General features: G+C 68.9%; 52 protein-coding genes and 1 pseudogene (2 of these 53 cut by a window edge). 24 read left to right on the top strand and 29 right to left on the bottom strand.

Features of this window, described 5'->3' with window-relative positions; translation table 11 throughout:
• Together rpoZ and EXW95_RS13675 are read left to right on the top strand one after the other, a co-directional pair.
• On the top strand, window positions 1-258 hold the 3' portion of the coding sequence (rpoZ, locus tag EXW95_RS13680) for a DNA-directed RNA polymerase subunit omega (RefSeq protein ID WP_174367908.1). Its footprint begins 42 nt before the window's first position; 258 of the gene's 300 nt are visible here — the last part of the coding sequence; the start codon falls outside the window, past its left edge; it ends in the stop codon at window positions 256-258.
• A 74-nt stretch (window positions 259-332) separates the two neighbouring features.
• Window positions 333-1,586 (top strand): sodium:proton antiporter, encoded by a 1,254-nt coding sequence (locus tag EXW95_RS13675; protein WP_174367907.1) that lies wholly within the window; start codon window positions 333-335, stop codon window positions 1,584-1,586.
• A 75-nt stretch (window positions 1,587-1,661) separates the two neighbouring features.
• On the opposite strand, the gene EXW95_RS13670 is transcribed toward EXW95_RS13675, so the two are convergent.
• Window positions 1,662-2,228 (bottom strand): peptidylprolyl isomerase, encoded by a 567-nt coding sequence (locus tag EXW95_RS13670; RefSeq protein ID WP_371810069.1) that lies wholly within the window; start codon window positions 2,226-2,228, stop codon window positions 1,662-1,664.
• Window positions 2,229-2,255: 27 nt separating this feature from the next.
• Window positions 2,256-2,837, bottom strand: a complete 582-nt coding sequence (xpt, locus tag EXW95_RS13665) for a xanthine phosphoribosyltransferase (protein WP_174367905.1) — start codon at window positions 2,835-2,837, stop codon at window positions 2,256-2,258.
• A gap of 65 nt (window positions 2,838-2,902) precedes the next feature.
• On the opposite strand from xpt, the gene EXW95_RS13660 reads away from it, so the two are divergent.
• Entirely contained in the window at window positions 2,903-3,838 is a 936-nt protein-coding gene (locus tag EXW95_RS13660; protein ID WP_174367904.1) for an aminoglycoside phosphotransferase family protein, read from the top strand.
• Window positions 3,839-3,927: 89 nt separating this feature from the next.
• Here EXW95_RS13660 and EXW95_RS13655 read toward each other — a convergent pair whose 3' ends face one another.
• The 4 genes from EXW95_RS13655 to EXW95_RS13640 all read right to left on the bottom strand — a co-directional run bounded on the left by EXW95_RS13655 (window position 3,928) and on the right by EXW95_RS13640 (window position 7,833).
• Window positions 3,928-4,863, bottom strand: coding sequence for a quinate 5-dehydrogenase (locus tag EXW95_RS13655; RefSeq protein ID WP_174367903.1), 936 nt, complete (start codon window positions 4,861-4,863; stop codon window positions 3,928-3,930).
• 30 nt (window positions 4,864-4,893) lie between these two features.
• Complete coding sequence (locus EXW95_RS13650; RefSeq protein WP_174367902.1) at window positions 4,894-5,547, bottom strand: hypothetical protein; 654 nt, start codon at window positions 5,545-5,547, stop codon at window positions 4,894-4,896.
• A gap of 61 nt (window positions 5,548-5,608) precedes the next feature.
• Window positions 5,609-6,604, bottom strand: coding sequence for a Gfo/Idh/MocA family protein (locus tag EXW95_RS13645; protein WP_174367901.1), 996 nt, complete (start codon window positions 6,602-6,604; stop codon window positions 5,609-5,611).
• A 155-nt stretch (window positions 6,605-6,759) separates the two neighbouring features.
• A complete protein-coding gene (locus tag EXW95_RS13640) occupies window positions 6,760-7,833 on the bottom strand; it encodes a methyltransferase domain-containing protein (protein ID WP_174367900.1) in 1,074 nt (357 codons plus the stop codon).
• Between the two features lie 111 nt (window positions 7,834-7,944).
• On the opposite strand from EXW95_RS13640, the gene EXW95_RS13635 reads away from it, so the two are divergent.
• Entirely contained in the window at window positions 7,945-9,300 is a 1,356-nt protein-coding gene (locus EXW95_RS13635; RefSeq protein WP_174368987.1) for a TrkH family potassium uptake protein, read from the top strand.
• 31 nt (window positions 9,301-9,331) lie between these two features.
• Window positions 9,332-10,681 (top strand): TrkH family potassium uptake protein, encoded by a 1,350-nt coding sequence (locus EXW95_RS13630; RefSeq protein ID WP_371810068.1) that lies wholly within the window; start codon window positions 9,332-9,334, stop codon window positions 10,679-10,681.
• 15 nt (window positions 10,682-10,696) lie between these two features.
• On the opposite strand, the gene EXW95_RS13625 is transcribed toward EXW95_RS13630, so the two are convergent.
• Window positions 10,697-10,981, bottom strand: coding sequence for a DUF427 domain-containing protein (locus tag EXW95_RS13625; RefSeq protein ID WP_174367899.1), 285 nt, complete (start codon window positions 10,979-10,981; stop codon window positions 10,697-10,699).
• Between the two features lie 110 nt (window positions 10,982-11,091).
• Here EXW95_RS13625 and EXW95_RS13620 point away from each other — a divergent pair, with 110 nt between their 5' ends.
• Complete coding sequence (locus EXW95_RS13620) at window positions 11,092-14,154, top strand: alpha-amylase family glycosyl hydrolase (protein WP_174367898.1); 3,063 nt, start codon at window positions 11,092-11,094, stop codon at window positions 14,152-14,154.
• A gap of 58 nt (window positions 14,155-14,212) precedes the next feature.
• On the opposite strand, the gene EXW95_RS13615 is transcribed toward EXW95_RS13620, so the two are convergent.
• The 3 genes from EXW95_RS13615 to EXW95_RS20355 all read right to left on the bottom strand — a co-directional run bounded on the left by EXW95_RS13615 (window position 14,213) and on the right by EXW95_RS20355 (window position 18,847).
• Window positions 14,213-14,503 carry a hypothetical protein gene (locus EXW95_RS13615; protein WP_174367897.1) on the bottom strand — a complete coding sequence of 97 codons (291 nt, stop codon included), beginning with the start codon at window positions 14,501-14,503 and terminating at the stop codon, window positions 14,213-14,215.
• A gap of 16 nt (window positions 14,504-14,519) precedes the next feature.
• A complete protein-coding gene (locus EXW95_RS13610) occupies window positions 14,520-15,395 on the bottom strand; it encodes a hypothetical protein (RefSeq protein WP_174367896.1) in 876 nt (291 codons plus the stop codon).
• 110 nt (window positions 15,396-15,505) lie between these two features.
• On the bottom strand, window positions 15,506-18,847 hold the full coding sequence (locus EXW95_RS20355) for a DUF4157 domain-containing protein (RefSeq protein WP_217449198.1): 3,342 nt from the start codon (window positions 18,845-18,847) through the stop codon (window positions 15,506-15,508).
• A gap of 188 nt (window positions 18,848-19,035) precedes the next feature.
• On the opposite strand from EXW95_RS20355, the gene EXW95_RS13600 reads away from it, so the two are divergent.
• Entirely contained in the window at window positions 19,036-19,674 is a 639-nt protein-coding gene (locus EXW95_RS13600) for a DUF47 domain-containing protein (RefSeq protein WP_174367895.1), read from the top strand.
• Window positions 19,675-19,682: 8 nt separating this feature from the next.
• Window positions 19,683-20,678 carry an inorganic phosphate transporter gene (locus EXW95_RS13595; protein WP_174367894.1) on the top strand — a complete coding sequence of 332 codons (996 nt, stop codon included), beginning with the start codon at window positions 19,683-19,685 and terminating at the stop codon, window positions 20,676-20,678.
• A 71-nt stretch (window positions 20,679-20,749) separates the two neighbouring features.
• Here the strand turns inward: EXW95_RS13595 and EXW95_RS13590 are convergent, their stop codons facing one another.
• Window positions 20,750-20,938 carry a hypothetical protein gene (locus EXW95_RS13590; protein WP_174367893.1) on the bottom strand — a complete coding sequence of 63 codons (189 nt, stop codon included), beginning with the start codon at window positions 20,936-20,938 and terminating at the stop codon, window positions 20,750-20,752.
• A gap of 16 nt (window positions 20,939-20,954) precedes the next feature.
• The gene (locus EXW95_RS13585) at window positions 20,955-21,389 is read right to left on the bottom strand and encodes a response regulator (RefSeq protein ID WP_174367892.1); all 435 of its coding nucleotides are present in this window, start codon (window positions 21,387-21,389) and stop codon (window positions 20,955-20,957) included.
• Between the two features lie 149 nt (window positions 21,390-21,538).
• On the opposite strand from EXW95_RS13585, the gene EXW95_RS13580 reads away from it, so the two are divergent.
• A complete protein-coding gene (locus EXW95_RS13580; RefSeq protein WP_174367891.1) occupies window positions 21,539-22,750 on the top strand; it encodes an ATP-binding protein in 1,212 nt (403 codons plus the stop codon).
• Here EXW95_RS13580 and EXW95_RS13575 read toward each other — a convergent pair.
• From EXW95_RS13575 to EXW95_RS13565, 3 genes and pseudogenes are all read right to left on the bottom strand, one after another.
• A pseudogene (locus tag EXW95_RS13575) lies at window positions 22,737-24,637 on the bottom strand (alpha-amylase family protein). The gene EXW95_RS13580 and the pseudogene EXW95_RS13575 overlap by 14 nt on opposite strands.
• 146 nt (window positions 24,638-24,783) lie before the next feature.
• Complete coding sequence (locus EXW95_RS13570) at window positions 24,784-25,620, bottom strand: alpha/beta fold hydrolase (RefSeq protein WP_174367890.1); 837 nt, start codon at window positions 25,618-25,620, stop codon at window positions 24,784-24,786.
• Between the two features lie 202 nt (window positions 25,621-25,822).
• Window positions 25,823-26,086, bottom strand: a complete 264-nt coding sequence (locus EXW95_RS13565) for a DUF2171 domain-containing protein (protein ID WP_174367889.1) — start codon at window positions 26,084-26,086, stop codon at window positions 25,823-25,825.
• Window positions 26,087-26,235: 149 nt separating this feature from the next.
• Between EXW95_RS13565 and EXW95_RS13560 the strand changes: the two genes are divergently transcribed.
• From EXW95_RS13560 to EXW95_RS13550, 3 genes are read left to right on the top strand one after another with little or no spacing between them, the layout of a single operon-like run.
• Window positions 26,236-26,685, top strand: coding sequence for a hypothetical protein (locus tag EXW95_RS13560; RefSeq protein WP_174367888.1), 450 nt, complete (start codon window positions 26,236-26,238; stop codon window positions 26,683-26,685).
• Between the two features lie 46 nt (window positions 26,686-26,731).
• Window positions 26,732-28,216, top strand: a complete 1,485-nt coding sequence (gene proS / locus EXW95_RS13555) for a proline--tRNA ligase (RefSeq protein ID WP_174367887.1) — start codon at window positions 26,732-26,734, stop codon at window positions 28,214-28,216.
• Window positions 28,217-28,239: 23 nt separating this feature from the next.
• A complete protein-coding gene (locus EXW95_RS13550) occupies window positions 28,240-28,653 on the top strand; it encodes a GNAT family N-acetyltransferase (protein WP_174367886.1) in 414 nt (137 codons plus the stop codon).
• 61 nt (window positions 28,654-28,714) lie between these two features.
• Here the strand turns inward: EXW95_RS13550 and EXW95_RS13545 are convergent, their stop codons facing one another.
• Complete coding sequence (locus tag EXW95_RS13545; RefSeq protein ID WP_174367885.1) at window positions 28,715-30,940, bottom strand: glycerophosphodiester phosphodiesterase family protein; 2,226 nt, start codon at window positions 30,938-30,940, stop codon at window positions 28,715-28,717.
• A gap of 178 nt (window positions 30,941-31,118) precedes the next feature.
• Here EXW95_RS13545 and EXW95_RS13540 point away from each other — a divergent pair, with 178 nt between their 5' ends.
• From EXW95_RS13540 to glgX, 3 genes are all read left to right on the top strand, one after another.
• Entirely contained in the window at window positions 31,119-32,099 is a 981-nt protein-coding gene (locus tag EXW95_RS13540; RefSeq protein WP_174367884.1) for an ABC transporter substrate-binding protein, read from the top strand.
• Window positions 32,100-32,181: 82 nt separating this feature from the next.
• Window positions 32,182-33,003, top strand: a complete 822-nt coding sequence (locus EXW95_RS13535) for a hypothetical protein (protein ID WP_174367883.1) — start codon at window positions 32,182-32,184, stop codon at window positions 33,001-33,003.
• A 251-nt stretch (window positions 33,004-33,254) separates the two neighbouring features.
• Window positions 33,255-35,372 carry a glycogen debranching protein GlgX gene (gene glgX / locus EXW95_RS13530; RefSeq protein ID WP_174367882.1) on the top strand — a complete coding sequence of 706 codons (2,118 nt, stop codon included), beginning with the start codon at window positions 33,255-33,257 and terminating at the stop codon, window positions 35,370-35,372.
• 89 nt (window positions 35,373-35,461) lie between these two features.
• Here the strand turns inward: glgX and EXW95_RS13525 are convergent, their stop codons facing one another.
• On the bottom strand, window positions 35,462-36,550 hold the full coding sequence (locus EXW95_RS13525; RefSeq protein WP_371810066.1) for an App1 family protein: 1,089 nt from the start codon (window positions 36,548-36,550) through the stop codon (window positions 35,462-35,464).
• Between the two features lie 74 nt (window positions 36,551-36,624).
• Window positions 36,625-37,446, bottom strand: coding sequence for a MerR family transcriptional regulator (locus tag EXW95_RS13520; RefSeq protein ID WP_174367881.1), 822 nt, complete (start codon window positions 37,444-37,446; stop codon window positions 36,625-36,627).
• 99 nt (window positions 37,447-37,545) lie between these two features.
• Here EXW95_RS13520 and EXW95_RS13515 point away from each other — a divergent pair, with 99 nt between their 5' ends.
• Window positions 37,546-38,217 (top strand): glycerophosphodiester phosphodiesterase, encoded by a 672-nt coding sequence (locus EXW95_RS13515; protein WP_174367880.1) that lies wholly within the window; start codon window positions 37,546-37,548, stop codon window positions 38,215-38,217.
• Window positions 38,218-38,236: 19 nt separating this feature from the next.
• On the opposite strand, the gene EXW95_RS13510 is transcribed toward EXW95_RS13515, so the two are convergent.
• On the bottom strand, window positions 38,237-39,073 hold the full coding sequence (locus EXW95_RS13510) for an NAD(P)H-binding protein (protein WP_174367879.1): 837 nt from the start codon (window positions 39,071-39,073) through the stop codon (window positions 38,237-38,239).
• A 102-nt stretch (window positions 39,074-39,175) separates the two neighbouring features.
• On the opposite strand from EXW95_RS13510, the gene EXW95_RS13505 reads away from it, so the two are divergent.
• Window positions 39,176-39,460 (top strand): hypothetical protein, encoded by a 285-nt coding sequence (locus EXW95_RS13505; protein WP_174367878.1) that lies wholly within the window; start codon window positions 39,176-39,178, stop codon window positions 39,458-39,460.
• A gap of 166 nt (window positions 39,461-39,626) precedes the next feature.
• A complete protein-coding gene (locus EXW95_RS13500) occupies window positions 39,627-40,079 on the top strand; it encodes a hypothetical protein (protein WP_174367877.1) in 453 nt (150 codons plus the stop codon).
• A 64-nt stretch (window positions 40,080-40,143) separates the two neighbouring features.
• On the opposite strand, the gene aceF is transcribed toward EXW95_RS13500, so the two are convergent.
• Together aceF and aceE are read right to left on the bottom strand one after the other, a co-directional pair.
• A complete protein-coding gene (aceF, locus tag EXW95_RS13495; protein ID WP_174367876.1) occupies window positions 40,144-41,850 on the bottom strand; it encodes a dihydrolipoyllysine-residue acetyltransferase in 1,707 nt (568 codons plus the stop codon).
• Window positions 41,851-41,940: 90 nt separating this feature from the next.
• Window positions 41,941-44,628: a pyruvate dehydrogenase (acetyl-transferring), homodimeric type gene (gene aceE, locus EXW95_RS13490; protein WP_174368984.1), complete on the bottom strand. Its 2,688-nt coding sequence runs from the start codon at window positions 44,626-44,628 to the stop codon at window positions 41,941-41,943.
• A 154-nt stretch (window positions 44,629-44,782) separates the two neighbouring features.
• On the opposite strand from aceE, the gene EXW95_RS13485 reads away from it, so the two are divergent.
• Window positions 44,783-45,685, top strand: a complete 903-nt coding sequence (locus tag EXW95_RS13485) for a LysR substrate-binding domain-containing protein (protein WP_174367875.1) — start codon at window positions 44,783-44,785, stop codon at window positions 45,683-45,685.
• A 58-nt stretch (window positions 45,686-45,743) separates the two neighbouring features.
• On the opposite strand, the gene EXW95_RS13480 is transcribed toward EXW95_RS13485, so the two are convergent.
• Window positions 45,744-46,964 (bottom strand): TCR/Tet family MFS transporter, encoded by a 1,221-nt coding sequence (locus tag EXW95_RS13480; protein ID WP_174367874.1) that lies wholly within the window; start codon window positions 46,962-46,964, stop codon window positions 45,744-45,746.
• A gap of 140 nt (window positions 46,965-47,104) precedes the next feature.
• On the opposite strand from EXW95_RS13480, the gene uvrB reads away from it, so the two are divergent.
• Window positions 47,105-49,120, top strand: a complete 2,016-nt coding sequence (uvrB, locus tag EXW95_RS13475) for an excinuclease ABC subunit UvrB (protein WP_174367873.1) — start codon at window positions 47,105-47,107, stop codon at window positions 49,118-49,120.
• 59 nt (window positions 49,121-49,179) lie between these two features.
• Here uvrB and EXW95_RS13470 read toward each other — a convergent pair whose 3' ends face one another.
• The 3 genes from EXW95_RS13470 to EXW95_RS13460 form a co-directional block, all read right to left on the bottom strand.
• The gene (locus tag EXW95_RS13470) at window positions 49,180-49,710 is read right to left on the bottom strand and encodes a hypothetical protein (RefSeq protein WP_174367872.1); all 531 of its coding nucleotides are present in this window, start codon (window positions 49,708-49,710) and stop codon (window positions 49,180-49,182) included.
• Between the two features lie 74 nt (window positions 49,711-49,784).
• Entirely contained in the window at window positions 49,785-51,026 is a 1,242-nt protein-coding gene (locus tag EXW95_RS13465) for a uracil-xanthine permease family protein (protein WP_174367871.1), read from the bottom strand.
• 113 nt (window positions 51,027-51,139) lie between these two features.
• On the bottom strand, window positions 51,140-51,622 hold the full coding sequence (locus EXW95_RS13460) for a hypothetical protein (protein WP_174367870.1): 483 nt from the start codon (window positions 51,620-51,622) through the stop codon (window positions 51,140-51,142).
• A 35-nt stretch (window positions 51,623-51,657) separates the two neighbouring features.
• On the opposite strand from EXW95_RS13460, the gene EXW95_RS13455 reads away from it, so the two are divergent.
• Genes EXW95_RS13455 through EXW95_RS13440 form a run of 4 tightly spaced genes read left to right on the top strand, consistent with a single transcriptional unit; the run spans window position 51,658 to window position 53,430 of the window.
• Entirely contained in the window at window positions 51,658-52,074 is a 417-nt protein-coding gene (locus EXW95_RS13455; protein ID WP_174367869.1) for a putative dsRNA-binding protein, read from the top strand.
• A gap of 10 nt (window positions 52,075-52,084) precedes the next feature.
• Window positions 52,085-52,753, top strand: coding sequence for an HAD family hydrolase (locus EXW95_RS13450; protein ID WP_371810065.1), 669 nt, complete (start codon window positions 52,085-52,087; stop codon window positions 52,751-52,753).
• Entirely contained in the window at window positions 52,750-53,091 is a 342-nt protein-coding gene (locus EXW95_RS13445) for a YraN family protein (RefSeq protein ID WP_174367868.1), read from the top strand. The genes EXW95_RS13450 and EXW95_RS13445 overlap by 4 nt, the downstream gene beginning before the upstream one ends.
• 24 nt (window positions 53,092-53,115) lie before the next feature.
• Window positions 53,116-53,430 carry a hypothetical protein gene (locus tag EXW95_RS13440; protein ID WP_046844117.1) on the top strand — a complete coding sequence of 105 codons (315 nt, stop codon included), beginning with the start codon at window positions 53,116-53,118 and terminating at the stop codon, window positions 53,428-53,430.
• A 73-nt stretch (window positions 53,431-53,503) separates the two neighbouring features.
• On the opposite strand, the gene EXW95_RS13435 is transcribed toward EXW95_RS13440, so the two are convergent.
• The 4 genes from EXW95_RS13435 to folP form a co-directional block, all read right to left on the bottom strand.
• Window positions 53,504-53,998 (bottom strand): hypothetical protein, encoded by a 495-nt coding sequence (locus tag EXW95_RS13435; protein WP_174367867.1) that lies wholly within the window; start codon window positions 53,996-53,998, stop codon window positions 53,504-53,506.
• Window positions 53,999-54,103: 105 nt separating this feature from the next.
• The gene (gene folK / locus EXW95_RS13430) at window positions 54,104-54,619 is read right to left on the bottom strand and encodes a 2-amino-4-hydroxy-6-hydroxymethyldihydropteridine diphosphokinase (protein WP_174367866.1); all 516 of its coding nucleotides are present in this window, start codon (window positions 54,617-54,619) and stop codon (window positions 54,104-54,106) included.
• Window positions 54,616-54,999 carry a dihydroneopterin aldolase gene (folB, locus tag EXW95_RS13425; RefSeq protein WP_174367865.1) on the bottom strand — a complete coding sequence of 128 codons (384 nt, stop codon included), beginning with the start codon at window positions 54,997-54,999 and terminating at the stop codon, window positions 54,616-54,618. Before folB ends, folK begins: the two co-directional genes overlap by 4 nt.
• Window positions 55,000-55,022: 23 nt before the next feature.
• Window positions 55,023-55,399 carry the end of a dihydropteroate synthase gene (gene folP, locus EXW95_RS13420; protein ID WP_254605621.1) on the bottom strand. The gene runs 484 nt beyond the window's last position, so 377 of the gene's 861 nt are visible here — the last part of the coding sequence; its start codon lies off the right edge, out of view; it ends in the stop codon at window positions 55,023-55,025.

The raw sequence follows: 55,399 nt of genomic DNA, 5'->3' as shown, positions 1-55,399 counted from the left end.
AGCAAGTACCGACTGAGCGTCGTGACCGCCAAGCGTGCGCTGCAGCTGCGCAGCGGCGCGCCGAGCGTGCTGCCGGTCGAGCAGCGCGTCCGCACGCGGAATCTGGTCACGCAGGCGATGCGGGAACTGGCGACCGGGAAACTCACGGTCGGCACGAACATGATCGACGAGCAGCGCTTCCATCAGGATTACGTGCGTCAGCGCCAGGCCCAGCTGCAGGCGCAGCTGAACGCCGAACGCGAACGCGAACGGGACTGATTCCCGTTTGACCGGAAAGCGCCCCCCCGTGGGGCGTTTTTTCGTGCCCTGCAGCGGGGGGTATGGTGTGGGGGATGCTGAGTGCTTTTGCTGTGCTGCTGTGCGTGACCGCGCTGCTGGCGTACCTGAACGACCGGTTCCTGCACTTTCCGACGACGGTGGGGGTGACGCTGGCGGGGGCGCTGGCGAGCATCCTGCTGATCGCGCTCGACGCCGTGGGCGTGCCGGGCCTGCGCGGGTGGGCGGCGGGGGTGCTGCAGACGCTGGATTTCACGAATTTCGTGCTGAACGGGATTCTCAGTGTGCTGCTGTTCGCGGGGGCGCTGAGCCTGGACGCGCGGCAGATGCTGCGGCAGCGGCGGAGCATCCTGCTGCTGGCGTTCCTGAGTACGCTGATCAGCACGGCGCTGATCGGGTTCGCGGCGTACGGGGTGTTCGCGCTGGTGGGGCTGGACGTGCCGCTGATGTGGGCGCTGCTGTTCGGCGCGCTGATCAGCCCGACGGACCCGGTGGCGGTGCTGGACCTGCTGAAGCGGGCGCGGGTGCCGGTGAAGATCGAGACGCTCATCGCCGGGGAGAGCCTGTTCAACGACGGGGTGGGCGTGGTGATCTTCCTGGCGCTGGCGGGCGCGGCGGGCCTGGGCGGGCATGGCGCGCAGGTCAGCGCGGCGGGCGTGGCGGGCCTGTTCGCGCAGGAGGCGCTGGGCGGGCTGGCGTTCGGGGCGCTGCTGGGCGGCCTGGGCTACGCGCTGCTGCGCGGCGTGAAGGAGCACGCCGTGGAGATCCTCCTGACGCTGGCGCTGGTCGTGGGCGGGTACGTGGCGGCCGCCGCGCTGGGCATCAGCGGGCCGCTGGCGATGGTCGTGGCGGGCCTGGTGATCTCCGCGTACAAGCACACGCTGTTCACGCCGAGCACGCAGGAACTCGTGGAGGGCTTCTGGGAGACCGTCGATCAGGTGCTGAACATCCTGCTGTTCGCGTTCATCGGTCTGGACGTACTCCTGACCGAAACGACCGGCGCGCAGATCCTCGCGAGCGTCATCCTGATCGGCGTGGCGCTCGCCGCCCGCTGGATCAGCGTGGCGCTGCCGTTCGCGCTGGTGCGCGCCCGCGAGGGCTACGGGGCGTACACGGTGCGCCTCCTGACCTGGGGCGGGCTGCGCGGCGGGATCGCCATCAGCCTCGCGCTGGGCCTGCCGGACAGCCCGTACCGCACGCACGTCGTGACGGTCACGTACGCCATCGTGCTGTTCACCATCGCCGTGCAGGGCCTCACGATCATGCCCATCGTGCGCCGCGCCGTGGAGGCCACACCGGACGAGGGTTGAGAGTGAAAGGGTGATGGTTGATGGATCGGGGCCATCCCCAGTCCATCAACCATCAACTGTTGACCTTCTACTTCTTTACTTCTCGACGAGGTACGCGGTTTCGATCACGTCGGCGGTGCCCATGCGGCCCGGCTCGATGCGGGTGAGGCGGTCGAGCACGTCCAGACCCTCGACGACCTTGCCGAACACGGTGTGGCGGCCGTCGAGATGGGGGGTATCCACGAAGGTGATGAAGAACTGGCTGCCGTTGGTGTTCGGGCCGCGGTTCGCCATGCTCAGGATGCCCTTGCCGCGGTGGCGGTGGTCGTTGGGTTCGTCCTCGAAGTCGTAGCCGGGGCCGCCGGCGCCGGTGCCGGTGGGGTCACCGGCCTGCGCCATGAAGCCGTCGATGACGCGGTGGAACTTGATGCCGTCGTAGTAGTGGTGGCGCAGCAGGTACGCGAAGCTGTTCACGGTGACGGGCGCGTCGTCCGCGAACAGTTCGACGACGATGCGGCCCTTGCTGGTTTCCAGCACGGCGCGGTAGTTCTTGCCGGGTTCGATGCCGTCCCCGAGTTCGGGGGCCGCGCTGAAGCGGGTCTGGCGCTCGGCGCTCAGTTCGGGGGTGACGGTGAAGCCATCCTGCTGGTAGTGGTCACTCATGGGGGGCATTGTACCCCCACCCCCGGATCAGCGTCCGGCCTCGACCAGGATTCCCTCGGCTTCGCTCATGCGGACGATGTTCGCCAGCGTGTGGATAGGGACGTTCAGGTCGGCGAGTTTCTCGCGGCCCGACTCGAACTGCTTTTCCACCACGCAGCCGATCCCGAGCAGCTGCGCGCCGCTGACGTCGATCATGCCCGCCAGGGCGCGCAGCGTGCCGCCCGACGCGAGGAAGTCGTCGATGACGACCACGCGGTCGTCTGCGCCCAGGAACTCGCTGCTGACGAACAGGTCCACCACGCCGCCCTTGGTGCGACTGACGGACTGCGCGGTGAAGATGGGTTCTTTCATGGTGACGGGTTTCTTCTTGCGGGCGTACACCATCGGCACGCCCAGCACCATGGCGGTGGCGATGGCGGGCGCGATGCCGCTGACCTCGATGGTCACGATCTTGTTCGGGTTCAGGGGCGCGAAGTGCCGCGCGAAGGTCTCCCCCATCTCGCGCGTCAGGTGCGGGAGAAGCTGGTGGTTGACCAGTCCGTCCACCTTGAGAATGCCGCCGGGGAGAATCTCGCCCTGCTGCCGAATGGCGTCCACGAGTGCCTGCATGCCCCGGAGTGTACCCGCCGTCTGGCGGATGCCGGTCGGGTCGCCTACGCGGCATGCTGGGGCGCGTGCCGGCCCTGCCTGACCTGACCCCCGCCGAACTGGCCGCCTTCGCGCGGCAGTTCGCGCTGGAGGGACCCCTGACGCGCCTGCCCAGCGTGGGCATCGTGAACCGCGTGTACCGCGCCCGCCGCGCCGGGCAGGACGTGGTGCTACGCGTGCCCCTGCCCGGCGACGCGGCGGACGCCCTGACCGAGAGCGTCGCCGTGCCCGCGGCGGTCCGGGCGGGCCTTCCGACGCCGGAACTGCTGGTGTTCGACGATTCCCGCGCGGTGCTGGACGCGCCGGTCAGCGTGTACGCCTTCGCGCCGGGCCGCAGCCTGGACGGCCTGGGCTGGGCGCACGGCGACCCACGCCTGTCGCGCGCGTGGCGGGAGGCAGGCCGCGCCCTGGCCGCCCTGCACGCGGGCGTGGACAGCGCACCCGACCCACACGGGTACCTGGAAACCATCAAGCCGCCCGACCCGGCCCGCACCCGCGCGCGCGTCCTGACCGCCGAGCGGCTGGGCACCGCCGAGGCGGACTGGGCGACCGACCTGACCGCCCGCCTGCTGAGCGAGACCCCGCCGCCCGCGCAGCCCGCCTTCCTGCACGACGACCTGCACGCCGGGAACCTGATGGTCAATGGGGACGGCGCGGTCACCGCCCTGATCGACTGGGGGGACGCCGGGTGGGGCGACCCGGCCCTGGACCTCAGCTATTCCGGGCCGCTCGCGGTTCCCGACCTTCTCGCCGGGTACTGCGAGGCCAGCGGCACCACAGACGACGCCCTGACCCTGCGGGTGCTGGCGTACACGCTGGACAACGCTACCCGGTACCTCACCCGGCAGCCGGAGGCGCACGAGAACGGCGACCTGTGGTACACCCGCCCCACCACCGCGCTGATGCAGCTGCTGCGGATCAGCCCGCGCGTACCGCAGTGGCAGGAGGCGCTGGGGCAGTGAGCTCTGAGCTATGAGGCGAGCTCAGGCCAGAGCAGAAGCTTCAGCTATCCGGCTCAGAGCCCAGAGCTCATAGCCCACAGTCCAGTCCCTTACAGCTCGTTGACTTCGGGTTTGAAGCCCACCTGCCGGATGAATTCCAGGTACTCGGGGCCGGTCAGGGCCTCGCGTTTGCCGCTCAGGGCGACGAACATGGCTTCCAGGACGTTCGTGGCGAAGTTGCGGCTGCCCATGCGGGGCGTGGTGGTGATCAGGCGCTTCACGCCGCGCGTCTTCATCCACTCGCGGTCGGCGGCGGTGATGGTCTGCGTGAGGATCGTCTTTCCGCTGAGGTCCTGCGGGGCGTAGCGTTTGGCGTAGTGGGTGTCCCCGGCGATCACGTCCGCCCAGGCGTAGTACTTCGTCCCGCTGCCCTGCACGCTGCTCTCCTGCTTGGCGCCCGTGGGGTAGAACCAGTCCTGCGGGAGCTGCGTGATGACCGGCAGCACGAGTTTGGCGACGCGGCGCAGGGAGGTGATGCTGCGCAGGGGCCGGTCGAGGTTCAGGCCGAACACGATGTCCCCGAACACGATGTCGGCGTGGTGCTGCGCGAGGGCCTCGGCCATGCCGAAGCGGTCCACGGCGGACACCATCAGGACCTTCTGGGTGCGCCAGTTCAGGATCGGGTCGAGCTGCGCGATGGCGTCGCGTTCCAGGGTGTTCTTCAGGCCCGAGCCGTCCAGGACCGGCGTTTTGACAGCGTTCTTCACGAGGGCGCGGACGTTGCGGAAGGTGTAGCGCTTCTCGTCCGCGATGACGTACAGGTCCGCGCCGCCCAGCCCGAAGGCGTCCACCTTGCCGTCGAGCGCCTGGAACAGCGCCGCCATCTTCTCCGGGTCGCCGTCGGTGCCGAGGCGTTCGATGATGAACGGCTGGCCCAGCACGGTCACCTCTTCGCGGGCGTTGCGGGCGCTGCTGCCCAGGCTGACGCTCACGACGTGCTTGTGCCCGGCGGGCGCGGGCTGCCAGCCCTGGAGGATGTCGGTCATGAGCGGCATTCTACGGGCCTGGGCAGCCCGTTAGAACCGTCCGGTCACGAGAAACGCCGATTCTTCGTCGTGCGTCGCGAAGATGTAGATCGGAATGCCGTTCACGAGTCGGTAGTGTTCAGCGTCGTGGAATTCCGGGTCGTCCGAGAGCAACTTATAGGCCTGCTGGCGGGGCGTACCGGGCCTGCGCGGAAAGACGACGTCGTCCAACGCACGAATCTGCAGGAGGAGCCGGTGAATGTTCCCGTCCGCCTCGCCCCAGTACTTCGTGGGCGTCCCGCCGATCTTGCTTCCCCCGTAGGCGTCGGCCCTGGAGGCCTTCCCGTACACCGGCGTCTCGACAAGGGGCGAGGCGACCTCCATCTGCGGATGCTCAGGGCCGTGAAGGTACAGCCGGTAGTCGGTCTGGAGTGAGCGTGCCTCGGCCGCGCTGATGGGCCGACTGACCGGGGTTTCGGGGAATGTCGGCACGGTGCTACCCGTGCAGGACACGCAGTAGAACAGGCTCAGGTGACGGCCGGGCAGCACTCCGGATACGTCGAGGGTGAAGAAGTACGGCATGGGCGTCCCGCACAGCCGACAGTCCGGAGCCTCGGTCAGGTGCAGTGGCGGCTGTCCGCCGCAGGACCCGATCACGCCTGCGCCGCGCGGGGCGTCCTCTGACCGCCAGAAGACCTTGATCATGGCGGGCATCATAGGGACGGCGAGACGCTCGCGCGCGTCAATCTGCCCATTGCTGTGCCGCTCAGTGGTCCGGCAGGGCCACCCGCTGCCCGGTGCGCGCGGCGTGCAGCAGCGCGTCGAGTACGCGGGCCTGCGCGACGGCGTCGTCCGGCGTGAAGAGCAGTGCCTCCTGGCCGCGTGCGGCGCGCTGGAGGTGCGCGACCATGCGGGCGTAGCCGTTGCCGGGGCCGATCTGTTCGGTGCGGGTGCGGCGGTCCGTCTCGACGCGCAGGGTGGTGGGCTCCTGCGTGTGGCTGTGGAACACGCCGTCCACGTCCAGCGTGCCGCGCGTGCCGATCACGGTCAGGCGCTGGGTGCTGCCTCCCTCGTCCCAGTCGAAGCCGCAGTCGAGGCTCGCCAGGGCGTGCGGGTATTCCAGGGTGCCGCTCAGGCCGAGGTCCACCCCGCCGGGCGTCCAGCGGGCCTGGGCGGTCACGGCGGCGGGTTCGCCCAGCAGCAGCCGGATGAGGTTCACGGGGTACGTGCCGACGTCCAGCAGCGCCCCGCCGCCCTGGTCGGCGTTCCAGCGGAAGTCGTCCGGGTTGGTCATGTGGAACCCGAACAGGCCCCGCACGGCGCGGATCTCCCCGAGGTCCTGCGCGGCGATCTCGCGCACGCGGTCCACGTGCGGCTGGAAGCGGTACGCGAACGCCTCCAGATGCAGCCGCCCGGTGTCGCGCGCGGCGTCCGCGAGGGCCTGCGCCTGCGCGGCGTTCAGCGCGACGGGTTTCTCGGTCAGGGCGTGCTTCCCGGCGCGCAGCGCGGCCTCGCTCCAGGGCAGGTGCGCGTCGTTCGGGAGGGGGTTGTACACGGCGTCCACGTCCGCCGCGATCACATCCTCGTACGTACCGAGCACCGGCACGTCCCACTGCTGCGCGAACGCCTGCGCCCGCGCGGAGTGCGGGTCCCGCGCGCCGAAACCCACGACCTCACCGCCCGCCTCGCGAATCGCGGGAATCAGCGCGCGGGCAATGCGGGCGGCCCCCAGCAGCCCCCAGCGGAACGGTCGGTCGGTCATACCAGCAGCGTAACAGGCGGATGGTTGATGGTTGATGGTTGATGGTTGATGGTTGATGGTTGATGGTTGATGGTTGATGGTTGATGGTCAACAGCGGCTGCGCGGCGAGCCCGCCCGCGTCAAGGCCCCCCCCACAACCCACTCCCTACTGCCCACTACCTTTTGCTGAGCAGGTACGCCTTGGGGTGGTGGCCGCCGCTGGCGACCTGGAAGAGTTCGTGCGCGTGCCATTTCTGCTGCTGTGCCAGGACGCGTTCGAACAGGCGGATCTCGTGGGTGATGACGCACAGGCGGCCGCGCTGGCTGGTGAGGCGGTGCATCTCGGTCAGGAAGGCGGGGTAGAGGGTCTCGTTCGCGCCGTGGCTGCTGATCGCGTCGCCCCAGGGGAGGTCGGCCATGATCAGGTCGAAGGACCGGGCGGGGAGGTCGGTGTGGAGGGCGTCGCGGTGGGCGACCTCGATCTGGCGTTTGGCGGCGCGGATGTTCTCCTGCGCGCACCGCACGGCTTCGGGGTTGATGTCCACGCCGACCAGGGCGGCGCTGGGTCCCATCAGGTCCCGTTCGATCAGGAGGGTGCCGCTGCCGCTCATGGGGTTGAAGATGCGGTCGGCGTCGCGCTGCCCGGCGAGTTTGTGTGCGGCGTACGCGATGGTGGCGTTCAGGCCGCCCGCCATGTTGCACACGCGCCACGGGCGGGCGCTGAGGGGCCTGGGCGTGATGCGGGCCAGGACGTCCCAGCCCTGAGCGTCGTCGCTGGGACGCAGGCGGATCAGCAGTTCGCCCGCCTCGGGGTCGTGCGGGAGGTTCAGGCTCTGCTGGAGTTCCTCCGCGAGGCGCTGCATGACCGGGCTGTCCTTCCCGGCCGCGCCGAAGCGGAAGGACTGGTGCCCGCCGACCTCCACGACCTCACGCAGGTACTCGGTGAGTTCGGAAAGCTGCTGGTTGCCCAGCAGGCCGCGCGGGCGGGGCACGTCCCAGGTGCGGATGCGGTACACGGCAACGACGCTGCGCATGCGGGTCAGGCGTTCGGGGCTGCCGGGGAACCAGAAGCGCAGGCCGCGCACGTCGCGGGCCAGCGGCACGCCGCTCAGTTCGGTCGCGGCGACGTCTTCCAGTCCGGCCAGCACGTCGAGTTCGTACTCGCGGGCGGGCTGGCGGGTGCGGTGGTCCACTTTGGGGCGGGGGCGGCCCTTGGGCGCGTTTCGGTCGGGGCGGGCAGGGCGCGGCATAGCAGATCAGTATACGGGCTGCGCGGCGGGGCGTAGAATCCGGGCCGCACCTATGAGCGCCTCTCCCCACCCCACGCGCCGGAACCGGGCCGCTCCAGTCGCCGTAAACCCCTGCTGGCCCGCCTGAACCCGCCGCAGCTGATCGCGTTGTCGTTCGCGGTGGCGATCCTGCTGGGTGGGCTGCTGCTGACCCTGCCGGGCCTGCACGGCGTGAACGAGGACGGCACGCGCCGCAGCGTGAGCTTCCTGCAGGCGCTGTTCACGGCGACCAGCGCGCTGTGCGTGACGGGCCTGAACGTCATCGACCCCAGCCGGGACTTCAACCGGGCGGGGCAGCTGGTGATCATGCTGCTCATTCAGCTGGGCGGCCTGGGGATCATCACGTTCGGCACGTCCTTCGCGCTGCTGTCGCGCCGCCGCGTGAACTTCACCGAGCGGATGCGCGTGGCGCAGCAGGTGGGCGCGCTGAACGCGGGTGGGGTGCTGGGATTGATCCGCAGCATCTTCCTGTACACGTTCCTGATCGAACTGGCGGGCGCGGCGCTGCTGGCGTTCCGGTTCGTGCCGCAGGAGGGCTGGGGGCCGGGGCTGTTCTACGCGCTGTTCCACTCGGTCAGTGCGTTCAACAACGCGGGTTTTGCGCTGTACAGCGACAACCTGATGGGTTTCGTGGGCGACCCGCTGGTGAGCGGAGTGATCGCGCTGCTGATCATCCTGGGCGGCACGGGCTTCCTGGTGCAACTGAACGTGGTGGCGCACCTGATGAACCCGCGCCGCAACCGCCTGATGGTGCACAGCAAGCTGGTGCTGACCATGATGGCCGCGCTGCTGGTGGTGGGCACGCTGGGGTACCTGGCGTTCGAGTGGAGCAACCCGAAGACGCTGGCGCCGCTGGGCTTCGGGGAGAAGCTGCTGGCGAGTTTCTTCCAGAGCGTCACGACGCGCACGGCGGGCTTCAACACGCTGGATTATGGCGCGATGCAGTTGTCCACGCTGTTCATGACGATCATCCTGATGTTCATCGGCGCGAACCCCGGCGGGACGGGTGGCGGCATCAAGACCAGCACCTTCTACGTGATGATGGCTTCCGCGTGGAGCATGGTGCGCGGGCGGCGCGACACGACGCTGTTCCGGCGGCGCATCGACACGGACACGATCCTGCGGGCCATGACGGTCGGGCTGCTGAGCATCGGGCTGGTGAACGTGATGTTCCTGCTGCTGCTGGTGTTCAATTCCCGCGCGGACGTACTGTTCGTGAACCTGTTCTTCGAGGCGGTCAGCGCGTTCGGCACGGTGGGCCTGAGCATGAACACCACGCCGCTGCTGAACGCGAATCAGCAGGTCGTGCTGATTCTCCTGATGTTCCTGGGCCGCATCGGGCCGCTGACGTTCGCGGTGGCGTTCAACCGGCCTGACAGTCGCGCGCTGATCCGCTACCCGGCGGACAAGGATATCCTGATCGGATGATCCTCTCCTGGCCCGGCCGGTGCCGCGCGGCGTGACGCGTGCGCGTCGCCGGGCGCGCAGGCTCCGGCCGCCGCAGCTGATCGCGCTGGTGTACCTGCTGGGCATCGCGCTGGGCGCGGCGGCGCTGCACCTGCCGGGCATGACGCGGCCCGGCGCGGACCTGAGCGTGGTGGACCTGATCTTCACGGCGACCAGCGCGATCTGCATCACGGGACTGGTCGTGGCGGATACCGGCGAGGCGTTCACGCGGCTGGGACAGGTGACGATCCTGCTGCTGGCGCAGGTGGGCGGACTGGGCATCCTGACGTTCGGGACACTGTTCGCGCTGCTGACGGGGCGGCGCGTGAACTTCAGCGAGCGGCAGCAGCTGGCGCAGCAGGTGAACGCCCTGGACGTGGGGGGCGTGCTGGGACTGGTGCGGATCATCTTCCTGTACACCTTCGTGGCGCAGGGGGTGGGAACGCTGCTGCTGTCCCTGCGGTTCGTGCCGCAGTTCGGGCTGGGCGAGGGCCTGTACCAGTCGGTGTTCCACTCGATCAGCGCGTACAACAACGCGGGCTTCGTGGTGGTGCCCGGCGGGATGCTCCCGTACGCGCAGGACCCGCTGGTGAGTGGCGTGATCGCGCTGCTGATCGTGCTGGGCGGCCTGGGGTTCCTGGTGCAGCTGAACCTCCTGACGCACCTGGCGAACCCGCGCCGCACGCGCCTGATGGTGTACAGCCGCCTGACGCTGGTGACGACCGGGGCGCTGCTGGCGCTGGGCGCGGCGCTGCTGCTGGCCCTGGAGTGGCGGGGCGCATTCTCGGGCCTGGGCACTGGCGGGAAGCTGCTGGCCGCGGCGTTCCAGAGCGTCACGCCCCGCTCCGGGGGCTTCGCGACGGTGGACCTGCTGGCGCTGGCGCCGGGGAGCGTGTTCCTGCTGATCGCACTGATGTTCATCGGGGCGAACAGCGGCTCGACCGGTGGGGGCATCAAGACGAGTACGTTCGCGATCCTGCTGGGCAGCGCGTGGAACCTGATCCGGGGCCGCACGGAACTCATCGCGTTCGGGCGGCGCGTGATGCCGGAGAACGTCGTGCGGGCCGGGACGATCACGACCATCTACACGCTGCTGGTGTTCACGGGGTTCTTCCTGATGCTGGTCACGAATCCGGCGCTGGGCTTCACGCCGCTGCTGTTCGAGACGGTCAGCGCGGCGGCGACGGTGGGCCTGAGCCTCGACGTGACGCACCGCCTGAACGACGCGGGCCTGGTGGTCCTGTGCGCGCTGATGTACCTGGGGCGGATCGGGCCGGTGACGTTCGCGCTGGCGCTGAGCCTGCGGGAGACGCCGGGCAGCGTGATCAAGTACCCGCCGGAACGCGACATCCTGGTGGGATGACCCGGCCGGGCCGTCTCAGTCCTGGGTGACCTTCACGCCCTTCCAGAAGGCGACGCGGCCCGCGATCTGCCGGGCAGCGTCCTTGGGTGTCGGGTAGTACCAGGCGGCGTCGGGGTTCTCCTGGCCGTTCACCTGCAGGGTGTGGTAGCTGGCCTCGCCCTTCCAGGGGCAGGTGGTGTGGGTGGTGCTGGGGCGCAGGTACTCGGGGTTGACGCTGCCTGCGGGGAAGTAGTGGTTGCCCTCGACGACCACGGTGTCGTCGGACTGGGCGATGGTGACGCCGTTCCAGGTGGCTTTCATGGGTTCACGCTACGGGGGGGTGGGGGGCGGCGACTGTCAGCATGCTTGCCGCGTGAGCGAACGGTGAAGGTTGACTTCCGGAAGCGCTTCCGTTTTGAATGAAAGCCTACATGAAACGCTTCCATATGGTCGGGCGCGCGGGCGCCCTGGCAGCCCTCACGCTGTCCCTGTCGGCCTGTAGCCTGTTCAAGGCTCCCACCGCAACGCCTCGCATGTGGCAGGACGAGGTCATCTACTTCGCCATGACCGACCGTTTCGCAAATGGCGACCCTGCCAACGACAACGGCCCGAACCGCGACGCCGGGGACCGCGCGGACCGCACCAACCCGCTGGCGTGGCACGGCGGGGACTTCGCGGGCCTGAAAGCCAAGATCGACGACGGGTACTTCAAGCGCATGGGCTTCACGGCCATCTGGGTCAGCCCGGTCGTGCTGCAGGTGCCCGCCATCGACACGGGCAGCGGCCCCAGCCAGGGCAAACCGTTCGCCGGGTACCACGGCTACTGGGCCGAGGACTTCAGGAAGGTCGATCCGCACTTCGGGACCCTGGACGAGTACCGGGCGCTGATCGACACGGCGCACCGGAACGGCCTCAAGGTCATTCAGGACATCGTGGTGAACCACGCCGGGTACGGCGCGACCCTCACGAAGACGAACCCCGACTGGTTCCACACGAAGGCCGACTGCGACGCGTCGAGCAACAAGACCACCGACTGCGACCTGGCGGGCCTGCCGGACTTCAGGCAGGAACTCCCGGCCGTCACGGCGTACCTGAACGACTTCGTGACGTACTGGCGCGGCGCGACCGGCATCGACGGGCTGCGCATCGACACCATGAAGCACGTCCCGGACGCGTACTGGACGCAGTTCTTCAGGGCGGGCGGCGCGGGCGACCCGGCGAAGATCTGGTCGGTCGGCGAGGTGTTCGACGGGAACCCCGCGTACCTCGCGCGCTTCATGAACGACCTGGGCGCGCCCAGCGTGTTCGACTTCGCGCTGTACTTCGCGTTCAAGGATCAGATGAGCAGCGCGGGCGGGAACCTTGACCGCATGGCGGACGTGTTCGCGCAGGACGGCGTGTACCGCGACCCCACGCGCCTGACGACCTTCGTGGACAACCACGACGTGCGCCGCTTCGTGACCGAGGTGACCGAACGGGGCGGCAGCGCCGCGCAGGCCGCCGAGCGGCTGGACATGGCGCTGTCCACCATGTACCTCTCGCGCGGGACGCCCAGCGTCTGGCAGGGCACCGAGTACGCCCAGCCCGGCAAGGGCGACCCCTACGACTACCCGCTGGGACAGGGCAACCGCGAGGACATGGACTTCACGCGCCTGAGCGGCAGCACGCTCGACGAGCGCCTGGGCGCCCTGGCCGCCGCGCGCGGCAGGTACCGTGCCCTGACCCGCGGCGCGCAGCAGGAACTCTGGCGCCCGAACGGCGGCGCGCCCGTCCTGGCGTACCGCCGCGTGATCAGCGGCGTGAATGGCGTGGCCGGGCAACCGGTGGTGTTCGTCGTGAACAACGGCGACACGGAACTGGATCTGGGCAGCCTGAGTGGCGGCGGGATTCCGCTGCTGGGCACCTTCTCCGGCACCACCCTGACCGAGGTGACGGGCCGCGCCAACACCCTGAGCGTCAGCGGGGGCAAACTGGTGGGCCGCGTGCCCGCCCGCAGCGTCCTGGCCGTCACCGCGCCCAGCGGCTCCGGCGCGACGGGCACCGTGAACGCGGCCCTGCCGGAGGTCGTGGGCCTGACCGTCCTGGCCGGGGACAGCGCCGCGCAGCTGACCTGGACGCCGGGCACCGACGCGAAGGTCGCCGGGTACCGCGTGTACGTGAAGGCGGCGGGCGGCACCGAGCGCCTCGTGAACTTCGCGCCCATCCCGGCCACGCAGGGCAGCTTCCTGGTGCGCGGCCTGACGAACGACGTGACCACCACCTTCCGAGTGGTGACGGTGGACAGCGCCGGAGCCGAGAGCAAGGGCGTGACGGCCAGCGGCACGCCGAGCAGCAAGAACACCGCGAAGGTGACGTTCACCGTGGACGCCCGCACGCAGGGCAACGGCCCCATCGAACTGCGCCGCTTCGACACCGGCAGTCAGGTCGAGTACCCCATGACGCAGGACACCCCGGGCGTGTGGAAGACCAGCATCGACCTCCCGCTGTTCCGCGAAGTGAAGTTCAAGTTCGGGAACGACAGCGCCAGCGCGAAGAACGGCGGGTACGAAGCCCCGGGCCAGGGTGACCGCGCCTACGTGGTCGGCACGAACGGGAACACCTACAGCGGCACGTACGACTTCACCGAGCAGCCCGTCCCGGCCGCCACGATCACCGGGCGCGTCACGGGCGGCGGGCAGAACCTGGGCGGCGCCCTGGTGGAGGCGACGAGCGCCAACCCGGCCCTGAACTACGCGATCACCTTCCCGGACAGCACGTACACCCTGCGCGTGCCCGCCGGGGCGCAGACTCTGAAAGCCAGCGCCGGTGGCTACCTGGACGGCACGCTGAACGTCACGGCGCCCGCGCAGAACGCGAACATCGATCTGGCGCGCGACATCCGCACGAAGTACACCATCGACGGCGACCTGAGCGACTGGACCGCCCCCGCCGTCAGCGTGCAGAGTCCCGCCGAGGGCACCTTCGGCGCGAACAACAACTGGCTGACCCTGCGGGCCGACAGTGACGCGGACTTCCTGTACCTCGCGTACACGTACCGCGTGGACGGCAACAGCGCCATCCTGTACCTGGACACCGCGCCCGGCGGCGCGAAACAGGCCGATCAGTTCGAGGCCTGGAAACGCGCCGCGACCTTCAGCGGACAGGTGGACGGCGTGAACGCCTTCATCGCCCGGTACGGCACCGACAAGGCCCAGCTGCGCCTCGTGCAGAGCGACACGGCCACGCCCGAGGTGAACGCCGCCGACTACTTCCAGGCCAGCAGCGGCGCGGCCCCCGATCAGACGGTGGAACTCGCGATTCCCTGGACGGCGCTGGGCCTGAGCGGCAGACCCGCCACCGGGACCGGCCTGATGGGCGGCATCTTCGGCGGGGACGGGTATGGCGCGGGCGACATCATCCCCGACGCGAAGAGCACCCCGGCCGGCGCGAACACCATCACCGACTGCTACGCCTCCTGCCGCGCGACGTTCACGGAACCCCTCAAACTGCCCTGAACCCTATCAGCAGAGAGGGCGTGCCGGTCGAACCTGGCACGCCCTCCTTCTCATTCGCTCACGCGACCGGCGTCGCCCGCAGGTAATCCAGAATGCCTTCCACATCCGACGGCGCCAGGTTCTCCAGCAGCCACCCCGCATCCACCCGCTCCGCCTGCGCCCGCGCGTTCAACACCTGCGCCAGCACCTCCAGCACCGCGTCCATCAACTCCACCTCAGTCCCACCGTCACCCGCACCCGCCAGCAGACGCTCCTCCGAAAGCGACAACGGCAACCCGGAAAACACCAGACCATTCACCTCGAACGGCGCCCGTTCATTCAACTGCCGACCAAACTTCACCTGAGTCATACAAATCCCCTCCCAGTCACGCGCGCGGCAGCGGCTGCCCACGCACGAACGCTTCCCTGGCCGCCCGCAACCACGCATTCTCCGGCGCGTCCTGCACCGTCGTCAGGTAATCCAGCAGCGCATCATGAATCGCCTGCAACTGCGCCGTGAACAGATTCAAAGCATCCGTCTCCGGCGACACGTAGAACTTATTGCAGATCAGGAGTCGCTCCCGGTCAATAAGGAAACAGATCTGCCGGTGACGCAACGCCACCCCGTTGATCAACTCCAGAATCTGCTCCCGGTACTCGTCGTACAACCCCTCGTAATCACGCAGATCATAGGAAATGATGATTTCCTGGCTGTTGTCCGACTTCTGCAGTCCCAGGGGCAACCCGCCAGTATCGAACGAGATGTAATGGCCAGCTTCCGATGTGACCCGGTCGCCCTTGATGTTCTTCATGAAATGCGCGAACGCCTGCCAGGACGTACCATACGTCTTTCCATTCAGATACGGTCGGAAGTGGCCTCCAAATTGCTCAGGCTTCATTTGGTAGATGGAGATAAGAACATGGTCAATAGCTTTTTCAACCGTATCTAATGGGTCGCCCTGGTGCTTAAGCGAGACTTCACGGCTAATCAAAAAACTGTTGTTGATATTTAAAATTCCGAAATACTGGTCGAATTCCCCTAAACCATCGAGAGCCTGGGAGGTATAACTGGATGGCATTAGAATTGTAAAACTTAGATTATCGTTGTTTATTTTAATATTAATCTCTCTGTTTTCCTTTTTAATAACTATTCCATCTGCATTCTTTATTATTTGATAACTCATTTTAATCGCAAAGGATTCAAAAACCTCTATAGGCCTTCCAGAAAATTGGCTAGGCAGATCTTTTGGCTGGCCGAACATCCCTCTGAAGATACTTCTCAAGCCCCTCACGCTCCTCTATGTCAACTTGTCGATGTATTAAATTACTCAACTCAAATAAAATATCACTCAGAAAGAATCAAATCTGAGTTTTATTTGCTATCACCGCTATCCGCCTGTGCCACTTCATGGATGTCGCCGCCAAATGTGTTGCCCAGAATCGACCCGGCTTGCTTTACAGCAAGGTCAAAACCAATCGCACCCGGAAGCATTCCCGATTTGCCCCACAGTAATTCCGGAGATATTCCCACAACACCTTGAGCTGCGGCCTCTTTATACGTTGCGCTGTTAGAGAATTCGCCCAATGTCTTCTTTGCGGCGCCAGCGACATTAGATTTTGCACTTTTCTGCGTGTTTGCCTTGACGTTCTGGGAGAATTTGAGTCCTGCGAATTTCACCAGTTCTTCGCTGATACTGCCGGCCAGGGTGCCCAGTCCGCTGGCCGCGCCGCCTGCGAACGCCGAGAAGTGCAGGTTCAACTTCTGCGCGACATTGCCAGCGACCAGCCTTGGGCCCATGGTGGCCAGATTGAGCACTTTGCCCGGCAGGGTGCTGGCGCTGCCGAAGGCCACCTGCTTCACTTGCCGCCCGATGCCCCGGAAAGTCTCGCCGTACGCCGCGCGCCGCAACTGGGCGTTGGCCTTCCAGGCCGCGGCGATCAGTTCGTCGGGTGAATTGGCCTTCAGTTCGTTGAACAGCGCCGTCTGAAGTTTGCGGGTGCTGGCACCGGGCATGTTCAGGCGCTGCCGGGCCAGAATCTTGCCCATAGGGCCGCTCAGTTGCGCCTTCACACGCGCGCGGGCCACCTGATTGACAGCTTTCTTCAGAATGTCCGTTCCGGCCAGCAGGGTCGCGGCGTCCCGCTGGGCCATGCCCCGCCAGCCCGCGTTGCCGAGCATGTCGCCCCTGATTCCGGCGCGCACTTCAGTCGAAATTGCACGGTTGTAGGTCTGTACGCCCTGCCGGGTGGCTTGCCAGATGCGCGCAGCCTCTTGACGCGTTTGAGTCCAACTGCTGGCCAAAGCGGTGGGACGCGCAGCTGTCGCCTGAGCAATACGTCTCCCCATCTGACTGAAGCCCGTTCCAGCGTATTTCCCGGCGATTTTCAGGCCGCCGCCGGCGTATTTGGCGGCGCTGCCGACGAGGCGACTGGCGGCGCCGCCGACGATGCGGGCGGCGGGGCCGAGGGCGACGCCCAGCGCGCCGTCGATGAGCATGGTGGTGGGGGTGATGCCGTGAGTGAGTTTGCGTCCAGCGTACTTGTCATCGCCGGACTCGCGCAGCACGTAGTTCTCGGCCACGCTTCCGGCGACGCCGCTGGCGACTCCGGCGGCTGCCAGGACGAGGGGCAGGGCAGCGCCGCCGGTGCCGACCACGGCGACGACCGCGACGCCTGTGGCGATGGCCGCGCCGAATTTGGCCAGGGTGGCTTTGCCCTCGGTGCTTTTCATCCACGCCCAGCTTTTCTGGATGCTCTGGCCGACCTTGCTGTGTTTGGCCTGCTCGAATTTCCTGGTGGCCCAGGCCATGGCTTCCTTGCTTCTCTGGACGACGCTGACCATGGCGTCCTTGCCGAGGCTGCTGATGTCGCGGCCCAGTTGCGTGACGGGCAGGGTGATGCGCTGTCCGGCCTGCGCGAGTCGGTGGAGTTGCTGGGCCCGGTAGGCGCGGTCGGTGGTGAATCGCTTCAGGTTCCCGCCGACCTTCACGAGGCCGCTGACCATGGGGGTCTGCGTGAGGCGGGTCAGGGTCTTCTTGCGGTAGGTGGGGTCGCTGGTGAACCTGCGGACGCTGACGCCCAGTTGCCCGAGGTTGTGGGTGGCGGCGGTGGCGGTGCGTCCGATCCTGCCCAGGGTGGCCTGCGCGCGGGGTGGGAGGCGGCGGGCGGCGGCCTGGAGGGTCTGCTGGGCGGCCGCGCGGGCGCGCTGCGCGAGGTGGGCGCGGCCCTGGGCAGTGCCGAGGGTCTGCGCGGCCTGCCGGGTGCGGGTGGCAGCCGCGGTGATGACCGTCCGGGCGCGGGCCGGGAGGCCGTTGGCGACCTTGAGGAGCTTCTGCACCTGTGGGGCGCGGCGGACGACCTGCGTGGCGCGGCTGACGGTGGCCTTGACGCGCGTTTTTCCTTTCTGGATGGCGGTCTGGACGCTGCGGCGGATCGGCGCGGGCACGGCGCGCTTGATGGCGTTCAGGGCGGCCTTGCGGGCGGCGGGCTCGCGGATGGTGCGGATGACCTGCCTGACGGCCTTGTTCGCTTTCTCCTTGAGTTTCCGGAGGTGGTGCAGGGGGTTGGCCCAGCGCTGCACGGTGGGGGCAGCGGGTGCGGTGGGATTGAGGAGGGCCGCGCGGGGCCTGGGGGTGTGTTTCGTGCCGAACTGCGGCCCGCTCTGCGCGAGCTTCGCGCCCATGGTCCGCGCTTCCGCTTCCAGTCCGGCGTCCGGGTCGATGCCCCGCCCGACGCGCCCCTGGCTCTGCTGCACCGTGTGCGTCACCTCGTGCGCCAGCAGTTCCAGCCCGCCCCGCGTGTTCGGGTCGAACCGTCCCGACCGGAAGAAGATGTCCGATCCAGTCGTGAACGCCAGCGCATTCACGCCCTTCGCCAGCTTGTCCGCCTCGGCGTCGTCGTGAATCCGCACGCGGCTCAGGTCATGGTTCAGTCCCTGTTCCAGGTGCCGCTGGATCGCCTCCGGGAGGGGGTTCCCCGCTCCCCTCCGCGCCTGGATGCGCTGCAACACGGGCTGCGTCGCCTCGGCGTCCAGTTCGGCCAGCTGGCGTTGCAGAGAGGACAGGGTGTCGAAGTTCAGCGCCGCCTGATCCTGCGCCATCTGCCGTTGCAGGGCCTCATCCGTTGCGCGCTGAAGAGCCAGTCGCTCGGCCGGGGGCACCATGCCGAGCACCACGCGGGAGACCGGGGCGCTCAGCGCGTGGCGTTGCAGCGAGGCCAGATGCTCACCGTACGTGGCGTAGCGGGCGGCGGGCTCGCCCCGGTCCGCGCGGAACCCCTGTCCGAGGGACTGGGCGACCTGTCGTTGCAGGGTCTGGAAGTCGCCGAAGGTGCGGGTGTCCAGCCGCTGACCCTCGACGCTCTCGGCGCGGTGGCGCATGACGGTGACCCAGTCGGACGGCGTGACGGGCCGCGCGGGGACGGGTGTCTGGGCATGGCGCTGCACCGGCTGGAGTTCACCCAGGGCGGTGACCTGCTGCTGCACACTGGCGCGGACACCCGACAGGCGATCCTCCTCCTGCCGCTGGAGAGTTGCGGCGCGCAGGACGGACTGGGCGGCCTGACCCTGCGCGCGGGTGGGTGTGCTCAGGAACCGTTGCATGGGCGCGGCCGCGCGCTGCACAGCAATCTCGGCTGGCTCTGGGCTGGGGCCAAGCCGGGTCCGGTGCGCGGCCCGGCGGTCCGGGGTCCGGGAGCGGTGCTGGAATTCAGCCATGAGCGGCATGATACGGGGGATCGCCGCATTACTGTGCCGCAGGTCAGCAGAGTGGGATTGGTGTTTGGGGAACGTGAAGTGTACTGTCTGTACGGTGCGGGAGGTGACCACGGTGGCCCTCCCGCCTGACTTTGACCGCCCGGGCTGACAATCCCATGACATTCGGGTGGAGAATCGGGAGGATTGTCATGGTTCTGTCTAAATTCATGCCCAGCAACCCCAAGTTCAGTGAGAAGTTCACGGCCGCCGCCCGCAACGCGCACGCGACCGCGCAGGCCCTGGTGGACCTGCTGGAGAACTACACCGATGTCGACGCGAAGGTCCAGCGTGTGCGTGACCTGGAGCACGAGGGCGACCGCCTGAGCGCCGAGGTGACCAGCCTGCTGGCCGAGTCGTTCATCGTGCCCTTCGACCGCGAGGACATCATCGCCCTGAACGACGAACTGGACGATCTGGTGGACGACATGGAGGACGCCGCGCGCAAACTCAGCCTGTATGGCGTGGAGGCCCCGCTGCCCGCCATGGCGAAACTGGCGCGCGTGGTCGAGCAGCAGTGCGCGCTGCTGGCGCAGGGCATGCCGATGATCGAGCAGGGCGGCAAGGTGCAGGAACTGACCCGCATCGCCCGCGAGATCCGCGCGCTGGAGGATCAGGGCGACACGATCAGCGACGAGGTGCAGCGTACCCTGTACCACGGCGTGAACGACGTGCAGGGCATGATCCGCGCCATGCGCGGCGGCGAGATCGTGGCGCTCATCGAGGACGCCAGTGATCAGGCGCAGCGCGTCGCGAAGACTGTCGAAAGCATCCTGCTGAAGAACGCCTGAGGACTGGTGTGGACACTGCACTTCTCAGCCTGATCGTCATCGTGACGCTGGCGTTGATCTTCGACTTCATCAACGGCTTCCACGACACCGCCAACGCGATCGCCACGTCGGTCGCCACCAAGGTCCTGACCCCCGCGCAGGCGATCGCCATGGCCGCCGTGCTGAACGTGGTGGGCGCCCTGGCGGGCACGGCGGTCGCCAAGACGATCAGCAAGGACATCATCCCGCAGGACTTCGCGACGCTGCACCTCGTGGGTGCCACGCTGGTCAGCGCCATCGCGTGGAACCTCTTCACGTGGTGGAAGGGCCTGCCCAGCAGCAGCAGTCACGCGCTGGTGTTCAGCATGGTCGGCGCGGGCGTCGCGGCCGGCGGCTGGGGCATCATCATCCCCAAGGGCGTCAAGAAGACCCTGATGGGTCTGGTGTACTCCCCGGCGCTGGGTTTCATCGTGCCGATCCTGCTGTTCCTGCTGATCTCGTGGCTGGTGCTGCGCTGGATGAAACCGCGCGTCGTGACCCGCACGTTCCGCACGCTGCAGATCTTCAGCGCCGCGTTCATGGCCTTTTCTCACGGCGGGAACGACGCGCAGAAGACCATGGGGATCATCACCTTCGCGCTGGCCGCGTACACCGGCACGCAGATCGAGACGGTGCCGCTGTGGGTGATCCTGTCCGCCGCCGCCGCGATGGGCGCGGGGACCGCCATGGGCGGCTGGCGCATCATCAAGACCATGGGCTTCAAGGTCGTGGACCTCAAGCCCGTGGACGGCTTCATCGCCGAGACGAGCGCCGCGCTGATCATCGACGGCGCCAGCCGACTGGGCATCCCGGTCAGCACCACGCACACGATCAGCACCAGCATCATGGGCGTCGGCACCACCAAGGGCTTCCGGAAGGTCAAGTGGCAGGTCGCCGGGCGCATCGTGCAGGCGTGGATCTTCACGATTCCCGTGTGCATCGCGCTGGGCTGGCTGGTCCACAAGCTGATCCTCGCCGTGCTGTAAGCGGCGCGGGGCAGGAAGAAGGGAGAGGCCGCGTCGCCTCTCCCTTTCTTCAGTTCTGGTGGGCTGGTCTTTCAGGGTCGCCGGGGGGTGTTCCCGGCCCGGCGGACCGACGCGAGGAGTTTCGCGACGCTGCGCGCGACCTCGGCGGCGTCGCGGCGCACGTCGGGGTCACGGCTGAGGTGCGAGAGGCGTTCGGCGGCGCTGCGGGCGGCGCGCAGCAGGGTCTCGGTGGGGATCAGGGTGCGGCGGGGCGCGGGCATGGGAACCTCCGGGGGGTCAGGAACCGAGTTCCTCCAGGCTGGGCAGTTTCACGAGGCCGCGCCAGTACGCCTGGATGGTCCCCAGCACCTGGGTGTACTCCTGGTACGTGCCGGGTTTCAGGACGTACCCGCTGGCCTGACCGTCGTACGCGCGGTGGATGTCCTCCGGGTGGTCGGAGGTCGAGAGGACCAGCACAGGGATGGAGCGCAGCGCGGCGACCTGCTTGGCCTGCGCCAGGAAGTCGTGGCCGTTCATGACGGGCATGTTCAGGTCGAGCACGATCAGGTCCGGTCGGGGCTGGGGCGGGCCGGTCAGGTGGTCCAGGGCGGCCTGGCCGTGCTCGACGTGGGTGACGTGAATGTCCGGGGCGACCTCGGTCAGCATGTCCTGGAACAGCTCGGCGTCAGCCAGTTCATCCTCGACGAGCAGCAGCGTGAAGGGGCGCGACATCGCTTCACCTTAACGCTTCCGGCGGGGGCGCGGATGGGATGCTTCCCCCGGTCGGCGGCGCGGACGGCCTGCTAGGCTGGAAGCATGACGCGCCGCGCATCTGGCCTACCTGCTCCTGATTCCAGGGTGTGGGCCGGATCGTGGACGCCGTGAGCGCAGCGGCACCTGTGCGGTTCGTCGCGGCGGCGTTCGACGCGCTGGCGGCCAGTGTCGCCATTCTGGACGACCGGGGCGTGATCCTCACGGTCAATGACGCGTGGCGGGACTTTGCACGCCTGAACGGTGGAAACAGCGGCGAGGGGGTCAATTACCTGGAGGTCTGCGACGCCGCGCAGGGTGAGGACCGCGAGGACGCGCAGAAGATCGCGGCGGGCATCCGCGCGGTGCTGGCCGGTCATGAGACGCTGTTCGAACTGGAGTACCCGTGCCACTCGCCGCACGAGGACCGGTACTTCATGGCGCGCGTGACGCCCTTCACTCAGGATGACCGGCGGTACGCGGTGGTGGCGCACGAGAACATCACGCGCCGCAAATCGGCGGAACTGGAGGTCCTGCGGCTGGCCCGCGAGCTGGAGGCCCGCGTGGAGCGACGCACGCGGGAACTGGAGGACAGCCGCGCGGTCCTCGCGCAGCAGAACGCGCAACTGGAGGACCGCAATCAGGCGCTGGCGCAGTTCGCGTACGTCGCCAGTCACGACCTGCAGGAGCCGCTGCGGACGCTGGGGGCGTACGCGGACATCCTGCGCCACCGCTACGCCGGGAAGGTGCTGGACGAGCGGGCGGACACGTACCTGCTGCGCATCACGGAGCAGGTGACGCGGGCGCGGCAGCTGGTGCGGGACATCCTGACGCTGTCGAACGTGGCGTCGCAGCCGCCCCTGCAGCCCCTGGATCTGGGGCCGCTGTGGGACGAGGCGGTACGGGGGCTGCCGTGGCCTTCGCAGGCGCAGGTCACGCGGAGCGAGCTGCCGCGCATCGAGGGCAACCCGCCGCAGGCGCGGCAGCTGCTGCAGAACCTGCTGGGCAACGCCCTGAAGTTCCGCGCGGCGCGGCCCCTGCAGGTGCACCTGAGCGGCGTGCTGACCGAGGACGGCACGCAGGTACAGTTCACGCTGCGCGACAACGGGATCGGGATCGCGCCGCAGCACACCGAGAAGGTGTTCGTGATGTTCCAGCGGCTGCACACGCGCGCCGTGACCGGCGGGAACGGGATCGGGCTGGCGGTGTGCCGCAAGGTCGTCGAGCGGCACGGGGGCCGGATCTGGCTGGAACCTCAGGAGGAGGGGCTGCAGGTGCACTTCACGCTGCCCGCCGAGGGTCACCCGCCGCGCGTGCCGCCCGTGCCGGTCACGCCCGCGTGAGCCACAGCGCCCGGTAGGGCTCCAGCACGACCGGCTGCGCGCCGAAGCTGAAGGCACTCCCGGCGACGTGATCCACGGCGTGGTCGCCCAGCACGTCCCGCAGGACGTGGGCGGGGAACTGGATGGTGTGCTCGCTGAAGTTGTACACGCCCAGGAACGTGCCCATCGGGTGGTCGCGGCGCAGCAGCAGCACGCACGGGTCGGGGCTGGGCAGCGCGCGACTCTCGACGCTGGCGTGCAGGTGCGGCAGCGCCCGGCGCGCGTGGATCAGGTGGCGCAGCCCGGCGTTCACGCGCCCGTGCGGGGTCGTGGCGTCGCGGGCGGCGTCCTGCGCGCGGGTCCAGTCCATGCGGGGGCGGTGCACCCAGCGGTTGTCGGCGGCGTGCTCGGGCGTGTCCGCGAAGGCGTGGTCGTTCAGCAGGGCCAGTTCGTCGCCCATGTACAGCAGCGGCACGCCCCCGAACGCGAGGATCACGGCGTGCAGCAGCAGGATGCGCCGCACCGCGTGATCCACGGCCTGCGGCTGGCCGCCGTCCAGCGCGACCTCCAGCCCGGCGAGGCTGGCGAGCGTCCCGCTGATGCGGCGGTCGCCGGTCTGCGGGTTGAACTGGAACACCAGCCCGCGCGCGAACGTGCCCGGGTGCTCGCCGCTGTAGAAGTCCGACAGGAAGTGCCGGTGCCCGGGCCCGCTGAGGCCCACGGCGTTCGTGTCCGCGTCGCTGATCGCCCAGCCGATGTCGTCGTGGCAGCGGACGTACACGCCCAGGTGGTGTTCGTGGGTTTGGGCGGGAAGGCGGACAGCGCCTGCGTGATCAGGCGGGTGTCGCGGCTGGCGAGGCTGCTCCAGAGCTGCACCATCAGCGAGTTGTGGTACGCCATGTCACTGACCTTCCCGTGGTGGTCCCCGGTGCCCAGGTAGTGGATCAGGTCGTCGGGCGCGACGATCGCCTCGGCCTTGAAGGCCACGGCGGGCGCGACGATGCGGGCGCAGGCGCGCAGCGCGCGGGTCAGGTGGTGCACCTCGGGCTGGTTCTGACAGTCGGTGCCCAGCCGCTTCCACAGGAACGCGATGGCGTCCAGCCGGAAGACCTCCACGCCCCGGTTCGCGAGGTGCAGGATGATGTCCACGAACTCGCGCAGTACGTCCGGGTTGGCCCAGTTCAGGTCCCACTGGTACGTGTTGAAGGTCGTCCACACCCAGCCCTGCGCGGCGTCGTCCCAGGTGAAGTTACCGGGCGCGAAGTCCGGGAAGACCTCCGGCAGCGTGCGCTCGAAGGCGTCGGGATCGGTCCGGTCGGGGAAGATGTGGAAGTACGCGCGGTAGGTGGGATCGCCCGCGCGGGCCTTCGCGGCCCACTCGTGTTCCTGCGCCACGTGGTTCAGCACCAGGTCGAGCACGAGGCTCATGCCGCGCGCCCGGAGGTCGGCGGCCAGCGTGGACAGGTCGTCCATGCTACCCAGGTCGTCCCGCACGGCGCGGTAGTCCTGGACGGCGTACCCGCCGTCGTTCTCGCCGGGCCGGGGCTTCAGGAGCGGCATCAGGTGCAGGTACGTGACCCCCAGGTCCTCCAGGTACGGGAGGTGGCCCTGCACGCCCTTCAGGGTGCCCGCGAAGCGGTCGGTGTACGCCACGTACCCCACCGTGTCCGGCCGCTGAAGCCAGTCGGGGGTGAGCAGTCGCGCCTCGTCCAGCCGTTTCAGGTCGGCGGGGCGGGTGTGGTAGGCGTGCAGCATGACCTCCAGCAGCTGCGCCAGCAGGGGTTCGGCCTGCTCGCCGTAGGCCGCCTGGAGGCTGGCGAGGAGTTCCGGGCCGTAGCGGTCCAGGCGCAGCGCGAAGGTGTCGGCGTCGCGGTCGTCGTCGAAGGCGGCGCGCAGCGCCCCGGTCATCAGCGTCCGGGAAAGGGCAGGTTGAGGCATGGCCCCATCAGCATACCCAGATTTTGGAACTGTTTCCAAGATGGGGGGTGTCCCCTCCCCCACCAACGCAAAGGGCGGCCCGGCACCCGGCCAGACCGCCCCCGATCAGTCGTAGCTCAGCGGGCCACGAAGTCCAGCAGGATCTTGTTGAACTCGTCGTTGTGCGTGGCATTCAGGCCGTGCGGCGCACCCTTCATCACGTGCAGTTCAGCATTCGGCTGGTACTGCGGCACCCGCTGCCCGCTCGCTTCCAGCGGCACGATCTGGTCCTTGTCGCCGTGCACGACCAGCGTCGGCACGGTCAGTTTCGCCAGATCAGCGCGGAAGTCCGTCTCGCCGAAGGCCCGCACGCACTCCTGCGTCGCCACCGGGGACGCCTGCAGGTACATCATGGCCGCGAAGTCCAGGAACTCGTCACCCAGCTCCCTACCGTTCTCGTCCCAGTTCAGGAACTTCTTCGTGAACCCCGCCAGGAACTGCGGGCGGTTCTGCGCCACCTGCTTCACCATGCCCTCCACGTCCTCGTGGGTCATGCCGCCGTCGGGGTTGTCCGCCGTCTTCAGCAGGTAAGGCGCGACGGACGCGACCAGCATCGCGCTGCGCACGCGCTCCGTGCCGTACAGCCCCGCGTAGCGGCTGACTTCTCCCCCGCCCATGCTGAAGCCCACCAGCGTCACGTCTGTGAGGTTCAGTTCTTCCAGCAGGTCCTTCAGGTCACTGGCGAACACGTCGTAGGTGTACCCGGTCGCGGTCTTGCCGCTCTGGCCGAAGCCGCGGCGGTCGTACGACACGACCTGATACCCGGCGTGGCGCAGCGCGTCGATCTGCCCTTCCCACATGCGGCCCGACAGCGGCCAGCCGTGGATCAGCACGACCGGACGGCCCTGGCCGTAGGTCTCGTAGTACAGCTCGGTCTGCGGGGCGTGGGCGTGCTTTGTCTGAATCGTGGGCATGGGGACCTCCAGGGGTCGCGTGAATGAGGTCGTGTGACGTTGAACCGTTCCGCTCACCAACCTAAGCCCCCACCCCGGCCCCTCCCTGAGGCGCACCTTCAGGCCCCCTCAGCAACACTTCAGCGCACCTGAACCTTCCAGGCGGGCACGAAAAAAGCGGCGTGACCTGCTCGTCACGCCGCCGGGGGTTCAGCAGTCGGGGTTACGCGATGGCGCTGCGCTCCACGTTCAGGTACACCGCCACGTCATCCACACTCTCCACCTGATCCAGGCTCAGGTAGTGGTGCTGCCCGTCCGCGCTGTCCGACTTCGTGAGCTTCACGCGGTCACCGTCCATGTGATCCACGGTCCCGACGTGCTCACCGTTGACGTCCTTCACCTGAAGGTGCTCGCCACCCTGCTCCAGGCGGGCCTTCACGGACTGGGCGATGTGGTCGCTGATCTCTCCGGCGTTCATCTTCGTCATGCGGGCAGTCTGGGCCGCGAACATGGCCCCCCCATGACAGGACCATTCAGATCAGCCTGACCCGAGCTTGAGGGAAGCGTCATCCGCCGTCAGCCCGCTCCGCCAAATCTGTGCGGACGCCGTGAACGACGGTGATCTAGCATGGTCGGATGCGCCTTCACCTGCCGCCGTTGCTTCTCGCCTCCCTGCTGTGCGGCGCCGTGTCGGCAGCGTCCGCCCCCGCCGCCCAGAGTGTCCTCGGCGCCGGGCAACGCTGGCAGGTGACGGTCGAGACGACCCCGGCCGCACCCGTCACCCTCGATCTGAAGGAAGCCATGACCATTCCGGGGATCGGCCTGCTGCTCCAGACGGTCAACCGGCAGCAGGGTGTCCTGTACAGCAAGGGCAACGCGAAGGCGAGTCCACCCGTGCCGGAGCATCTGCGGGTGGAATGGGTGGGGACGCCGTATCCACTGTGCGTGATCCTCAGACCGTCCGGGCAGACGACCCTGAAAGCCTTCAGCGGCTTCGCGTTCCACACGCTGAACGAGGCGAACGCGTACCTGTCCCGCGGCACACCCGGCGCCGCGCCGCGCTGCACCTTCGCACGCGTGAAATGACCGTCACACCCTGACCAGTCCCCGGCGCCCGGTATCATGCGGGGCGATGACGAAAGACGGCGGCAAACAGGACAAGAAGGCGCAGCAGTACGGCGTGACGCCCCAGAGCGTGGATTTCAACGACTGGTACAACGAGGTCGTGAAGAAGGCCGACCTGGCCGACAACAGCCCGGTGGCGGGGGCGATGGTCGTGCGCCCGTACGGCAGCGCGCTGTGGGAGAACATCCAGCGCTGGCTGGACGACAAGTTCAAGGCGACGGGGCACGAGTCGCTGATCTTCCCCACGCTGATCCCCATGGGCTTCATCACGAAGGAAGCGGATCACGTGGAGGGCTTCGCGCCGGAGCTGTTCACGGTGAACAAGATCGGCACGGAGGAACTCGCCGAGCCGTACGTGATGCGCCCCACGTCCGAGACGATCATCGGGCACATGTGGAGCGGCTGGCTGAACTCCTACCGTGATCTGCCTTTCCTGCACTACCAGTGGGGCAGCGTGTTCCGCGCGGAGCTGCGCACGAAGGCGTTCCTGCGCACGAGCGAGTTCTTCTGGCACGAGGGTCACACCGCGCACGCCGACGAGAGCGAGGCGCGCGGCGAGGTGCGGCAGATGCTGGACATCTACCACGAGTTCTGCCGGGACGTGCTGGCCCTGCCCGTGGTGCGCGGCGAGAAGACCGCCAGCGAACGCTTCGCCGGGGCGGTCGCCACGTACTCCATCGAGGGCATGATGCGCGACGGGAAGGCCCTCCAGAGCGGAACGTCACACTACCTGGGGCAGAACTTCAGCCGGGCGTTCGACGTGAAGTTCCAGACGCGCGAGCAGCGCGAGGAGTTCGCGCACACGACCTCCTGGGCCATTTCCAGCCGCATCATCGGGGCGATCATCATGACGCACGGCGACGACTTCGGGCTGATCATGCCGCCCCGCATCGCGCCCATTCAGGTGGTCGTGATTCCCGTGGGCCGCAAGGACAACTTCGACCAGATGGTGGAAGAAGGCGAGAAACTGGCCGCCGAACTGCGCGCCCAGGGCGTCCGCGTCAAGGTGGACAAGCGTGACGGCGTGACGAACGGCTTCAAGTACAACGACTGGGAACTCAAGGGCGTACCCGTCCGCATCGAACTGGGCCCCCGCGACCTGGAGAGCGGCGTGGTCGTCGTGAAGAACCGCAACGGCGACGAGAAGGAAACCCTGCCCCGCGCCGAGGCCGTGAGCGGCATGACCGCGCGCCTGGACGGCATTCACGACTGGCTGCTGGAACGCGCCACGAGCTTCATGCTGGAGAACACCGTCACGGTGGACACCTACGAGGAGTTCAAGGCCGCCATCGAGGCGGGCAAGTGGGTGCGCGCCTTCCACTGCGGCGACCCCGAGAGCGAACGGCAGATCAAGGAGGACACCAAGGCCACCGCCCGCAACGTCCCCCTGGACGACGCGGAATTCTTCAACGAGGCCGAGGAGGGCGTGTGCGTGCACACCGGCCGCCCCGCCGCGTACGGCAAACGCGTGATCTTCGGCCGTCAGTACTGAGGATGGAGCTCCGCCCCGCCTCTGTGGCTGATCTGCCTGCCCTGGCCGACGCGTTCTGCGCGACGTTCGGCGCGGCGCCCTGGAACGAGGCGTGGACGGACGAATCGGCCCGCGCGGCCCTGAGTGACCTGCTCGCCACGCCCCGGAGTGCCGCGCTGGTCGCCTGGGACGGGGACGTGTGCGTGGGGGCGGTGCTGGGACGCGATCAGGTGCGGGATTCGTTCCTGTCGCACGAGGTGCAGGAGATGTTCGTGCGGCCCGAACGGCAGCGCGGCGGGGTGGGCCGGGCGCTGCTGGACGCGCATCTGGCGGCCGCCGGGGCGCGTGGGGTGACGAACGTATCGCTCCTGACCGCGCGGGAGTCACCGGCCGAGGCGTTCTACAGCCACCTCGGGTTCCGGCGGGCGGGGCGGATGGTGCTGCTCGTCCGGCCCTGAAGCAGCGCGGCAAGGGCAGGAGGCCACCCAGATTGACCGGGTGGCCTCCTCCTCTGTGGGTTCAGCGTCCGCCGAGGTTCGGGGCGAGGTTCAGGGGCTCGTCCAGGCGCAGCCACAGGAACTGCGTGTCGTCCTTCACGCCGGGGCCGCGGCCGCCGGTGGCGGGGTAGTTGTTGTCGTTGGCGATCAGGAGGGTGGTGGGGTTCAGGACGATGATGTTCTCGATGGTGACGTACGGGAAGGTCAGGGTGCCGCCGCGCGTGTCGGGCGCGAGGCCCTGCGGGTCGGCGATGTTCATCAGGTCGGCGATCAGGGTCTTCTGGAAGGTGCCGTCGGCGTTCAGGCGTTTGAGGTCAATGAGGTACACGCGTTTGTTGCGGGCGTCGGTGTGGACCTTGCCATCGCGTTCCAGCACGAGGTACTGGGTGTCGTTGACGGTGGCGAGGTCGCCGATGGCGTCGCTGCCCGCGTCGAGGGCGTAGCGGCCCGCGAGGCTCCACTGCCGGGTGGCGAGGTTCAGGGCGTTCAGGCGCAGCTGGCCGGGCAGGTCGCCGGTGACGGTCTTTTCCAGCAGGCCGTACAGGGTGGTGCCGTCGGCGCTCAGGGCGAGGCCCTCGAAGCCGCCGCTGGCGCCCAGGGTGGCGTCGGCGCTGCTGGTGCCCTGCGTGAAGGCGGGGTGCTGGGGGCTGCGGACCTCGGGGGCGCTGACCTGCGCCACGACGCGCGCGCCGGTGGCGGGGAAGTCGGTGAAGAAGCCGTCCACGCCGGCGCGCAGCAGCTGGCGCATTTCCTCTTCGGGGTTCCCGGCGTACGTGGGCAGCAGGTAGGTGGGTTCGCTGCGCAGCGTCCAGGGGTGCACGAGCAGTCCGGCGGCGTGCGCGCGGGTGACGAAGTCGGTGGTGTCGCCCTTGTCGGTGATGATCCAGCGTTTGGTGGGGCCGACGCCGCTGGCGTACGTGGCGAGGTCACGCAGGCCCTCGGGGGTGGTCAGGGCGTCGTACCGGCGGGTGTCGCCGCTGGCGGTCCAGTCGTAGGGGGCCTCGGCAGGGCCGCTGACGAGCTGCACGAGCGGCAGGGTGACGCCCGCGGCGGGCATGATGCGGGTCTTGAGGTCGCGGAGGTTGGTGGTCTCGAACGACTGGATGAACACGCGGGCGGGGTCGGTGAACTTCTCGCGGGTCAGCGTGTCGATCAGCAGCTGGCCCGTGTCGAACCCGGCGGCTTTCATGTAGGTGGGGTGTTTCGTTTCGGGGTAGATGCCGACCTTGCGGCCGGTGCGGGCTTCCGTGTCGCGGACGAGCGCGATGATCTCGGCGAGGGTGGGCACCTCGAAGCGGCCGTCGAAGGCGCGGCCGCGCAGCGCGGGGAGGCGTTCCACGGCGCGCAGGGTCTTCAGTTCCGCCAGGGTGAAGTCCTCCACCCAGTACCCGGTGACGCTGGTCCCGTCGAGCGTCTTGGTCCGCACGCGGTCTTTGAACTCGGGGCGGGTGGCGACGTCGGTGGTGGCTTCCGTGACCTTGCCGTCCTTGTCGAGGACGACCATGACGGGTTCGTGCCGGGCGACGAGCACGCCGTCCTTCGTGACGACGAGGTCGGGTTCGATGAAGTCCGCGCCGCCCTCGATGGCGACCCGGTAGCTTTCCAGGGTGTGTTCGGGGCGGGTGCCGCTGCTGCCGCGGTGCGCGACCACGATGGGGTTCTGGCCGCGCAGGGTGGGCCGCCCGTGCAGGTTCGGCGTGGGAATGGGGGCGCCCAGCAGGCGGCCGTCGGCGCTGAAGTGCAGCAGGTACGGGCCGAACTCGTCCCCGATCCACAGGGTGCCGTCGGGGGCGATCACGAAGCCTTCCGGGTCGAAGTCCGCGCCGGTCAGCAGTCGGTCGGGGGTGGCCTCGTTCACGATCTGCCACGGCACGCGGCGGTCCGGGTCGCGCAGGTTGATGAAGCTGCGCACGCCGACCTGCCCGGTCCCGGCCTTCGCGGCGGTGTTCGGCGCGACGCTCAGGCGGTACAGGCGCAGGAGGTAGTCGGCGCTGTTGTTCTTCGCGCCGAAGCCGTTGTCGCTCAGGAACAGGTACTCGCCGCCTGCCGTGAACTGCACGCCGCTGAAGCCCTGCACCGGCTGCCCCTGGAAGCGGGTCTGGCCGCGCAGGCCGCCGTTCCAGGCGCCGCTGGCGGGCCCGTCGGCGAGGGTGTCGGCGGGCAGTTGCGCGAAGCCGATGAGGGTGGCGGCGTGCGCGCCTCCCAGCGAGAGGGTCAGGGCCAGCAGGGCGGTCTTCAGTCGTCGCATGTGCCGTTCACCCTCGCGCCCGTCGGTCAGCGGCGTGTGCGCGCCCGGTCAGGGAGCGGTCAGGGGCGGGCAGGCCGCAGGGTGATGAGCTGGAGGGTGATCCCCGCGCGGGGTCTGGGTTCTGCCGAAATCCAATCTAGTTGACAAGTTTACTCAACTGGTCTGCTATCCTGGGGCCATGAAGCGTGCCCTCCTCCCCCTCCTCACCCTGACCCTGATCGCCAGCGCCAGCGCCAGCGCGCAGCAGGCGAAAGAACTGCGCCTGGGCGTGTTCCCGAACGTCACCCACGCCGCCGGACTGGTCGGCGTGCAGCGCGGCCTGATCCAGAAGAACCTCCCGGACGGCGTGAAACTGGTCGTCAAGGAATTCGCGAACGGCAGCCAGATCAACGAGGCCTTCGCGGCGGGCGCCATCGACGCCGCGTACGTCGGCCCCGGCCCGGCCATGAACGCCTTCATGCGCGGCGTGCCCATCCAGGTGTACGCAGGCGCCGCGAACGCCGGAGCGGTGCTGGTCGCCCGCAAGGACAGCGGCGTGCGGAACGTCAAGGGGCTGGCCGGGAAGAAGGTCGCGGTGCCCACGCGCGGCAGCACGCAGGACATCAGCCTGCGGCACCTGCTGCACGAGAACGGCCTGAAAGCCACCGACGAGGGCGGCAACGTCAGCATCATCCCCATCGACCCGGCGAACATGCCCGCCGCGTTCGCCGCGAAGCAGGTGGACGCCGCGCTCGTGCAGGAACCCTGGGGCGCCGTGATGGAAACCCAGGGCGCGAAACTGATCGTGAACGAGAAGGGCATCTGGGAGGGCGGGAACTACACCACCACCGTCCTGACCGTGAACACGAAGTACGCCGCCGCGAACGCCGAGACCGTCAAGGGCCTCCTGAAGGGGCACCTCGCCGCGATCACCTACATCAAGAGCAGCAACGCCGGCGCGCAGAAGGCCGTCGCCGAGCAGATCTACGCGTTCACCGGCAAGCGCCCCAACACCAACGAGCTGTTCAAGGCGCTGGCCCGCACGCGCGTCACGTGGGACATCAACCTGAAAACCCTCGCGGAGTACGCGCAGCTGAACAGGGAGGCGGGCTTCGCGCGGGACGTGCCGGACCTGAACCGCTTCGTGAACCTGGACCTGATCCGCAGCCTCGCGAAGTAAACAGGCTTCGTCCGCGCCGCCCCTGACGTCACCGGGGGCGGCGTGCGCCCTTTCTGGTGCGGGTGCACTACACTGGGAAGCTATGACGGGGCCAAAGAAAGGTTCACGGGGCCGAGCCCCAAAACGAAACACCGCGCAGGGCCGGGGCGGCGCGACGCGCGAAACCACCCGCCCGGCGCGTGAGCGCAGCGAGGGGAGCCGCAACGACTCGCGCGGCGACAGTCGTCCCGTGCGCACCGAGCTGAGCGGCACCGGCGGGCCGCGCCGCAGCTCGAGCCGCAGCAGCGACTCCCGCACGGGCGGGGCGAAGTCCGGCGGTCCCTTCGGTGGTACGCGGACCGGCGGGTCGAAGAGCGGCGGCAGCGGCGCACGCGGCGGCACGAACCCCGCCCGCCGCAAGCCCGGCGAGGCCGCGCAGGGCAGCGGTGAGGGCCGCACCTCGGAGGGCCGCGCGGGCAGCCGCCCCGGCAGCGGGCCGCGCCGCGCCGCGCCGCCCAAGGTGAAGAAGGCCCTGCCGGAACTCAAGCGCGTGCAGCTCGACGCGCCCGCCCCGGACACGGTCTTCACCGACCGGGACGGCGAGAAGATGACCTTCCCGGACAGCAACCTCAAGCGCGTCGCCGCGAAGATCCTGACGGAGAAGAACAAGGCGTGGCGGTACCGGCCGTTCTCGTTCCCGCTGTTCACGGACCGCGGCGGCGAGCAGACCTTCCACTTCGACTTCTACATCTACGACTACGAGGACAGCGTCATCCGCCTGATCCTGGTCGTGCCGTTCGAATCGCGCGAGGTCTGGGACCGGGTGGGCCGCTTCAAGCGCCAGTACCCGATGTACACCTACGAGCTGTGGACCCCGGAGAAGCTGTACCGCCTGAGCGGGCCGCGCGGCCGCCTGGAGTTCTGATCCAGGCCAGCTTGACGCCCCGCTAAAAATTCCCTCATCTGGGAGCCTCTGGCATCTGCGCGGAGGCTTTTTCGTTTGTCATTCTGCGTCCGGGAGGCGGTCGGGAGCCCGTGAGCCGCATGAGAGCCCTCTTGGGCTTCGCTTGGGTTTGTGCCCGTGGCTGTGGTCTGCGCGGGGTGGTCTGGTACCGTTTCCACGTTCCGGGCGGCGCTCCCGCGCCTGCCCCGCCACGAAAGGAGAGCGCACCTCTGATGACCACCACTCCCCCCCTCCGCCCCGGCCGCCCCTACCCCCTGGGGGCCACGTGGGACGGCAAAGGCACCAACTTCGCCCTGTACTCCGAGAACGCCAGCGGCGTGGAGCTGTGCCTGTTCGACGAGCAGGGCAACGAGACCCGCGTGCCGCTGCGCGAGCAGACCGCGTTCGTCTGGCACGGCTACCTGAAGGGCATCCAGCCGGGGCAGCGCTACGGGTACCGCGTGCACGGCGAGTACGCGCCGGAACGTGGCCTGCGCTTCAACCCGAACGTGGTGCTGCTCGACCCCTACGCCAAGGCGCTGGACGGCACCGAGCAGTTCGACCGGGGCGTGTTCGGCTACGTGCCCGGCGGAGAGGACAGCGTCATGCAGGAGGAGGAGCAGCGTGGCGCGCCGCTGGGTATCGTCGTGGACCCCGCATTCGACTGGGGCGACAGCCAGAAGCCGGACGTGCCCTTCCATCAGTCCGTGATCTACGAGGCGCACGTCAAGGGCCTGACCATGACCCACCCGGACGTGCCGGACGAACTGCGCGGCACGTACGCCGGGATCGCCACCGAACCCATCCTGTTCTACCTGCGGGAACTGGGCATCACCAGCCTGGAACTGATGCCCGTGCATCAGCACGTGGATGATCCCTTCCTGCTCGACAAGGGCCTGACGAACTACTGGGGCTACAGCACCCTGTCGTTCTTCGCGCCGGACGTCCGCTACAGCGCCGAGGCGCGGCGCGGGAACCCCGCCGGGGCCGTGGACGAGTTCAAGCAGATGGTCAAAGCCCTGCACGCCAGCGGCATCGAGGTCATCCTGGACGTGGTGTACAACCACACCGCCGAAGGGAACCACATGGGCCCCACCATGTCGTTCAAGGGCATCGACAACCCCACGTACTACCGGCTGGTCGCCGAGGACCCCCGCTTCTACTTCGACTACACCGGCACCGGCAACAGCCTGAACGTCCGCCACCCGCAAACCCTGCAGCTGATCATGGACAGCCTGCGCTACTGGGTGACAGACATGCACGTGGACGGCTTCCGCTTCGACCTCGCCTCGACGCTGGCGCGCGGTCTGCACGAGGTGGATCAGCTGTCGGGCTTCTTCACGATCATCCACCAGGACCCCATCATCGGGCAGGTCAAGCTGATCGCCGAACCCTGGGACGTCGGCGAGGGCGGCTACCAGGTCGGGAACTTCCCCGTGAACTGGGCCGAGTGGAACGGCATCTACCGCGACGACATGCGCGCCTTCTGGAAGGGCGACGGCGGACTGGCGTCCGAGATCGGGTACCGCCTGACCGGCAGCAGCGACCTGTACCAGAACGACGGCCGTAAACCCTACGCGAGCATCAACTTCGTGACCGCGCACGACGGCTTCACGCTGCGCGACACCGTCACGTACGAGCAGAAACACAACGACGCCAACCAGGAAGGCGGCAACGACGGCCACAACCACAACATCACCTGGAACTGCGGCGCGGAAGGCGAGACGGACGATCCCACCATCAACGCCCTCAGGCGGCAGCAGCAGCGGAACTTCCTGGCGACCCTGCTGCTCGGGCAGGGCACGCCGATGCTGCTCGGCGGTGACGAGATCGGCCGCACGCAGGGTGGGAACAACAATGCCTACTGCCAGGACAACGAGATCAGCTGGTACGACTGGTCGAGCCTGGACGAGGAGCTGCTGGCGTTCACGAAGAAAGTCATCGGGCTGCGCAAGGCCCACCCGTCCCTGCACCGCCGCAAGTTCTTCAGTGGCCGCACCATCCGCGGTGAGGACGTGCGTGACCTCGTGTGGCTGCGCTTCGACGGCGAGGAGATGAGCGACGAGGACTGGAGCAACCCCCAGACGCAGAGCATGGGCATCTTCCTGGACGGCGACGGCCTGGACGACGTGGACGAGCGCGGCGAGCCGCTGCTGGACGACCACCTGCTGCTGCTGCTGAACGCCTCGCACGTGGACCTCCCGTTCCGCCTGCCGGACCTGGCCGGGTGCCAGGAATGGGAACTGGAACTCGACACCACCGACGACCACGCGAGCGGCACCGTGAACGCCGGTGAGGAAACCAACCTCGCGGCGCGCAGCGTGAAGCTGTACCGCTGCCCCAGAAAGTAACGACCCGATAAAAAGAGGCGGCCCGCATACTGGGGCCGCCTCTCCTCTGTTCCTGCCTTTCCTACTCCCTACTTCCCACTTCCCACTCCTCAGGTCTCGTAGCTGCGCGCCACGCTGGTCAGGACGCTGCGGTACTCGCCGGGCGTGATCAGGCCCATCGCCATGGCGTGACTGGCGGCGTTCAGGCTGTCGGCGGCCAGCACGAGGTCCACGCCGGCCTTGCGGACCTCCTCGCGGAGTTTCAGGACGCCCTCGTCGCGGTGCGCTTCGGTCACGTCGCGGATGTACACGGCCAGCACGCGGCCCGGGTGGCGGTGCACGACCTCCGCGTAGATTTCGGGGTCCTTCTCGCCGCTGTCGCCCACGAGTACGAAACTCAGGTCCGGGAAACGCTGGAAGATCTGCTCGATCACGCCGTGCTTGTACCCGCCGTGCCCGCCGAGCAGGTCCATGCCCCAGTTGCGCAGGAACAGCGGCCCCAGCGGAATGCGGCGGTAATCCAGGAACTGCCACAGCAGGTCGAAGAAGTTCCAGGGGCTGCTGCTCACGTAGAAGATGGGGTTGCGGGCCTCGCCGTCGCGGGTCAGCGCGCGGTACAGGGCACCCACGCCGGGGAAGGGCAGCCGCGTGCGGGCGTTGCCGGTCAGGACGGTGCTGAGCATGCGCGGCACGCTGGTCACGTCCGACTGGATGACCGTGTCGTCCAGGTCGCTGATCACGCCGAAGCGGGCGTCCGCGACGACCTGCACACGGGCGCTGGCCTGCACGTCACGCCCGTCGAGTTGCAGCGGCACCTGATGCCACCCGCCGGGCAGCGGGCCGGGCGGCGTGAACTCCAGCGTGAAGTACCCGTCGCTGTCACTGACGGCCGCGGCGCGCTGGCCGTTCAGGACGCCGCTGACGGTCACGCCGCCCACCTCGCGGGAGAACAGGCGGCGCAGGACGTTCTGCGCGTTGCGCAGGCGGGGGTCGGTGCGGCGCGCGGGCGCGACGGTGCGGGGCAGCAGCACCCGCCCGCGCAGTTCCACGCGGCTGGGCGTGCCCCAGCCCACGTACGGCTGCAGCAGCAGCTTCCCGCGCGCCCGGCGGGGCTGCACGTACCCGCTGAAGGCCCGGTCGGCCGTCTGGGCGGCCCGTTCCAGCAGGGGCAGCAGCGCCTTGAAAGCAGTCTTGAACACCCGCCCAGTGTAAGCGGCCCCCCACCCGGCCGGGGCGAGGGGGTCCTTGGGGCTTCGCTGACGTTTGGGACCCGTCAGGGTGCGGGCTGGTACGGCCACGCGACATCACCGACCGGCTCGCCGGGCGCGGCGCCATCCCAGTCGTAACCGTAGACCTCGCGCGGGGACAGCGTGCAGGTGCCGTGCGCGGTGGCGTGGGCGCAGGTGGCGTCGTACGCCGCGAGAATCTGCGGGAACTCGAACTGCTCGCGGGTCAGAGCCAGGAAGGCCTCGTGCCGGGCGGGCTCGACGCGCAGGGCGACGTTCCCGCCGGGCGTGACCGCACCCGCGTACGGCACGCAGATCTCGATGGGGCCGTCGCTGTCGGCGTTCACCTCGCCGTGAAAGATCACGAACGGCGCGCCCGCCACCGTGCCCTGTGCGGCGACGTGGTCCAGCAGGGTCTGCATCCCGCCCTGAATGGCAGCGGGCAGGTCCGCGACGAGCACGTGACGGGTCAGGGTGGCGACGTTCTGCTGCGGCTGGAAGCGGGTCTGGACGGGGGGCAGGGTCATGGGGGTCTCTCCTTGCAGGTGGGCGATGAGGTACAGGGTCAGGTCGCGCCGCTCGCGGTGCAGGCGGTCCAGCCGGGCGAGGTGGGCGCGCAGCGCGGCGGGCCGCTCCGGGGCGGGCGTGTCCAGCAACAGGCGGATGTCGTTCAGGGGCAGGTCCGCGCGGCGCAGCAGGCCGATCAGCCGGGCGTCCGCGAGCTGAGAAGGCTCGTAGCGGCGGTACCCGCTGCCTTCATCCACCTGAGCGGGGCGCAGCAGGTTCAGGTCGTCGTACAGGCGCAGCGCCTTTGCGCTCAGGCCCGCCGCCTGCGCGAACGCGCCGATGGTCATGAGTGTGGGTGTCATGGGCGAACCTCCGGAGGTGCCTCCAGCGTGCGCCCTGCCCCTGGGGGAAGGTCAAGGGGGAGGCCACGCCCCGGACGTGGGGGCGGTAGCGTGGCGGGGATGACGCCACTCCTGCTGGGCCACCGGGGCACGCCTGCCCTGCACCGCGAGAACACCCTGACCGGCTTCCAGGCCGCGCTGGACGCCGGACTGGACGGCGTGGAACTGGACGTGCGCCGCCTGGGCGACGGGACGCTGGTCGTGCATCACGACGCGCAGCTGGAGGACGGCCGGGCGCTGCCCACGCTGCGCGCCGCCGAGCTGCCCGCCTTCGTCCCCACACTGGATGCCGTCCTGGCCTGGGCGGCGGACAGCGGGGCGTTCGTGAACGTGGAACTCAAGCACGAGTCGGCCCGGCCCGACGACCGGGTGGGCCGCACGCTGGACGCCATCCGCGCGCACGGCCTGACCCGGCGCGTGATCGTCAGTTCGTTCATGCCGACCCTGCTGCGCGCCGCGCGCGACGCCGCACCGGACACCCCGCGCGGCCTCCTGACCCACAGGCCGTACCCGCCGCTGCTGGTGCGCGCCGTGATGGCCTGGACGGGCAGCGCCGCCCTGCACCCCCACCACGCCCTGATCGACGCCGCCCTGATGGACACCGCGCGCCGACGGGGCTGGCAGGTGAACACCTGGACCGTGAACGACCCCGCCGACGCCGCCCGCCTGAGCGCACTGGGCGTGCACGCCCTGATCGGGGATCACCCGGACGTGCTCCTGACCGTGCGCTGAGGGGGGATCCTGTCTCCGGTCAGGCCTGCCAGTCGGCACGGTAATGCCGCGCGAAGTCGTCGATGGTGTACCCGGCGCGGCCGATCAGGCCCGGCAGGTCATCCGTGACGGGCGCCGTGACGTCCGCGCGGATCGGCGGGTAGATCGAGGCGATGGCGCGCGCCTCCTCCTCGTCACTCTCGCCGGTGGACACCAGGAACTCCACGAACCCGTCGTCGTCCACCGGGCGGTACGTGACCTCATGGCCCAGCGCGCGGCTCAGCGCGGCCGCCACCTCGTGCCGGTCCAGGGAGGCCGGACCGGTCAGCGGATACACGCGCCCCGCATGCCCCTCCCCCGAGAGGACCGTCACGGCCGCCGCCGCGATGTCGCGCGTGTCGATGAAACTCGTGCGGTGCGTTCCAGCTGGTTCCGCGAACTCGTGACGGTCACGGACGCCGCGGCGGAACATCTGGTTGTAGTTCTGCATGAACCAGTTCGGCTGCAGGATCGTCCACTCCAGGCCACTGGCGCGCACGGCGGCCTCGGCGTCGCCCAGCAGGTTGCCGCCGCCCTGCACCCCGAAGCCGCTCTGGAGGACCACGCGCGCCACACCCTCGTCCCGCAGGGTGCGCAGCGTGGCCCGCACGTCCGCCGCCTCCAGCGTCTCCGGGACGATCAGGTACGCGGCCGTGACGCCCCGCGCGGCGGCCCGCACGCTGTCCTGATCAGTCAGGTCCAGGGTGACCACCTCGGCGTCCGGCCAGCGCGCCGGGTCCGGGTGACGGCTCCCGGCCCGGACCGGCAGTCCGGCACCGAGCAGCTGAGGCACGAGTTCACGGCCCACGTTTCCGGTCGCGGCAGTCACGAGAATCATGCCCCGACGGTACGGCCCACCCGGCGCCACGTACGTAACATGCCGCAACATCACCCGTCACCGTTAACGGCCAGTGAACGCCCGGTCCTGTACACCATGACCATGACCCGTTCCCTTCCGGCCCGACTGGGCCTGACCCCCTACGGTCTGCACTGCATGAACGTCAGCCTGCGCAAACGCTGGTGGCAACCCACCCTGACCCTGGGCCTGATCACCCTGGGCCTGCTGGCCGCGCAGACACACCTACGACCGGCGCTGCTGCTGACCGTGCTGGCCGCCGCCCTGCACGCCACATGGATCGCGCTTTACTCCGCGTACCGGCACCGGCACGACCTGCCCCTGCACACCCCCGACTTCCAGTCCCACCCCGGTGCGGCGGCCCGCTGATACGGACTCCGGTTGAAAGGTGTGCACCAACTTTCAACCCGAGCGGACGCGAGTTAGGAGAAAAACGGGTTCCGGGCGTGGAGTTGGCAACCCGGTGCGGTTCCGGGTTGTCAATGAAACAGACGGAATCCGTATGACGCAGGGGCGTCCGGTACACTGCTCCGGCATGCGAAACGTCCTTCTGTTTCCCCTGTTCACCCTGCTCGTCGGCTGCGCGCCGGGCGCCACGATCACCTCCGCCGGACCCAATATCGATCATGTCCGTGCAGGGCAGCAGTGGACCATCGAGTACACCCTGAATGGTCAGAATGAGCGGGGGACGTTTACCGTCACAGGAGATCCCCGTCCCCTGACCTGCGGTAGCCCCTGTGAGAACATCGAGTCCATCGCATACATGGAGGCCAAAGTTCTGGAAGAGTCCAGCGGCCAGGTCACGCTCTGGACCATGAAGTCCGGTGAGCGCTCTGCCACTTTCTCTACTCCTCATCTGGGGCGCTTCGCTGAGGTGAACTGCTTCGTCACCCTGGGAACCAAGGAGGACACGTTCAAGGCCAGCATCACGCCGAATGGTGCCACCAAATCCGAGCCGGGCTCCTGCCGTGTCCTGAGCGTCTGGTAACCGGCCCGCAAGAGAAGACCCCCGTCAGGGTGGCGGGGGTCTTCTCTGTTGCCTTCTGCCTGCGTTACAGCGAGATCAGGAAGGGGTCTTCCAGCGACTCGCAGATGAAGCGCACGAAGCGGGCGGCGTCGGCACCGTCGATCAGGCGGTGGTCGTAGGTGAGGCTGATGGGGAGCATGTTGCGGGGTTCGAACTCGCCTTTCTCCTTGTTCCAGACGGGTTCCATGCCGCCGCGGCTGACGCCGAGGATGGCGACTTCGGGGCTGTTCACGATGGGCGTGAAGGCGTGCCCGCCGATCCCGCCGAGGTTGCTGATGGTGAAGGTGGCGCCCTGCATCTCGTCGGGTTTCAGTTTGCGGTCGCGGGCTTTCCCGGCCAGTTCGCTCAGTTCGAGGACGAGGTCGGTGATGCTCTTGCGGTCGGCATCCTTGACGACGGGCACGAGCAGGCCGACGGGCGTGTCCACGGCGACGCCGATGTTCACGAAGTCCTTGTAGATGACCTGCTGGGCGTCCAGGTCGAGGCTCGCGCCGAACTTGGGGAATTTACGCAGGGCGTTCGCGACGACCTTCATGAGGATGTGGGTCATGGTGAGCTTGCCGCCCGCCTTCTCCACGCGCGCGCCGAAGCGTTTGCGGACCTCTTCCATCACGGTCACGTCGGCCTTGTCGAAGTGCGTGACCATGGGGATGGCGGTGCTGGCGGTCATGCTGCGGACGGTGGCCTTGCGGATGCCGCTCATGTCCTCGCGGGTGACGTTGCCCCACTTGGTGAAGTCGGGGAGCGGCGCGGCGGCCACCGCAGGTGCGGCGGCGGGGGCGCTGGTGGCCGGGGCGGCGGCGGGCGCGGTGACGGTGGGGGTACCGCCGGTGCGGCGGACGTCCTCCTCGCTGATGCGGCCCGCGATGCCGGTGCCGTGCACGGCGTGGATGTCCACGCCGAGTTCCCGCGCGAGGCGGCGGACGCTGGGCGCGGCGGGCACGACGGTGCGGCCGTCGAAGGTCTGGGGGTTCTGGGTGCCCTGCGCTTTGGGGAACTGCGCGGCGGGCTGCTCGCCGCCACTGATGTTCACTTTCACGACGCTGGGGGCGCTCGCCGGTGCGGCCGTAGGTGCCGGGGCAGCCGGGGCGGGCGCGCTGGCCGGTGCGGCGGGGGCGCTCGCGCCGCCCAGGGTGGCGATCACGCCGCCCACCTTCACGGTGTCCCCGACCTTCACGTTCACGCCGGTCACGGTGCCGCCCGCGTTGGCGGGAACCTCCACGACGGCCTTGTCCGTCTCGATCTCGATGACCGGCTGGCCCTCGCTGACCGTGTCGCCTTCCTTCACGAGGACGCTGACGACAGTGCCCTGCTCGATGTTGTCGCCCACGTCCGGCAGGGTGATCTGCCCACCTGCGCTGGCAGACGCGGCAGCCGGGGCGGCAGGTTGGGCGGCCTGCGCTTTCTGCGCGGCCTGCTGCTCGGCGGCCACCGCCTTGCTGCTCGCCGTGTCCGTCTCGTCCACGGGGGCACTCGCGGCCGGGGTCGCCGGGGCGCCGCCGCTCAGGGTGGCGATCACGCCGCCGACCTTCACGGTGTCGCCCACGGTCACGTTCACGGCCTCGACCGTTCCGGCGGCCTCGGCGGGCACCTCGATGACGGCCTTGTCGGTCTCGATCTCGATGATCGGCTGGCCCGCGGTCACGCTGTCCCCGGCCTTCACGAGCACCGTCACGACCGTGCCCTGCTCAATGTTGTCGCCCACGTCGGGCAGTTTCAGTTCAGTCGCCATGATTGGTTCTCCTTCGGAGAGATGGTGATAGTCCAAGGTTGAAAGTTGATGGAGGAGCGCTGCGCTCTATCAACCATCAACTTTCAACCTTTAACGCAGCACAGGCGCGTCGCGTTCGGTGTCGATGCCGAGGTCGGCGATGGCCTGGGCGACGACTTCACCCTTGATCTTGCCGTCGCGCTGGAGGGCGTACAGGGTGGCGAGGACGACGTGTTTGGCGTCCACCTCGAAGAAGTCGCGCAGTTCCTTGCGCGCCTCGCTGCGGCCGAAGCCGTCGGTGCCGAGCGTCCAGAGTTTGCGGTCGAGGTGGCCGTTCAGGCCGTCCGCGCCGAGCTTGATGTAGTCGCTGACACTGATCAGCACGCCGGGGGCGTTCTCGCGGCTCAGCTGCTGCGCGACGTACGGCACGCGGGGTTCCTCGGTGGGGTGGAGCATGTTGTGGCGCTGGGCGAGCAGGGCGTCCTGGTGGAGTTCCTTGTAGCTCGTGACCGACCACAGGTCGGCGGCCACGCCGTACTTCTCCAGCATGGTCACGGCTTCCTGCGCGGCGCCCATGGCGGGGCCACCGGCGAGGATCTGCGCCTGGAGCTTGGGTTTCTTCAGGGCGCTACGCTGCAGGCGGTAGAGGCCGCGGACGATGCCGTCGCGGATCTCCTCGTGGCTGCGGTCGCTGGGCATGGCGGGCTGGACTTCGTTCTCGTTGTCGATGGTGACGTAGTAGAACTCGTCGATGCCGTCCACGTACATGCGCTGGATGCCGCTCTCGATGATCACGGCCAGTTCGTACGCGAAGGCCGGGTCGTACGTCTTGAGGTTCGGGACGACGTACGCCTGGAGGTGGCTGTTGCCGTCCTGGTGCTGGAGGCCCTCGCCGGCCAGGGTGGTGCGGCCGGCGGTCGCGCCGAGGATGAAGCCACGGGCGCGCTGGTCGGCGGCGGCCCACACGAGGTCACCGACGCGCTGCATGCCGAACATGGAGTACAGCACGAAGAACGGGATGGTGGGCACGCCGTGGTTGGCGTACGCGGTGCCCGCCGCGATCCAGGAGGCCATGGCGCCGTCCTCGGTGATGCCCTCTTCGAGCATCTGGCCGTCCACGCTTTCCTTGTAGGCCATCAGGGAGCCGCTGTCGACCGGGGTGTACGTCTGGCCGCGCGGGCTGTAGATGCCGATGCGGGGCACCAGGGCGTCCATGCCGAAGGTGCGGGCCTCGTCGGGCACGATGGGCACGACGAGCTTGCCGATTTCCTTGTCGCGCAGGAGTTTGCTGATGATCTGCACGGCGGCCATGGTGGTGCTCACCTGGCGGTCGCCGCTGCCCTTGGCGAACTCCTCGTAGAACTCGCCGTTCGGGATGGTGGGGTGCGGATACTCGACCTTGCGGGCGGGAATCGGCCCGCCGAGCGCGGCGCGGCGTTCCAGGGCGTACTTCACCTCGGGGCTGTCGGGGCCGGGGTGGTAGTACTCGAGGTGCTCGACCTGCTCGTCGGTCAGGGGGAGTTCCAGCGTGTCGCGCAGGTCCTTGAGGGTGTGGAAGTCGAGTTTCTTCACCTGGTGGGCGACGTTGCGGGCCTGGGCGCTCTCGCCGAGGCCGTAGCCCTTGATGGTGCGCGGGATGATGATGGTGGGGCTGCCCTTGTGCTGCACGGCGGACGCGTACGCGGCGTAGATCTTGTGGATGTCGTGCCCGCCGCGGTTCAGGAGTTCCAGTTCGGCGTCACTCCAGCCGTCGATCAGGGCCTTGAGTTCCGGGGTGTTGAAGAACTTCTCGCGCAGCTCCTTGCCGCCGAACGCCGCGTAGCGCTGCGATTCGCCGTCCACGAGCAGCTCGAAGCGTTTGACGATCGCGCCGTTGTAGTCCTTCTGGAGCAGTTCGTCCCACTTGCTGTCCCAGATGACCTTGATGACGTTCCAGCCCGCGCCGCGGAACAGCGCCTCGAACTCCTGAATGACCTTGCTGTTCGCGCGCACCGGCCCGTCGAGGCGCTGGAGGTTCGCGTTCAGCACGAAGATCAGGTTGTCGAGGTTCTCGTACGCCGCGAAACGGATCGCGCCGATGCTCTGCGGCTCGTCCATCTCGCCGTCCCCCAGGAACGCCCAGACCTTAGCGTCCCCCTTGGGTTTCAGGCTGCGGTTTTCCAGGTACTTGATGAAACGCGCCTGATAGATCGCCTGGATGGGGCCCAGGCCCATGCTGACGGTCGGGAACTCCCAGTAGTCGGGCATCAGCCAGGGGTGCGGGTAGCTTGAGAGGCCCGCGCCGTCGGGCTGCAGTTCGCGGCGGAAGCGGTTCATGCGGGCCTCGTCGAAACGGCCCTCCAGGAAAGAGCGGGCGTACACGCCGGGGCTGGCGTGGCCCTGGTAGAAGATCAGGTCGCGGTCCTGCCCGGCGCCGTGGCCGCGGAAGAAGTGGTTGAAGCCCACCTCCAGCAGTTCGGCGGCGCTGGCGTAGGTTGAGAGGTGCCCGCCGATCCCGTCGCTGTTCTTGTTGGCCTTGATGACCATCGCGACGGCGTTCCAGCGGATGATGTTGCGGATGCGGCGTTCGATCTCGGGGTCGCCGGGGTACTCGGGCTGCGCCTCGACGTCGATGGTGTTGATGTAGGGGGTGTTCTGCTTGAACGTGATCGGCGCGCCGTGGAAGTACGCGTAGTGATCGAGTTCCTCCAGCAGTTCCGCCGCGCGGTTGTCCCCGGCGTCGGCGAACACGTACGCCAGGGAGTCCAGCCACTCCTGCGTCTCGACCGCGTTGAGCTGCTGGCGTTCCTGCGCGTTCATCCCGGCGCGCGCGGGCCGGTTCGGCGGTGCCGACTTCTGGGGAGACTGCGTCATGCTGCCCAGCATAGGCCCCGCCAGTCCCACACTTCCAACAGGGAATTCTCATGCGATTCACCACTGACACTGGTGGGTGGCGGGCGCTACGCTGTCCCTGATGTCGGTCGAACTGCGTCACCTGCGGCACTTCGTGGCCCTGGCCGAGGAGGAACACTTCGGGCGGGCCGCCGAACGCGTGTTCGTCGTCCAGCAGGCCCTGAGCAACTCCATCCGCAACCTGGAAGAGGAGGTCGGGGTGCCCCTGGTGCTGCGCACCACCCGCCGCGTGCAGCTGACCCCCGCCGGGCAGGAATTCCTGATCGGCGCGCGCGAGACCCTCGCCCTGGCCGGGCAGACCGTCGAACGCGCCCGCCGCGCCGCCCGGGGCGAGGTGGGCCGCCTGAGCGTGGGCTTCGTCAGCGGCCTCGCCTTCGGCGGGCTGCCGGAGATCGTGCGGCGCTTCCGGGAGCTGTACCCGAACGTCAGCGTGGACCTGCGCGAACTCACCGCGCAGGAACAGGAGGCCGCGCTGCGCGGCGGGCAGGTCGGCATCGGCCTGATGCTGCTGCCCGTGCGCGACCCCACCCTCGACTCCCGCGCCCTCTGGCGCCAACCCCTGGTCGCCGCGCTGCCCGCCGCGCACCCGCTGGCCCGCAAACGCCGACTGAAGATCAGCGACCTGCGCGCCGAACCGTTCGTGTTCTTCCCCCGGCAGATCCGCGCCACGTACTTCGATCAGGTCATGCGCTGGTGCTCCACAGCCGGATTCACGCCCCACGTCGTGCAGGAAGCCATCGAGGTCCCCACCCTGCTGTCCCTCGTCGCGGCGGGCGTCGGCGTGTTCCTGCCCATCGAATTCTTCAGCCGCCTGTCCCTGCCCGGCGTCGCCTACCGCCCCGTCGAGGACGCCCCCACCGTGGACATCGTCGCCGTGTGGCGCCGCGGCGACGGCAAGAACCCCGTCATCCGCGCGTTCCTGACCGTTGCGGAGGAGGTGCTGAAAGAAGGGAGTGGGAAGTAGGGAGTGGGCAGTGGGCTCGGGCGGGGTGAGCGATCAGGCCGCGTGACCGCGTTGACCGTCACCCCTGCTGCGGCTTCCCGGTGTCCGGCATGCCGCGCAGGACACCCAGGATCAGCAGCGTGCCCGCGACGGACAGCAGTGCGCCCAGGGTGAAGGCCGCGCCGGGGAAGTCGTGCGTGACGCCGAACGCGTACACGCTGGTCGCCACGACGGGACCCACGACCGCCACGAGGCTGTTCAGGCTGGTGATCGCGCCCTGCACGCGGCCCTGCTCGGATTCGCTCACCTGACGGGAGATCAGGCCCTGCAACGCCGGGTTCGCGAGGCCACCCAGCGCGCCCACGACCAGTGAGGCGTACAGCAGCGCGCCGCTGCGGGCGACGCTGAGCACCGTGAATTCCAGGATGCTGCTGATCAGGCCGGTCATGATGGTGCGCCGCTCGCCGAAGCGCGCGATGAACGGTCCGATCAGGCCGCCCTGCACGGCGGCGGTCAGCAGGCCGAAGAACGCCAGCGCCACGCCGTTCTGCCCTGGCGTCCAGCGGAGCACGCCCTCGGTGTACAGCACCCACGTGCTGAAGATCACCTGCCCCGCGAGGCCCAGCAGCACGAACGTCAGCGTCAGGGACCGCAGGATCGGGTACTCGCCCAGCGCCCTCAGCGGCAGCAGCGGATTCAGGTCCGCGCGGCGCAGGCCCCGCGCGCGGCTGCTCTCGGGCAGCGACTCGGGCAGCACGAACAGCCCGTACAGGACGTTCAGGCCCGTCAGGGCCGCCGCCACCATGAACGGCACGCGCAGCCCGTACTCGCCCAGCAGGCCGCCCAGCGCCGGGCCCAGGATGAACCCAACCCCGAACGTCGCGCCCAGCAGCCCGAAGTTCTTCGCGCGGTCCTCGGGGGGCGACACGTCCGCGATGTACGCGTTCGCGACCGTCAGGCTCGCCCCGGTGATGCCCGCCAGGATGCGGCCAACGAACAGCCACGCCAGATTCGGCGCGAACGCCAGCAGCAGGTAATCCAGCGCCATGCCGCTCAGCGCGAACAGCAGCACCGGCCGCCGCCCGAAGCGGTCACTCAGCACTCCCAGGATCGGCGCGAAGATGAACTGCATCACCGCGTACGCCGCCGTCAGCAGCCCGATCGTCCGCGCGCCCGCCACCTCCGACCCCGCCAGTTCCTTCACCAGTCCCGGCAGCACCGGAATGATCAGTCCGATCCCGATGATGTCGATCAGGGCGGTCAGCAGAATGAAGATCAGGGCAGCAGGGCGGGCGCGCATGACGGGCAGTGTACGGCGCGCACGTCAAGGTTCCCTTCAGCCATCTCGCTTACCATCCACTTACGTCCGGGGCGTAAAATAGGGAGATTCGTTCGGGCTGCGCCCGCATCCTGCCCTCTCCCCCACCCCCCGGAGGTTTCATGCTCAAGGTCCAGTCCAGTTACACGCCCGCCGGTGATCAGCCCACCGCCATCCGCTCGCTGGTGGACGGCCTGGACTCCGGCCTGCGCTTCCAGACGCTGCTCGGCGCGACCGGCACCGGCAAGACGTACTCCGTTGCGAAAGTCATCGAGGAAACCCAGCGTCCGGCGCTGATCATGGCGCCCAACAAGATCCTGACCGCTCAGCTGGCATCCGAGTTCCGGGAGTTCTTCCCGGACGCGGCGGTGGAGTTCTTCATCAGTTACTACGACTACTACCAGCCCGAGGCGTACGTGCCGGGGAAGGACCTGTTCATCGAGAAGGACGCCAGCGTGAACCAGGAGATCGAGCGGCTGCGGCACAGCACCACCCGCAGTTTGCTGACGCGCCGGGACACGATCGTGGTCGCCAGCGTCAGCTGTATCTATGGCCTGGGTGACCCGAAGGAGTACACGGCGCTGAACGCGATCCTGAAGAAGGGTGGGCAGATGCCGCGCGACGAGCTGCTGGGGCGGCTGGTGAACATGCAGTACGAGCGCAACGACGTGGAACTCATGCCGGGCCGCTTCGGGGTGAAGGGCGAGGTGGTGACGGTGTGGCCCGCGTACGACGAGCAGCCGCTGCGGGTGGAACTGTGGGGCGACGACGTGGAGCGCATCAGCGTGGTGCATCCGCTGACCGGGGACCGGCTGGCGGATCTGGACGCGACCGTCATCTACCCCGCCAAGCATTACGTGAGCAGCGCGGGGAACATCGAGCGGGCCATCGTGACCATTCAGCAGGAGCTGGACGAGCGGCTGGAGTACTTCAAGTCCACCGGGAAGCTGCTGGAGGCGCAGCGGCTGAAGGAACGCACCCTGTACGACCTGGAGATGCTCAAGGTCCTAGGGTACTGCTCGGGTATCGAGAACTACTCGCGGCACATCGACGGGCGCGCGGCGGGCCACACGCCGTACACGATGCTGGATTACTTCCCGGACGACTTCGTGACGTTCATCGACGAGTCGCACGTGACGGTTCCGCAGATCGGCGGGATGGCGAACGGCGACCGGGCCAGAAAGCAGACGCTGGTGGACTACGGCTTCCGCCTGCCGTCCGCGATGGACAACCGCCCGCTGAACTTCGACGAGTTCATGAGCAAGACCGGGCAACTGGTGTTCGTGTCCGCCACGCCCGGCCCGTACGAACGGGAGCACAGCGACAGCGTGGCCGACCAGATCATCCGCCCGACCGGCCTGATCGACCCGCCGGTGGGCATCCGGCCCATCCAGGGGCAGATCGAGGACCTGCTGGGCCGCGTCCGCGAGCGCAGCGCGAAGGGCGAACGCACCCTCGTCACGACCCTCACGAAGCGGATGTCCGAGGACCTCACCGAGTACCTGCTGGAGAAGGGCGTCAAGGCGCGCTACATGCACAGCGACATCGACAGCGTGGAGCGTCAGGTGATCATCCGCGACCTGCGGCTGGGCCACTACGACGTGCTGGTCGGCATCAACCTGCTGCGCGAGGGCCTCGACCTGCCGGAAGTGTCGCTGGTCGCCATCCTCGACGCGGACAAACCCGGCTTCCTGCGCAGCGAGCGCGCGCTGATCCAGACCATCGGCCGCGCCGCCCGCAACGTGAACGGCGAGGTCATCCTGTACGCCGACACCGTCACGCCCGCCATGCAGTTCGCCATGGACGAGACCAGCCGCCGCCGCGAGAAACAGATGGCGTACAACGAAGCGCACGGCATCACCCCCACCACCGTCATCAAGGGCGTCCGCGACGTCATCCGCGGCGAGGAACAACCCGGCGAGATCAGCTCCGCCACCGTCGGCGACGACCGCGACGCCCTCTCCGCGCAGCTCACGGATCTGGAACTCGACATGTGGCAGGCGTCCGAGGACCTCGACTTCGAACGCGCCGCGTCCCTGCGCGACCAGATCCGCGCCATCGAGGCCAAGTTGCAGGGCAAGGAATTCCAGCAGGCCACCGTGCCCGGGCAGAAAGTGCGCCGCAAGGGCAGGCGCTGACCCACCACCATGAAGCAGCGGGCCACCCTCTGATCGGGGTGGCCCGCCGCCCATCCGGTTCAGCGTTTGAGGGTGAGGGTGCAGGTCCCGGCGTTCACGCCGGCCTTGCGCACGGCCTGGATGATCTCGTCGGTGGTGCGGGGCTCGCCGGTCGCGTCGTCGAGTTTGTCCATGTCGGCGTCCAGTTCCTCCAGGGTGCCGCTGAGGAGCACGCCGCGCACGCTGCTGCCCTCAATCATGCCCAGGCACAGGTGAATGTCGCTGTCGTTCATCATGCCGGTGCGGACGTCCGCCGCGAAGATCATGCGGTCCTCGGGCTTCCAGCTGAACGGGCCGTTGTCCGCGTCGAAGTCCCAGCCGTCGTCCCACTCGGGGGCCTGGCTGCTGAGTTTCAGGTCGCGGGTGATGCGTTCACCGGCGGCGGTGGTGCCGGTCATGACCCAGGTCTGGCCGGGGCGGACCAGGGCGTTGGCGGGGAGGGCTTTCGGGGCGCCGAAGGGCGTCACGGCGCGCGGGGCGGCGTTGCCGCTGCCCGCGTGGGCGAGGGGCGCGAGGGTCAGCAGGGCGGCCAGGACGAGGTGTCGTTTCATGACCCCGAGCCTAGCAACGCGCGCCCCGGCCCGCTGCCTCAGGTGACAGGCCAGGCCGGGGCGCGGGCCGCGCTTCAGTGCAGGGTGCGTTCGGGTTCGTCCGGTTCGGGTGTCTGCGTGGGCAGGATCAGGTTCGCGACGATGCCGACCAGCGCGGCGAGGGCCATGCCGTGCAGTTCGAGACTGGTGCCCACGACGCTGATGGGGAACGCGGCGCCGCCCAGGCCCAGCACGAGGATCAGGGACACGATGATGAGGTTGCGGCTGTGCGCGAAGTCGATCCGCGCTTCACTGAGGGTGCGGATGCCGACCGAGGCGATCATGCCGAACAGCAGGATGCTCACGCCGCCCAGCACGCCCTGCGGGAGGCTCTTGAGCACCGCGGCGAGTTTCGGGGAGCAGCCGAACAATACGGCGAACGCCGCACCGATCTGCAGGACGCGCGGGTCGTACACGCGGGTGAGGGCGAGGACGCCGGTGTTCTCGGCGTAGGTGGTGGCGGCGGGTCCGCCGAGCGCGGCGCTGCTCATGTTGGCGATGCCGTCGGCGAACAGGGTGCGGCTCAGGCCGGGTTTCTCCAGGAAGTTCTTTCCGACGACGCGGCCGTTCACGATGACGTCCCCGACGTGTTCGATGAACGTGACGACCGCGACGGGCGCGATGATCGCCACGGCCCGCCAGTCCAGGGCAGGCGCGTGGAAGTCCGGGAGGCCCAGCAGGGGGGCGGCGGCGATGGCGTTCAGGCCGTCCTGGGTGACCTGCCCGGTCAGGAGGGACACGACGTACCCGGTGACGACGCCGATCAGGATGGGAATCATGCGGAACAGACCCTTGCCGTAGATGCTGGCGATGACGGCGGCGGCCAGCGTGACGAGGGCCAGCCACCAGTTCGTCTTGGCTTGGTTCACGGCGACGCTGCTGAGGCCCAGGCCGATCACGATGATGACCGGGCCGGTCACGACGGGCGGGAACACCCGCAGAAGCCGGTCCGTGCCCAGGAGTTTCACGAGGCCGCTGAACAGCAGGTACATGGCCCCGGCGGCGATCAGGCCGCCCCCGGCGGCGGCCGGGCCGAATTCCTTGACGACCAGCGCGGTGGGCGCGATGAACGCGAACGAGCTGCCCAGGAAGATCGGCACCTGTCCGCGCGTGAGCAGGTGGAACAGCAGCGTGGCGACGCCCGCGCCGAACAGCGCGACGCTGGGGGACAGGCCCACCAGGATGGGGACCAGGACGGTCGCGCCGAACATGGCGATGGAGTGTTGCAGGCCCAGCACGATCTGGCGGGCGCTGGGGCGGGTGGGATTCAGGGTCACGGCGGGGACCTCCGGAGGGCATGGGTCGGCACCCGCACGCGTGGGCGGGTGGGGGCGGCGTTGCTCCGGGGGTTCAGGGTAGCGCACCGGCCGTGTGGCGGTCGGGCAACCGGTCAGGGCGTGGGGGCCAGCGTCAGGGTGCACTGGCCCAGGCGCAGTTCGCGCGCGGCGTCGGCCTGTTCCTGCGGTGTGCGGGTGACGTTCAGAACAGCCAGGGCGCGTTCCAGCGCGGCGGGCAGGTCGGTCAGGGGGCCGCTGGCGAGCACGCCGGTCGCGCCGGGCTGGCCCAGGGTGCTCAGGCGCAGCGCGCAGGCGAGGCCCAGGCCTCCCTCGCGGGCGTCTTTGAGGTCCAGGGCGATCAGCGTGTCGGCCTGCGCGTCCAGCAGCAGGCTGCCCCGGTCGGCGCGGTACGTGCCGGGGGTGGGTTGCGTGGCGTTCAGGCGCAGGGTGGTGCTCAGCGCCTCGCCGTCGAAGGTGGTGGCGCGCAGGGTCCAGGTCTGCCCGGACTGCACAGGCTGGGGGGCAGGTGCGGCGAGGGCGGCCCCCAGCAACAGGGGCGCGCCGAGAAGCAGAGGCAGCAGGAGCGTGGGGCGCATGCCGTTCAGCTTAGAGGCGCGGTAGGCTGGGGTGCATGAACGCGAAAGGTGACCTGATCGCGCGCGCCCTGAGCCTGGGCCTGGGCGCGCCGGAGTTCGAGGTGTCGTCCGATGGTCCGCCCCACCAGCGGACGTTCCACGTGACGGTGCGGATTGGCGGCGAGCCGCTGGGCGAGGGCGGGTCGGGCCGCAGCCGCAAGGACGCCGAGCGGGCGGCGGCGGATTCGGCGCTGCGCGTGCTGGACGGCGAGCCGATGGCGGACACCGAGGAGGTCCACGACGAGGCCCCTGCGGGGCGCTGGCCGATCTACGCGGGGGTGCTGGAGGCCGCGCTGGAGACGGCCGCGGAGTTCGCGGACGAGGACGCCTCGCTGGACGACGTGCGCCGCGACGCGGGCCGCCTGTACCGCGAGCTGCTGCTGGACCTGGGGCACGGGCCGGAACCCCTGTGAGGGTGCCCCTGTGAGCGGCACATGGCCGTGGCGGCCCGCCGGGGTGCTGTTCGACATGGACGGCGTCCTGACCGCGAACAACGCCTTTCACCGGCAGGCGTGGCAGGAGGTGGCCCTGGAGGTGCTGGGCCTGACCCTCTCGCCAGCTGACCTGGATCACAAGGTGGACGGGGGCCGCAACCCGGAGATCATCGAACGCCTGACCGGTTCTTACCCGGACGAGGCGCTGGCCGCCCGCTTTCACGACGCGAAGGAGGGCCGCTACCGGGCGCTGGCGGCGGGCGCACTGCGCGAGGTGGCGGGCCTGAGCGCGTACCTGGACGCGCTGGATGCGCGCGGAATTCCGTTCGCGCTGGTCACGAGTGCCGACGCGGTGAACGTGGCGTTCGGCATGGAGCAGCTGGGTTTCGGGCCGCGCTTCGTGACGCGGGTGCTGGGCGAGGACGTCACGCGCGGCAAACCTCACCCGGAGCCGTTCCTGCTGGGCGCGCAGCGGCTGGGCCTGAACGCTGCGGACTGCCTGGCGCACGAGGACGCTGTGAACGGCGTGCGCAGCGCATCGGGGGCGGGCTGCCGGGTGGTGGCCCTGACGACCACCGCGCCGGAATCGGCGCTGCTGGCGGCGGGCGCGGCGCTGGCCGCGGCGGACTTCACGTCCTGGCCCGACTGGCTGGCGTGAAGGGCGCTCAGGCCGAGGACCGCGCCGCCGAGTTCCTGCGCGGGCTGGGGCGCGAGGTCCTGGCCCGTAACTACCGCATTCCCGGCGGGGAGATCGACGTGGTGTCCCGCGAGCCGGGCGGGACGCTGGTGTTCACGGAGGTCCGGCAGCGCCGCTCGGCGCGTTTCGGCAGCGCGGCGGAGTCGGTCACGCCGCGCAAGCTGGCGCTGATGCAGCGCGCCGCGCTGACCTACCTGACGCGCGAACTGGGCCGCGACGACCTGCCGTGCCGCCTGGAGGTGCTGACCATCGACGGCAGCGCCGCCGGGGGCACGCTGAGCCTGCACGCGGTCGAGTGACCGGCCCGCGCTAGAATCCGCGGCATGCGCAGTGATTACCTGTCGGCCGCCCGCGCCCTGCAGCTGGGGCGGGAGAGTGCCGTGGAGGGCGATCAGGCGCGGGCGCTGCGCCTGTACCGCGAGGCGCTGGACCTCCTGAGCGTCCTGCCGCCCGAGCGGACGCGGGACGTGCTGCTGGCGCACACGCACCTGGCGTTCTTCCAGACGCTGGAACTGCTGGGCGGCCCGGACGGGCAGCGGCACCTGCAGCTGGGTGTCAGTTACGCGCGCAGCACGCGTGATCCGCTGGCCCGCGCGATTGCCGAGGAGTGCCTGAGCGGCCTGGACGTCGTGCTGTAAGGGTGCCGGGCTGTAACTGGAACAGGCGAAGGCCCCGGCAGTGCGTCTGCCGGGGCCTTTCTGTGTCCTGCGCTTACTGGCCGGGGAGGTTCAGGGTGGCGGTGGTCTTGCCGGTCTTCTTGTCGTGCGTGCAGGCCATGGGCAGCTGACCCAGGGTGTTCACGCGCTCGCCGCTGTGCACGGCGATGGTGACGGGCGCGGTGAGGGTCCAGCCGCCGCCGTCGACGGTCTGGGTGGCCTTGATGATCTCGGCGGGTTCCGCCTCGATCCCTGCGTGCAGTTCATCCCCGGCTTTCAGGGGGCTGCTCTGCTCGACCAGCGTTTTCAGGGGAATGGCCTGACCCATGGCGCCGACGGTGAGTTCCTCGGTGTCGTGCGCGATTTCCTTGCAGGCCTCGATGAACTTGTACTTGCTGATGCCGTTCGCCTCGCGGTCGCTGTAGATGGGGTTGGCGCGGACGGCGGTGGCGGTCACGAAGCCCAGGAGGGCCACGGTCAGGATGATGGCAACCCACAGCAGCGCGCGGCCAGCGCCTCCGTGGCTGGTGGATGTGGTGTGCTTGCTCATGTCACCGCCCAGCATAGCGTCCCGCGTCCCTCGCCGGGGGCAGGCGCGGGCACAGTGTGATGACCGGGGTGGTTACCGGGCGGGGAACCGCCGCACAGGCGCGGGTCAGTTCCAGTCGTTGAACCAGTCGTCGATGTGCGCCTGCACGCCCCCGCGGTCGCTGCGGGCCAGCGCGGCGCTGACGGTCTCGCCCGTCACGGGGTGCGGCAGGTGCGGGTGCAGGTCGCACAGGGGCGCCAGCACGAACGCGCGGTCCCAGGCGCGCGGGTGCGGCAGGTGCAGGGCGGGGTCGTCGCTGATCAGGCTGCCGTGCAGGATCAGGTCGAGGTCCAGGGTGCGGGCCTCCCAGCGTTCGGTGCGGGTGCGTCCGGCGCGGGCCTCGATGTCGTGCAGGCCCGCCAGGAGGTCGTGGGCGCCCAGGGGGGTGTGCAGGCAGAGGGCGGCGTTCAGGTAGTCGGGCTGCCCGGCGGGCCCGCCGACGGGCGCGGTGCGGTACAGCCGGGACAGGGCCTTCACGGTTCCCAGGGTGCGCAGTTCGGTCACGGCCCAGCGCAGGGTGGTCAGGGGGTCGCCCAGGTTGGCGCCCAGCGCGATGAACGCGGCGGTCTGCGGGGCGCTCACAGGTCCTCGCGGCGCAGGGTCAGTTCGGCGTACACGTCGCGGAACACGCCGGGCAGCGGCGCGAAGGGCTTGTGGACGCGCACGGTCAGGTGCGTCAGCCTGGGCTGGTCGCGCAGGACGCGCCGCGCGATGCGGTCGGCGAGCACCTCGATCAGCTGGTGGCGGGGCACGGTGACCTCCTGCTGGATGGCGGCGTACACGGCCGCGTAGTTCACGGCCTCGTTCAGGTCGTCTTTCAGGCCCGCGAAGGGGTAGTGCAGTTCGGCGTCTACGATGAAGCGGGCGCCCAGGACGGCCTCGGTGTCGAACACGCCGTGCCGGGCGTGGAATTCCAGGCCCTGCAGCACGACGCGACTGTGCGGGGAGGTCGGGGTGGTCATCCCCCGAGTGTAGTTCGTGCGGGTCAGGCGGGGTTCAGGGCCGCCTGGACCCGCAGCGCCTGGACGTGCGCGGCGGCGGCGTGAGCGCGCACGATGGCCGCGCCGTGCCGGGCGGCGTGCAGGTGCAGCGCGAGGCTGCCCGGGTCACGGTCGGCCGCGACTGGAACGTCCGCGATGAAGTCGATCAGGCGCTTGCGACTCGCGCCGATCAGCACCGGGTGCGGCCCTTCTGACAACTCCGGCAGGGCGCGCAGCAGCGCGAGGTTGTGTTCCAGCGTCTTCCCGAACCCGATGCCGGGGTCGAGGATCACGTCCGGCACCCCGGAGGCCAGGGCCTCGCGCGCCTGGGCGTGCAGGTACCCGTGTACCTCTTGCACCACGTCGGCGTAGTGCGGGTCGC

The sequence above is a fragment of the Deinococcus sp. JMULE3 genome (assembly GCF_013337115.1).
In the GTDB taxonomy this organism is placed as follows: Bacteria; Deinococcota; Deinococci; order Deinococcales; family Deinococcaceae; genus Deinococcus.
The sequence above is the reverse complement of the archived record's forward strand: the minus strand, read 5'-3'. Positions and strand labels throughout refer to the sequence as shown.

Excerpts from the sequence above, each read along its gene's own strand:
- xpt (WP_174367905.1), bottom strand. The coding sequence starts at position 2,837 with ATGCAGGCACTCGTGGACGCCATTCGGCAGCAGGGCGAGATTCTCCCC.
- EXW95_RS13480 (WP_174367874.1), bottom strand. The coding sequence starts at position 46,964 with ATGCGCGCCCGCCCTGCTGCCCTGATCTTCATTCTGCTGACCGCCCTG.
- EXW95_RS13435 (WP_174367867.1), bottom strand. The coding sequence starts at position 53,998 with ATGAGCAAGCACACCACATCCACCAGCCACGGAGGCGCTGGCCGCGCG.
- EXW95_RS13625 (WP_174367899.1), bottom strand. The coding sequence starts at position 10,981 with ATGAAAGCCACCTGGAACGGCGTCACCATCGCCCAGTCCGACGACACC.
- EXW95_RS13515 (WP_174367880.1), top strand. The coding sequence starts at position 37,546 with ATGACGCCACTCCTGCTGGGCCACCGGGGCACGCCTGCCCTGCACCGC.
- EXW95_RS13650 (WP_174367902.1), bottom strand. The coding sequence starts at position 5,547 with ATGATCAAGGTCTTCTGGCGGTCAGAGGACGCCCCGCGCGGCGCAGGC.
- glgX (WP_174367882.1), top strand. The coding sequence starts at position 33,255 with ATGACCACCACTCCCCCCCTCCGCCCCGGCCGCCCCTACCCCCTGGGG.
- EXW95_RS13460 (WP_174367870.1), bottom strand. The coding sequence starts at position 51,622 with ATGCGCCCCACGCTCCTGCTGCCTCTGCTTCTCGGCGCGCCCCTGTTG.
- EXW95_RS13540 (WP_174367884.1), top strand. The coding sequence starts at position 31,119 with ATGAAGCGTGCCCTCCTCCCCCTCCTCACCCTGACCCTGATCGCCAGC.
- EXW95_RS13520 (WP_174367881.1), bottom strand. The coding sequence starts at position 37,446 with ATGACACCCACACTCATGACCATCGGCGCGTTCGCGCAGGCGGCGGGC.
- EXW95_RS13510 (WP_174367879.1), bottom strand. The coding sequence starts at position 39,073 with ATGATTCTCGTGACTGCCGCGACCGGAAACGTGGGCCGTGAACTCGTG.
- EXW95_RS13505 (WP_174367878.1), top strand. The coding sequence starts at position 39,176 with ATGACCCGTTCCCTTCCGGCCCGACTGGGCCTGACCCCCTACGGTCTG.
- folB (WP_174367865.1), bottom strand. The coding sequence starts at position 54,999 with ATGACCACCCCGACCTCCCCGCACAGTCGCGTCGTGCTGCAGGGCCTG.
- uvrB (WP_174367873.1), top strand. The coding sequence starts at position 47,105 with ATGCTCAAGGTCCAGTCCAGTTACACGCCCGCCGGTGATCAGCCCACC.
- EXW95_RS13560 (WP_174367888.1), top strand. The coding sequence starts at position 26,236 with ATGCGCCTTCACCTGCCGCCGTTGCTTCTCGCCTCCCTGCTGTGCGGC.
- EXW95_RS13620 (WP_174367898.1), top strand. The coding sequence starts at position 11,092 with ATGAAACGCTTCCATATGGTCGGGCGCGCGGGCGCCCTGGCAGCCCTC.
- EXW95_RS20355 (WP_217449198.1), bottom strand. The coding sequence starts at position 18,847 with ATGGCTGAATTCCAGCACCGCTCCCGGACCCCGGACCGCCGGGCCGCG.
- EXW95_RS13565 (WP_174367889.1), bottom strand. The coding sequence starts at position 26,086 with ATGACGAAGATGAACGCCGGAGAGATCAGCGACCACATCGCCCAGTCC.
- EXW95_RS13570 (WP_174367890.1), bottom strand. The coding sequence starts at position 25,620 with ATGCCCACGATTCAGACAAAGCACGCCCACGCCCCGCAGACCGAGCTG.
- EXW95_RS13590 (WP_174367893.1), bottom strand. The coding sequence starts at position 20,938 with ATGCCCGCGCCCCGCCGCACCCTGATCCCCACCGAGACCCTGCTGCGC.
- EXW95_RS13675 (WP_174367907.1), top strand. The coding sequence starts at position 333 with ATGCTGAGTGCTTTTGCTGTGCTGCTGTGCGTGACCGCGCTGCTGGCG.
- aceE (WP_174368984.1), bottom strand. The coding sequence starts at position 44,628 with ATGAACGCGCAGGAACGCCAGCAGCTCAACGCGGTCGAGACGCAGGAG.
- EXW95_RS13645 (WP_174367901.1), bottom strand. The coding sequence starts at position 6,604 with ATGACCGACCGACCGTTCCGCTGGGGGCTGCTGGGGGCCGCCCGCATT.
- aceF (WP_174367876.1), bottom strand. The coding sequence starts at position 41,850 with ATGGCGACTGAACTGAAACTGCCCGACGTGGGCGACAACATTGAGCAG.
- EXW95_RS13440 (WP_046844117.1), top strand. The coding sequence starts at position 53,116 with ATGCGCAGTGATTACCTGTCGGCCGCCCGCGCCCTGCAGCTGGGGCGG.
- EXW95_RS13600 (WP_174367895.1), top strand. The coding sequence starts at position 19,036 with ATGGTTCTGTCTAAATTCATGCCCAGCAACCCCAAGTTCAGTGAGAAG.
- EXW95_RS13545 (WP_174367885.1), bottom strand. The coding sequence starts at position 30,940 with ATGCGACGACTGAAGACCGCCCTGCTGGCCCTGACCCTCTCGCTGGGA.
- EXW95_RS13615 (WP_174367897.1), bottom strand. The coding sequence starts at position 14,503 with ATGACTCAGGTGAAGTTTGGTCGGCAGTTGAATGAACGGGCGCCGTTC.
- EXW95_RS13470 (WP_174367872.1), bottom strand. The coding sequence starts at position 49,710 with ATGAAACGACACCTCGTCCTGGCCGCCCTGCTGACCCTCGCGCCCCTC.
- EXW95_RS13610 (WP_174367896.1), bottom strand. The coding sequence starts at position 15,395 with ATGTTCGGCCAGCCAAAAGATCTGCCTAGCCAATTTTCTGGAAGGCCT.
- EXW95_RS13640 (WP_174367900.1), bottom strand. The coding sequence starts at position 7,833 with ATGCCGCGCCCTGCCCGCCCCGACCGAAACGCGCCCAAGGGCCGCCCC.
- EXW95_RS13455 (WP_174367869.1), top strand. The coding sequence starts at position 51,658 with ATGAACGCGAAAGGTGACCTGATCGCGCGCGCCCTGAGCCTGGGCCTG.
- EXW95_RS13485 (WP_174367875.1), top strand. The coding sequence starts at position 44,783 with ATGTCGGTCGAACTGCGTCACCTGCGGCACTTCGTGGCCCTGGCCGAG.
- EXW95_RS13585 (WP_174367892.1), bottom strand. The coding sequence starts at position 21,389 with ATGTCGCGCCCCTTCACGCTGCTGCTCGTCGAGGATGAACTGGCTGAC.
- EXW95_RS13535 (WP_174367883.1), top strand. The coding sequence starts at position 32,182 with ATGACGGGGCCAAAGAAAGGTTCACGGGGCCGAGCCCCAAAACGAAAC.
- EXW95_RS13655 (WP_174367903.1), bottom strand. The coding sequence starts at position 4,863 with ATGACCGACATCCTCCAGGGCTGGCAGCCCGCGCCCGCCGGGCACAAG.
- EXW95_RS13670 (WP_371810069.1), bottom strand. The coding sequence starts at position 2,228 with ATGAGTGACCACTACCAGCAGGATGGCTTCACCGTCACCCCCGAACTG.
- EXW95_RS13500 (WP_174367877.1), top strand. The coding sequence starts at position 39,627 with ATGCGAAACGTCCTTCTGTTTCCCCTGTTCACCCTGCTCGTCGGCTGC.
- proS (WP_174367887.1), top strand. The coding sequence starts at position 26,732 with ATGACGAAAGACGGCGGCAAACAGGACAAGAAGGCGCAGCAGTACGGC.